The sequence below is a fragment of the Pseudoalteromonas sp. AWH4_217 genome (genome assembly GCF_056161105.1).
This window is the reverse complement of record NZ_JBSWYM010000012.1, coordinates 57,672-115,342: the sequence shown is the minus strand read 5'-3', so window position 1 is coordinate 115,342 and position 57,671 is coordinate 57,672. Positions and strand designations below refer to the sequence as shown.

At 48.5% G+C, this 57,671-nt stretch carries 47 protein-coding genes (2 of these 47 cut by a window edge); 32 read left to right on the top strand and 15 right to left on the bottom strand.

Features of this window, described 5'->3' with window-relative positions; translation table 11 throughout:
- Window positions 1-917, bottom strand: the 5' portion of a protein-coding gene (locus tag ACXAH1_RS15940) for an alpha/beta hydrolase family protein (RefSeq protein ID WP_475197980.1). It extends 103 nt beyond the left edge of the window; 917 of the gene's 1,020 nt are visible here — the first part of the coding sequence; it begins with the start codon at window positions 915-917; its stop codon lies beyond the left edge, outside the window.
- A 445-nt stretch (window positions 918-1,362) separates the two neighbouring features.
- Here ACXAH1_RS15940 and ACXAH1_RS15935 point away from each other — a divergent pair, with 445 nt between their 5' ends.
- The 3 genes from ACXAH1_RS15935 (at window position 1,363) to ACXAH1_RS15925 (ending at window position 3,754) form a co-directional block, all read left to right on the top strand.
- Window positions 1,363-2,037 carry a type 1 glutamine amidotransferase domain-containing protein gene (locus tag ACXAH1_RS15935; protein WP_138543166.1) on the top strand — a complete coding sequence of 225 codons (675 nt, stop codon included), beginning with the start codon at window positions 1,363-1,365 and terminating at the stop codon, window positions 2,035-2,037.
- Between the two features lie 75 nt (window positions 2,038-2,112).
- Window positions 2,113-2,721, top strand: a complete 609-nt coding sequence (locus ACXAH1_RS15930; RefSeq protein ID WP_475197979.1) for a glutathione S-transferase family protein — start codon at window positions 2,113-2,115, stop codon at window positions 2,719-2,721.
- Between the two features lie 220 nt (window positions 2,722-2,941).
- Window positions 2,942-3,754, top strand: coding sequence for an SDR family NAD(P)-dependent oxidoreductase (locus ACXAH1_RS15925; protein ID WP_475197977.1), 813 nt, complete (start codon window positions 2,942-2,944; stop codon window positions 3,752-3,754).
- 131 nt (window positions 3,755-3,885) lie between these two features.
- Here ACXAH1_RS15925 and ACXAH1_RS15920 read toward each other — a convergent pair whose 3' ends face one another.
- The 3 genes from ACXAH1_RS15920 to pdxH form a co-directional block, all read right to left on the bottom strand.
- Window positions 3,886-5,877: a methyl-accepting chemotaxis protein gene (locus tag ACXAH1_RS15920; RefSeq protein ID WP_475197976.1), complete on the bottom strand. Its 1,992-nt coding sequence runs from the start codon at window positions 5,875-5,877 to the stop codon at window positions 3,886-3,888.
- A gap of 284 nt (window positions 5,878-6,161) precedes the next feature.
- On the bottom strand, window positions 6,162-6,587 hold the full coding sequence (locus tag ACXAH1_RS15915) for a DUF2141 domain-containing protein (protein WP_475197974.1): 426 nt from the start codon (window positions 6,585-6,587) through the stop codon (window positions 6,162-6,164).
- Between the two features lie 166 nt (window positions 6,588-6,753).
- Entirely contained in the window at window positions 6,754-7,371 is a 618-nt protein-coding gene (gene pdxH / locus ACXAH1_RS15910) for a pyridoxamine 5'-phosphate oxidase (RefSeq protein WP_475197973.1), read from the bottom strand.
- Window positions 7,372-7,550: 179 nt separating this feature from the next.
- On the opposite strand from pdxH, the gene ACXAH1_RS15905 reads away from it, so the two are divergent.
- The 5 genes from ACXAH1_RS15905 (at window position 7,551) to ACXAH1_RS15885 (ending at window position 15,144) form a co-directional block, all read left to right on the top strand.
- Window positions 7,551-8,168: an HAD family hydrolase gene (locus tag ACXAH1_RS15905; protein WP_138553025.1), complete on the top strand. Its 618-nt coding sequence runs from the start codon at window positions 7,551-7,553 to the stop codon at window positions 8,166-8,168.
- A 112-nt stretch (window positions 8,169-8,280) separates the two neighbouring features.
- On the top strand, window positions 8,281-9,006 hold the full coding sequence (locus tag ACXAH1_RS15900; protein ID WP_046007129.1) for a YebC/PmpR family DNA-binding transcriptional regulator: 726 nt from the start codon (window positions 8,281-8,283) through the stop codon (window positions 9,004-9,006).
- A 508-nt stretch (window positions 9,007-9,514) separates the two neighbouring features.
- Window positions 9,515-10,930 (top strand): hypothetical protein, encoded by a 1,416-nt coding sequence (locus ACXAH1_RS15895; RefSeq protein ID WP_475197971.1) that lies wholly within the window; start codon window positions 9,515-9,517, stop codon window positions 10,928-10,930.
- 34 nt (window positions 10,931-10,964) lie between these two features.
- Window positions 10,965-12,836, top strand: a complete 1,872-nt coding sequence (locus ACXAH1_RS15890; RefSeq protein WP_475197969.1) for a hypothetical protein — start codon at window positions 10,965-10,967, stop codon at window positions 12,834-12,836.
- Complete coding sequence (locus ACXAH1_RS15885; protein ID WP_475197968.1) at window positions 12,829-15,144, top strand: hypothetical protein; 2,316 nt, start codon at window positions 12,829-12,831, stop codon at window positions 15,142-15,144. The genes ACXAH1_RS15890 and ACXAH1_RS15885 overlap by 8 nt, the downstream gene beginning before the upstream one ends.
- A 92-nt stretch (window positions 15,145-15,236) precedes the next feature.
- Here the strand turns inward: ACXAH1_RS15885 and ACXAH1_RS15880 are convergent, their stop codons facing one another.
- Window positions 15,237-17,168 carry a phytase gene (locus ACXAH1_RS15880; RefSeq protein WP_475197967.1) on the bottom strand — a complete coding sequence of 644 codons (1,932 nt, stop codon included), beginning with the start codon at window positions 17,166-17,168 and terminating at the stop codon, window positions 15,237-15,239.
- Window positions 17,169-17,581: 413 nt separating this feature from the next.
- Between ACXAH1_RS15880 and ACXAH1_RS15875 the strand changes: the two genes are divergently transcribed.
- On the top strand, window positions 17,582-18,469 hold the full coding sequence (locus tag ACXAH1_RS15875; protein ID WP_475197966.1) for a GGDEF domain-containing protein: 888 nt from the start codon (window positions 17,582-17,584) through the stop codon (window positions 18,467-18,469).
- Entirely contained in the window at window positions 18,466-19,482 is a 1,017-nt protein-coding gene (locus ACXAH1_RS15870) for an AraC family transcriptional regulator (RefSeq protein ID WP_475197965.1), read from the top strand. The genes ACXAH1_RS15875 and ACXAH1_RS15870 overlap by 4 nt, the downstream gene beginning before the upstream one ends.
- A gap of 571 nt (window positions 19,483-20,053) precedes the next feature.
- On the opposite strand, the gene ACXAH1_RS15865 is transcribed toward ACXAH1_RS15870, so the two are convergent.
- The 5 genes from ACXAH1_RS15865 to betI all read right to left on the bottom strand — a co-directional run bounded on the left by ACXAH1_RS15865 (window position 20,054) and on the right by betI (window position 25,864).
- Window positions 20,054-20,758 (bottom strand): TorF family putative porin, encoded by a 705-nt coding sequence (locus ACXAH1_RS15865; RefSeq protein WP_475197964.1) that lies wholly within the window; start codon window positions 20,756-20,758, stop codon window positions 20,054-20,056.
- 12 nt (window positions 20,759-20,770) lie between these two features.
- Window positions 20,771-21,988 carry a BCCT family transporter gene (locus ACXAH1_RS15860; RefSeq protein ID WP_475197963.1) on the bottom strand — a complete coding sequence of 406 codons (1,218 nt, stop codon included), beginning with the start codon at window positions 21,986-21,988 and terminating at the stop codon, window positions 20,771-20,773.
- A gap of 136 nt (window positions 21,989-22,124) precedes the next feature.
- Window positions 22,125-23,792: a choline dehydrogenase gene (gene betA, locus ACXAH1_RS15855; RefSeq protein WP_475197962.1), complete on the bottom strand. Its 1,668-nt coding sequence runs from the start codon at window positions 23,790-23,792 to the stop codon at window positions 22,125-22,127.
- A 16-nt stretch (window positions 23,793-23,808) separates the two neighbouring features.
- The gene (betB, locus tag ACXAH1_RS15850) at window positions 23,809-25,272 is read right to left on the bottom strand and encodes a betaine-aldehyde dehydrogenase (protein WP_475197961.1); all 1,464 of its coding nucleotides are present in this window, start codon (window positions 25,270-25,272) and stop codon (window positions 23,809-23,811) included.
- Window position 25,273: 1 nt separating this feature from the next.
- Window positions 25,274-25,864, bottom strand: coding sequence for a transcriptional regulator BetI (gene betI, locus ACXAH1_RS15845; protein WP_253044604.1), 591 nt, complete (start codon window positions 25,862-25,864; stop codon window positions 25,274-25,276).
- A gap of 410 nt (window positions 25,865-26,274) precedes the next feature.
- On the opposite strand from betI, the gene ACXAH1_RS15840 reads away from it, so the two are divergent.
- On the top strand, window positions 26,275-28,080 hold the full coding sequence (locus tag ACXAH1_RS15840) for a S41 family peptidase (protein ID WP_475197958.1): 1,806 nt from the start codon (window positions 26,275-26,277) through the stop codon (window positions 28,078-28,080).
- A 238-nt stretch (window positions 28,081-28,318) separates the two neighbouring features.
- Window positions 28,319-30,382, top strand: coding sequence for a TonB-dependent receptor plug domain-containing protein (locus ACXAH1_RS15835; RefSeq protein ID WP_475197956.1), 2,064 nt, complete (start codon window positions 28,319-28,321; stop codon window positions 30,380-30,382).
- Here the strand turns inward: ACXAH1_RS15835 and ACXAH1_RS15830 are convergent.
- Window positions 30,379-31,149, bottom strand: a complete 771-nt coding sequence (locus tag ACXAH1_RS15830; RefSeq protein ID WP_475197954.1) for an SDR family oxidoreductase — start codon at window positions 31,147-31,149, stop codon at window positions 30,379-30,381. The two genes, ACXAH1_RS15835 and ACXAH1_RS15830, sit on opposite strands and share 4 nt — an antisense overlap.
- Window positions 31,150-31,258: 109 nt before the next feature.
- Here ACXAH1_RS15830 and ACXAH1_RS15825 point away from each other — a divergent pair, with 109 nt between their 5' ends.
- The gene (locus ACXAH1_RS15825) at window positions 31,259-32,164 is read left to right on the top strand and encodes a LysR family transcriptional regulator (RefSeq protein WP_475197952.1); all 906 of its coding nucleotides are present in this window, start codon (window positions 31,259-31,261) and stop codon (window positions 32,162-32,164) included.
- 71 nt (window positions 32,165-32,235) lie between these two features.
- On the opposite strand, the gene ACXAH1_RS15820 is transcribed toward ACXAH1_RS15825, so the two are convergent.
- On the bottom strand, window positions 32,236-33,171 hold the full coding sequence (locus ACXAH1_RS15820) for a LysR family transcriptional regulator (protein WP_475197950.1): 936 nt from the start codon (window positions 33,169-33,171) through the stop codon (window positions 32,236-32,238).
- Between the two features lie 123 nt (window positions 33,172-33,294).
- Between ACXAH1_RS15820 and ACXAH1_RS15815 the strand changes: the two genes are divergently transcribed.
- From ACXAH1_RS15815 to ACXAH1_RS15790, 6 genes are read left to right on the top strand one after another with little or no spacing between them, the layout of a single operon-like run.
- On the top strand, window positions 33,295-33,900 hold the full coding sequence (locus ACXAH1_RS15815) for a glutathione S-transferase family protein (RefSeq protein ID WP_475197949.1): 606 nt from the start codon (window positions 33,295-33,297) through the stop codon (window positions 33,898-33,900).
- Between the two features lie 28 nt (window positions 33,901-33,928).
- Window positions 33,929-35,383, top strand: coding sequence for a di-heme oxidoredictase family protein (locus tag ACXAH1_RS15810; protein WP_475197947.1), 1,455 nt, complete (start codon window positions 33,929-33,931; stop codon window positions 35,381-35,383).
- An 18-nt stretch (window positions 35,384-35,401) separates the two neighbouring features.
- Complete coding sequence (locus tag ACXAH1_RS15805; protein WP_475197946.1) at window positions 35,402-36,547, top strand: cupin domain-containing protein; 1,146 nt, start codon at window positions 35,402-35,404, stop codon at window positions 36,545-36,547.
- Window positions 36,544-37,752 (top strand): aromatic ring-hydroxylating oxygenase subunit alpha, encoded by a 1,209-nt coding sequence (locus ACXAH1_RS15800; protein ID WP_475197945.1) that lies wholly within the window; start codon window positions 36,544-36,546, stop codon window positions 37,750-37,752. Before ACXAH1_RS15805 ends, ACXAH1_RS15800 begins: the two co-directional genes overlap by 4 nt.
- Window positions 37,753-37,754: 2 nt before the next feature.
- Window positions 37,755-38,243, top strand: coding sequence for an aromatic-ring-hydroxylating dioxygenase subunit beta (locus ACXAH1_RS15795; protein ID WP_475197943.1), 489 nt, complete (start codon window positions 37,755-37,757; stop codon window positions 38,241-38,243).
- 19 nt (window positions 38,244-38,262) lie between these two features.
- A complete protein-coding gene (locus ACXAH1_RS15790; RefSeq protein WP_475198111.1) occupies window positions 38,263-40,152 on the top strand; it encodes an NAD(P)-binding domain-containing protein in 1,890 nt (629 codons plus the stop codon).
- 151 nt (window positions 40,153-40,303) lie between these two features.
- Here the strand turns inward: ACXAH1_RS15790 and ACXAH1_RS15785 are convergent, their stop codons facing one another.
- Entirely contained in the window at window positions 40,304-40,996 is a 693-nt protein-coding gene (locus tag ACXAH1_RS15785) for a pirin family protein (protein WP_475197942.1), read from the bottom strand.
- Between the two features lie 191 nt (window positions 40,997-41,187).
- On the opposite strand from ACXAH1_RS15785, the gene ACXAH1_RS15780 reads away from it, so the two are divergent.
- Window positions 41,188-42,000, top strand: a complete 813-nt coding sequence (locus ACXAH1_RS15780) for a pyridoxamine 5'-phosphate oxidase family protein (protein ID WP_475197941.1) — start codon at window positions 41,188-41,190, stop codon at window positions 41,998-42,000.
- 146 nt (window positions 42,001-42,146) lie between these two features.
- On the opposite strand, the gene ACXAH1_RS15775 is transcribed toward ACXAH1_RS15780, so the two are convergent.
- On the bottom strand, window positions 42,147-42,353 hold the full coding sequence (locus ACXAH1_RS15775; RefSeq protein ID WP_475197938.1) for a hypothetical protein: 207 nt from the start codon (window positions 42,351-42,353) through the stop codon (window positions 42,147-42,149).
- A gap of 867 nt (window positions 42,354-43,220) precedes the next feature.
- Here ACXAH1_RS15775 and ACXAH1_RS15770 point away from each other — a divergent pair.
- The 9 genes from ACXAH1_RS15770 (at window position 43,221) to ACXAH1_RS15730 (ending at window position 54,223) form a co-directional block, all read left to right on the top strand.
- Window positions 43,221-43,829, top strand: a complete 609-nt coding sequence (locus ACXAH1_RS15770; protein WP_253044593.1) for a hypothetical protein — start codon at window positions 43,221-43,223, stop codon at window positions 43,827-43,829.
- Window position 43,830: 1 nt separating this feature from the next.
- Window positions 43,831-44,931 (top strand): glycosyltransferase, encoded by a 1,101-nt coding sequence (locus tag ACXAH1_RS15765; protein ID WP_475197935.1) that lies wholly within the window; start codon window positions 43,831-43,833, stop codon window positions 44,929-44,931.
- A 17-nt stretch (window positions 44,932-44,948) separates the two neighbouring features.
- Window positions 44,949-46,121, top strand: a complete 1,173-nt coding sequence (locus ACXAH1_RS15760) for a radical SAM protein (RefSeq protein WP_475197934.1) — start codon at window positions 44,949-44,951, stop codon at window positions 46,119-46,121.
- A gap of 8 nt (window positions 46,122-46,129) precedes the next feature.
- Window positions 46,130-46,813, top strand: a complete 684-nt coding sequence (locus ACXAH1_RS15755; RefSeq protein ID WP_475197932.1) for a glycosyltransferase — start codon at window positions 46,130-46,132, stop codon at window positions 46,811-46,813.
- Window positions 46,810-48,432: an ATP-binding cassette domain-containing protein gene (locus ACXAH1_RS15750; RefSeq protein ID WP_475197930.1), complete on the top strand. Its 1,623-nt coding sequence runs from the start codon at window positions 46,810-46,812 to the stop codon at window positions 48,430-48,432. The genes ACXAH1_RS15755 and ACXAH1_RS15750 overlap by 4 nt, the downstream gene beginning before the upstream one ends.
- Window positions 48,433-48,440: 8 nt before the next feature.
- Complete coding sequence (locus ACXAH1_RS15745; RefSeq protein WP_475197927.1) at window positions 48,441-49,544, top strand: glycosyltransferase family 2 protein; 1,104 nt, start codon at window positions 48,441-48,443, stop codon at window positions 49,542-49,544.
- Window positions 49,541-50,260 (top strand): DUF1796 family putative cysteine peptidase, encoded by a 720-nt coding sequence (locus tag ACXAH1_RS15740; protein ID WP_475197925.1) that lies wholly within the window; start codon window positions 49,541-49,543, stop codon window positions 50,258-50,260. The genes ACXAH1_RS15745 and ACXAH1_RS15740 overlap by 4 nt, the downstream gene beginning before the upstream one ends.
- On the top strand, window positions 50,257-53,307 hold the full coding sequence (locus ACXAH1_RS15735; RefSeq protein ID WP_475197924.1) for an amino acid adenylation domain-containing protein: 3,051 nt from the start codon (window positions 50,257-50,259) through the stop codon (window positions 53,305-53,307). The genes ACXAH1_RS15740 and ACXAH1_RS15735 overlap by 4 nt, the downstream gene beginning before the upstream one ends.
- Window positions 53,308-53,413: 106 nt before the next feature.
- Window positions 53,414-54,223 carry a substrate-binding periplasmic protein gene (locus ACXAH1_RS15730; protein WP_475197923.1) on the top strand — a complete coding sequence of 270 codons (810 nt, stop codon included), beginning with the start codon at window positions 53,414-53,416 and terminating at the stop codon, window positions 54,221-54,223.
- Here ACXAH1_RS15730 and ACXAH1_RS15725 read toward each other — a convergent pair.
- On the bottom strand, window positions 54,213-54,656 hold the full coding sequence (locus tag ACXAH1_RS15725; protein ID WP_475197922.1) for a GNAT family N-acetyltransferase: 444 nt from the start codon (window positions 54,654-54,656) through the stop codon (window positions 54,213-54,215). The genes ACXAH1_RS15730 and ACXAH1_RS15725 overlap by 11 nt on opposite strands.
- A gap of 302 nt (window positions 54,657-54,958) precedes the next feature.
- Between ACXAH1_RS15725 and ACXAH1_RS15720 the strand changes: the two genes are divergently transcribed.
- The 3 genes from ACXAH1_RS15720 to ACXAH1_RS15710 all read left to right on the top strand — a co-directional run.
- Window positions 54,959-55,279 carry a hypothetical protein gene (locus ACXAH1_RS15720; protein WP_475197921.1) on the top strand — a complete coding sequence of 107 codons (321 nt, stop codon included), beginning with the start codon at window positions 54,959-54,961 and terminating at the stop codon, window positions 55,277-55,279.
- A 247-nt stretch (window positions 55,280-55,526) separates the two neighbouring features.
- Window positions 55,527-57,122, top strand: coding sequence for a PepSY-associated TM helix domain-containing protein (locus ACXAH1_RS15715; protein ID WP_475197920.1), 1,596 nt, complete (start codon window positions 55,527-55,529; stop codon window positions 57,120-57,122).
- Window positions 57,123-57,216: 94 nt separating this feature from the next.
- Window positions 57,217-57,671: the 5' portion of a hypothetical protein gene (locus tag ACXAH1_RS15710; RefSeq protein WP_475197919.1), read on the top strand. The gene runs 283 nt beyond the window's last position; 455 of the gene's 738 nt are visible here — the first part of the coding sequence; the start codon lies at window positions 57,217-57,219; its stop codon lies off the right edge, out of view.

Here is a 57,671-nt window from a genome sequence, read left to right as displayed (position 1 = left end):
GGCAGGTCTGTTTTTAGCAGGCTATGAGAGGCATTGCTGATGACCTTTTGTGTGAGCTTGTCTGGTGCACCTATGGTGCTGGCAAATACCTGTTGGCTGTGATCAACATCAACCCGGGTGTCTGAATCGCCAAACAGGGCGAGCAGTGGGAAATGGATCTGAGAAAAACCCAGGCTGACATCTGAGTCTATATTGGTTCGGACAAAGTTGAAGCGGGCTTCGTCTTCCAAAGGAGTACCCATAAAAGGATGCAAATGCAGATCACTGCCTTGATAAGTGTCATACCCGGATTTTATAAGCTGGTACTCTATCTCATTTAATTCTGAAATTTCCGGCCACACCGAGTGGTCATCGGCATGGATCTTTTGTTCGTCTATCAGGCGCAACCACATCGTATATTTGCTCTGCTCTCGCCAGTTTGCCGCGCCTCCCACCAAAGCTGCAAATTCAATCTCTGGTTCATTGTGCAGTTCGGCCAGTACCCAGCTTGCCTGGCTAAAGCCAACAACGCCAATTGGATTATCCGGGTAGCCATTGTCGCGTAAGTAGCGAATTGCGCTACGCACTTCCTCTGCGCGTTGAGGCATGGTTTGAGCCAGCCAGTTTCCGGTTGACTCGCCAACACCGGGTTTACTCCACGACATGGTGGCATATCGTTTACGGGTTAAAGTGTTGATAACAGGGTCAAAGTATCCGTTGGCACTATGATCCATCGCACCATCGCCGTGGATAAGCAGGATGATTGCATCGTGACTTTGATGTACATGAGGCACGACCAGCCTGGCATCTAAGGAGTTTGTGTTTGCGCTGAATGCAACGTAGCGTTCTTCGACGTGTTCCTTGTTATTGTTATGGCATCCACCAAGTAAACAGCACAATAAGGTAATAAAAACAGCAGTATTCCATCTGGGTATCATGATCTCTCCTTTTATAAACTGATACCAACGCATGCGATACTCTTGAGTACATAACGAGTTGGTACAATCAAATATCATCAGGTGTCTACCATATAGAAGGATTTCCCCGATGAGTGTTAAGCAGTGTGGAAAGTTGTAAGCTGCTGTAAAACTTCAGGTCAGGTACATCTTTGTGTAAGCGACATCGACTTTCGCTGTGTTTTTTATATTTGGCCTTCAACGGAGACGTACAGACTTTGTAATACCGTTACAGGCAAGCTCTGACAATGGTTAGGCATATGACGCATCAACTCTGATTTTACTATTGCACAGCTGCAAAAGTGTTTATCTACATGTTCTATTATCATTTCCTGAGAAATAATCTACAGTGTGTTCTCAGAGCGTGTTGCTACTGCATACACAGTCGTTGTCTAAGCTACCACTTAATTCTGGAGGGTAAAGCTCGATGAAAAAAGTACTAATACCGGTCACCAACCATGCAACCTTAGGCGAAACAGATCAGGCTAATGGGACCTATGCCCCTGAGTTGACACATGTAGTGCATGTACTCAAAGCGCAGGGGATCGCCTTTGACTTGGCTTCTCCTAGTGGTGGTCAGGCCCCTCTGTATGGCACAGACACAGAAGGAGATGAGGTCAATCAGCAGATGCTCGCAGATACTGAGCTTCAGGCTAAGGTTGCGAATACGCTAAGCGTATCTGAGCTTGATATCAGTGACTATGACGCCATTTTTTACCCTGGTGGTTTTGGGCTGCTTAGCGACTTAGCGACAGACAGCCAGTTTGCTGAACTGGCTGCAACACATTATGAAGCCGGCGGAGTCATTGCTGCAGTGTGTCACGGACCAGCCGCTTTGCTGCCTATTACATTAAGTAATGGTGAAGCGCTCATCGCTGATAAATCGGTGACCTGTTTTACCCGTGAAGAAGAAATCGATTTTGGCACCATCAATGACATTCCTTTCCTGCTTGAAGAAGCAATAGCTCGAAAAGCGGCGCAGTATCGTAAAGTTCAGCCTTGGCAGGAATTGGTGATTGAGGACGCACGCCTGATCACAGGTCAGAACCCTGCCAGCGCTCATGCCGTGGGTGTGGCACTGGCAAAACATCTTGCACAATAATTGCGATTATTAACAGGCACTGTCAGTGCCTTACAGCATCTGGCAGGCCTCTTCTGATAAGGAATCCATGTATCCATGATTAAGGTACATCATCTCAACCAATCACGATCAACCCGGGTATTGTGGCTGCTCGAAGAACTTAAGTTACCCTATGAAGTCGTACGCCATGAAAGGGACGCGCAAACCAGGCTGGCGCCAGCGAGTCTGGGTGAGGTTCATCCGCTGAATAAAGCTCCGGTTATTGAACACAATGGTCTGGTTTTGTGTGAATCGGGCGCGGTGATGGAGTATCTGCTCGATCAAGCCGACTCATCGAGTTTACGCCCTGAAAAAGGCGACGCCCATTACTACCAATATCTGGAGTGGTCTCATTTTGCGGAAGGGTCACTGGCGCTACCTGTGATCACCACCCTGCTGATGCAGATGGAACAGCGCGAAGGCACCGCACCAATGGATGGGTATATTGCCAAAGAGCTGGCACTGGATTTGGGGTACATCGAAGCTGCGCTGGCAAAGCAGGCGTTTTTTGCAGGTCCGCAGTTTAGTGCGGCAGACATAATGATGACCATTACCCTGGAATTTGCTGCCAACCTCAACCTGCTGGATGGTAAACCTCATATACAACAATACCTTAGCAAAGTACAAAGTCGTGAGGCTTATCAGGCCGCCAGAAAACAGGGCTAAATCACTTCACTATCGTCTGCTCTGTAGTGTGAAGAGCAGACGTGTTTTCAGGGCTGCTCGTTGTATCGCATCTTCTATTATCAATAAAAAGCCAATACTGATTGTATAATCCGGGCAATAATAAACCTTTATAGAATAATCTAAACTATATCAGTACCGTGAGTTTACGTGCTCCGGATCTCCTCAATAGCCATTGATAACTTTAGTGAGCGATATAGTGATGACAAAAACCATTTTAATTACCGGCGCAACGGATGGGATCGGACTGGCGACGGCAAGAACCCTGCTGGAGCTTGGCCACCAAGTGATCTTGCACGGCAGAAACGCTGATAAGCTAACTGCGTTGAAAGCGGAATTTGCAACCCAGTCACCACCGCAACAGCTGATGACGTACACAGCCGACCTGAGTGTTATTCATGATATTCACGGCTTTATCAACGAGCTTAAGCAGGCTGGCACTGAGCTGGATGTATTGATCAACAATGCGGGCGTCTTTGTGGTGCCAGAGCAAACCACGCCAGAGGGGATTGATGTACGCTTTATGGTGAATACCATTGCTCCTTATCTGCTTACCCAAGCATTGCTACCTGACATGAAGCAAGATGCCAGAGTGATCAACTTATCATCTGCTGCGCAATCATCTCTGATGCCACATGAAATAACCGGAGCCAGCAGTCTGTCGGACAATGCGGCATATGCCAAGAGTAAACTGGCCCTGACCATGTGGTCGATGAAACTGGGCGCTGCCTCTGGTCGTGATCAGCCAGCGATTATAGCGGTGAACCCTAAGTCTTTTCTGGGCTCAAAAATGGTTGAGCAGGCCTATGGTGTGGCAGGGGGTAATATTCAGGAAGGCGCTGATGTGTTGGTTCGAGCCGCTCTGTCTGAGGAGTTTGCTCAGGCGTCTGGTCAGTATTTTGACAATGACTTAGGTTGCTTTGCACGGGCTCATGATGAAGCATATGACGAGCAAAAAGTAGCCGAATTGATCCGAGTTCTGGAGACCTTTCGCCAGCATCATGGGTTTGCTTAGTGGATTTGCCGCTGTGAAATGACAGCGGCACCTGATTGCTACTCGACACGAGAGCATTGGTTGGAAAAAGCGAGCTGAGCCAGGTGGGTTAAGGCTTTTGGACGCAGCGTATCAAAAGGATGTAAAGTCACTTACCTGGTCTGCTCCTGTACTTTATAGCGGTCAATCAGTTCATCCATATCCATTGCGGCCTCAGCAATATTGGAGGCCGCCACAGCAATTTGTTCTGCGCCGGTCACATTTTCAGTTGCCTTGGCAAAAATTTCAACAATGTGTCTGCTTACTTCGTCTATGGCATTGCTCTGCTGCTGCGTATTTACCGATACGGAGTCAGTGACGGACTCAACCTGCTTGGCTTGTTCAACAATTTTACCCAGAGCTTCTTTAATCTGCTCTGCACGATGGGCAGCCTGCATGGCGTTATCTTTACCCTGTGTGATCACATCCGATGCTGATTGTGCGCTGCTTTGCAATTCGTTGACCAAAGCCGAGATTTCTTCGGTGGATTGCTGAGTTCTGCTGGCCAGGCTGCGTACTTCATCGGCAACCACGGCGAAGCCACGCCCTTGTTCACCCGCCCGGGCAGCTTCAATGGCGGCATTCAATGCCAGCAAATTAGTCTGCTCTGCGATGCTCTGGATCATATCGACCATACTTGAAATACTGCCAACACGCTCGTTCAGAGCATCCACGGAAGATGCTGATCTTTCCATGTCGTATGAGGCTTGCTGGATCACCGAGACCGCATCTGTGACGACTTTTTGGCCATTAACCGACTCCTTGGAGACTGACTTCGCAGCCGCAGCATTTTCCAGCATAGAGTTAGCTATTACCTGGATATTAGCGCTCATTTGCTCCGCGGCAGAGGCGATGGTTTGTACGCCGGATTGTTGCTCAACCAAATTGGTCTGGCTCTGGCTGATGGCACAAGCGGTTTCATGTGTAGAGGTTGCAATCTTGTGTGATGCGCGCCCGAACTCAATCAAATCTTCCTCAAACTGTTGGGTCAGTCGGTTAATGTCTTTTGCCGAATTGCCCAAATCGTCAGAACTTAAAATATCGATTTCATGTGCCAGGTTTCGATTGTTAATCGCAATAGCAATCCCTTCGGCAATTTTTACTGACTGCTGGTGGCGAAGACGAATCGATATAAACAGGGCCGCTGTGATCAGCAAACCTATCACCAGAATAATCAGCTCAACCACCAGAATGGTCACCGCCGTTTCCTGAATGTCGATAGCTGTTTTATCAACAAGTGTTAAGGCTTTTTCCTCAGCCTCTTTCAGAGCGTTAATACGCCGTGTGGCCGCTTCAAACCAGGCTTCTGGATCTTGCCCAAACCCGGAATCGCTGTCAGCGACAATGGCTCTGAAGCGTGCAACGTCGCGCATGGCACTTGAATTCAGGGCACTTTCAAACATGGCTTTCATAATCGGGGGCGAGGCTTCCACTGCTTCTGCGAGATAGACCTCTTGCTTGGTCAGCAATTGGGTGTATCGGGTCCGTAGTGCAGGTGTAAACTGGTCTTTTGCAAAGGTGTTCGACAAGACTGCCCGCTCAATACCGGCAGACTCTTTGGCGCTGGAAAAATTGTAAATGGCCATCAGCTCGGTTGAGATAACATGGTCTTTGCTCAGCCTTGCTGCGGTAATGACTATATGCAAGCCCTGATTATTGATGTCGGTGTAATAATTCAGTGCGTCAGGGAGGCTCATGGAAAGCGAGCTTACGCGTTGGCGAACACTATCCAGTTGATTGAATTTACTTAAAAATGTTTCGAGCTCCCGCTGCATGGGTTGTGACAGCGCCCAACTTCCAGCCTTTTCTTTCAGACTAGACAATTGGTTGTCGGTCAATCGCCGTTGTTGCGTTAAATTGCTTTGAAACTTGCTGCCTGCTGAGCCGATAAATCCGGCAGAGGCTCCACGTTCTTTTTGTGTTTCATGAACCAGCGCGAGCACAGCGTGGCTCAAAAAGGCATTGTATTCGGCGTCATAGGCGTCGTTCATTCGTTTGGTTGCGGTCGATACATCATAAAAAATGACGCCACCGAGCAACAAACAGGGAAGTAATACGACAAGGGTTAAATGGCTGGATATGGTTTTAGCTATTGTTCTCAGCATGCACGACTCACTTCTGGGGATTAAAGCAGAAATAGCTGTTTAAAGTTATAGTGCGAAGAGCCAAAATTGGATCACTTTGCAGCCACACTATTGCACAAATTAATGCTTTAAAGCTAGTAACTTGCTAACATTTAATAAGAAAAAAATACTATGTGTCTTTTGTGGGAACGATGAATGCCGTAGCCGACTGCATTAAAAAATTAAGCAGTTTTGATGGTGGATGAGATTAGTGCCACAGAATAAAGAACGACTGTGACACAAGAACGACTGTGACACTTTTTCTGTCAACGTAGCCTTATTTCTAAGTTCTGATTATGCTGCGTGATCTGTACTGCCAGCTGCGGAAACTGTGGGATGCCGGCAAGCAGATCATTATTGCTAAAACCATAAGGCTCTGTTGGCAAGCCAAAACGATTGCGGTTTAGCCGGCCGTCGCCATTGAGATCCTGATAGACCATAAAGCTGTATTGTCCGGGTTCTACATTATGCAGCGTGAGCTCAGGCTGAGTGTCAGATACCTGTTGCTGTGCAACTCGCCAGGCTCGTTGCTGTAAAAATCCCGCTGCCGAGTCATAGGCTACCAGCTTTAGGGTGCCTGACTGGTGCGCCAGGCCGCTGAATGTAATCGTCAAATCTTGTGCCATTGCACTGGCCGAAAGTGCACTAAGTATACAGGCGATGGCGGTAGTACGAGTCAGATGTTTAGTCATGTTAGTTATCCTTTGCTGAATCATTTTGTTGATGGGATAACTTTACGAAATGGAGTGGGGCATTGCGTGTGTGATCTGTCATGACAATGACATGACAGATGTCATTTGTGCTCAAGCGGCTGACCCTTTTTCTTAATCACAGAACTGGCAAGGGGCTTTACATTTGCTATGGCTGCAACAGGGTTTTGTGCCAAACTCCCTGTGCGTGCTGGTAAAGTTCACGTAAGTGGAGTCTGCTTTGTTCAAAGGTCAGAAACTCAATGCTGTGCGGACGTATCACAAACCCGCCCCAGTTGTCGGGAAGTGGCACCGCTTGTTCCTCAAAGCGGTTGCTGAGTGTTCTGAGTTCGTCGGTAATGGTGTCCATTGATGATAAGGGTTGGCTTTGTTGGCAGGCTAACGTGGTGAGCTGAGCGTCACGACCACGACTTTGCCAATAGCGTGCGGCATCAGCACGGCTAATCTCACAAGCCTGCCCGGTCACTCGTACCTGATAACCCAATGAGTCCCACCAGGCCGTCATCGCGACTTTAGGGTTGCGCCTTAAATCTTCACCCTTTTGTGAATTCAAATGAGTACAGAAGGTAAAACCGGTTTCATCTGCGGCTTTCAAATCGACGAAACGCCCGGCGGGGAAACCCTGTTCATCTAAAGTAGAAATACAGACAGCGCTGCATTGGTTCAAATTCGATGAGGCTTTAGCTTGCTGCCACCATTGCTGAAACTGTTCGACAGGATGATTCATCACGGCTCCGTGTTTATATTTTATGTCCAAAGATGTCATGTTTTAGCGATGGTTTCAATTGATCCACTCTGCTTGCTAACACGTACCTTTGTAGCGTCCCTTTGCTGTGATATGACCAGCAGGTTGGGCCTGAACAATTTTGTCTCAATATCTTTGCAAGGTATCACAGCTTACCCTATGGTTAGGGCTGGCGAGGCCTTGATGATAAGGAAATATGAATGGCTGATTTAACGGTAAAAGGTGTGATTTTTGATTTGGACGGCACCTTAGTAACCTCTACCCTCGATTTTGCTTTAATTAAGGCGCAAGTTGGCTGCGACCGTGACGCGGATTTACTTGATTATGTCGAGTCTTTGCCCTCGCCTTACATGCGCGAGGAAGCCATGGCATTGATCCATCAACATGAAATGCAGGATGCACAGCATGCCGAGCCCATTCCCGGTGTGATAGAAACGTTGTCTGTATTAAAAGCGATGGGCATGCCTATGGCCATTGTCACACGTAACTATTCAAAAGCGGCCAAATTAAAGCTGTCGCGCTGCCAGCTGGGCCTGGATTTTTTACTGACACGCGAAGATGCGCTACCAAAACCTGACCCTCAGGCACTCCATATGGTCGCAGATACCTGGTCGCTGCCTTATCAGCAGTGTGTATATGTAGGCGATTACAAGTACGACATCGAGGCAGCGCAACGCGCCAGTATGCATGCATGTTTGTTCGCACCACTGGGTATGCCTGACTACGCTGATCAGGCTGATATCATCATTGAACGCTTTTGCGACCTGCCAGGTGCACTTGGCTTACACTATCAGGCTCGCTCTGGTCAGTTGGCCTGATCAATTCTATTAGAATGCGCACGATACAGAGCAATTCTCGTCTGGGTATAGCCCAAAATGCAATGTCTTGTTAGAATCTTGTCCAATTTAATTTGCACAAACGAGAATTAAGATGGGTAGAGCATTTGAAGTCCGCAAAAACGCCATGGCAAAAACGGCAGCGGCAAAGACCAAAGTAAACTCAAAATATGGTAAAGAGATCTATGTAGTTGCGAAAAACGGTGGTGCAGATCCGGATACCAACCTCTCCCTTCGTCGTTTGATCGATAAAGCTAAGAAAGACCAGGTTCCGGCGCATGTTATTGAAAAGGCAATTGAAAAAGCAGCTGGTGGTGCAGGTGAAGATTACTCTCCGGCACGTTACGAAGGGTACGGTCCTGGTAACTGTATGGTGATTGTGGACTGTTTAACTGACAACCCAAACCGTACTATCAAGGATGTACGTCTGCCATTTACCAAGACAGACTCTAAAATTGGTAGCCCGGGCTGTGTTGCACACATGTTTGATCACTTTGCTATTCTTGGCTTTGCCGGTGATGACGATGAAGCCGTACTGGAAGCGCTGATGATGGCAGATGTTGATGTCACCGACGTTGAAGTAGAAGATGGTCAGGTCTCTGTGTTTGCACCGCACACTGAATACTTCAAAGCGAAAACTGCACTGATTGAAGCGTTTGAAGGCATCAATTTCGACGTAGACGAAATCACTTGGGTACCGCAAACACACGTGGAAATCACGGGTGAAGACGACCTGGCAAACTTCGAGAAGTTTATTAACATGCTGGAAGACTGCGACGACGTGCAAAACGTTTATCACAACGCGATTGTGAAAAACTAACCCTCTGGGTGTAAGTAATGCGTCTTGTCAGCACAAGACACAAAAAGCCGAGCTTTTACGCTCGGCTTTTTTGTGCTTATCTTTGTGCTTAATAATTAGCAACTGAATTACACTTCTGCATTACTGCGCAGCTGGCCTGCGACACTTTCGATAAACTTCATTAAAATTATTCTTAAACTGAGCCATGTCCTCTCTGGCTGTGTACTCGTATTGTTAGCTGCTACAGGTGGCTTATTACGCTTTGATGGGCTAGCTTCTTTGAATATTCCTTGTATCTAGATATGAAGTGCTCTCCACCTATCAGCGAGGTATGGTGCACACTGTAGGTGATTACCATACATATTTGATAACAGATATTTTTAAAAAATTGAATAAACCAAGATCTTTGCCTAGCTTTAAAGTCTGAATGATTTATGAACAGATTGGCAGTAGACCAAATTTAAAAACGAGTACGACACCCGTCTAAGCCTGATTTATCGTCCTGTTCTGATAGCGAAGGAAGCTGACTATGCCAAAAAGAACAGCCGTTGTGGTGATCCACGGTATAGGCGAACAAAAGCCAATGGCAACCATTCGGGGGTTTGTGAAAGAGATTTGGAAAAATCACCCCGGTAAGAACCAACCACATTTTTGGAATAAACCAACCAAGTTTTTTCAGACCTTCGATCATCGCACGCTGGTTGGCTATAGCAAGAATGAGCATGGTGAGTTGTCTGCTGACGTAGACTTTCATGAGTACTACTGGGCGCATCAAACCGCCGGCACAATAATGCTGCACCTTAAAAGTTGGCTTAGTAGCTTAGTTTTTTGCTTTCCCCAAAGATATCGCAATCATCAAAAAACGCTTTTACCATTGTGGTTTGTGTTGTGGAGTTTGCCTATCGTTTTACCGTTAGTGTGGTTTACTCTTAGTAAAATATGGGACGCGCTGTTAGGCATCTGTGCTCTATCGGACGCATTGTTAAATGCGCGTACTTATATCGAGAGCTCTCTGCCGATCATTGTGACTATGTGCCTTCCAATACTATTAGGTTCAGTCTTACGCTATCTGGGCGATGCAGCGCGATATACTCGGGCAAGCCCGGATAACATCAAGGTACGTAAAGCGATTCGACAGGACGCATTCGATCTCTTGCTGTCTTTGCAAAACAGCGGCAAATATGAGCGTATTATTTTAGTCGGGCACAGTTTGGGGTCTATCGTTGCTTATGATGTCCTGTCGGCTTTGTGGTCGCACTGTCACCGCTTTAACATAAACGGAAGGCCTTGTCCCCTGGATCAACAATGCATGGCAATCGTTAAGCAGTTACAAGTGCTGACCGACAATCTGACTAAGACCAACAATCTGACTGAGGGACAGGCGTTTAATCAAAGCGAGTATCGAGCCCTTCAGCAAAAACTTTTCAGACAGCTAAAACAGTTAAGGGGTGGTAACCATCACTGGCTGATTTCTGATTTTATTACAGTGGGCAGCCCGCTGACCTATGCAGATATTCTGATGGCCGAAAGTGATGACGATTTTAAACGGCGCAAAGCCGATCGTTACTATCCGACATCGCCTCCTTCCGCTGTTGAGGGCCTTAACGCAGAGCACCCCTATCCTAACTTTTGTTATCAGCAGGACGGCGGTTTTTATCTGCATCATAGCGCGGTATTTGCACCGGTCAGGTGGAGCAATGTTTTTTCACCATCTTCCCGTTTGGTTTGGGGCGATATTATTTCAGGCAGGGTCGACAAACAATTCCTGTGTGAGACAGACGAAGATGTGCCAGTACCGGACAAAACTCCCATTGCAGAGTTTGCCGTTTTGCAAGGTGGCCGGAAGATCTTCACACACACAAAATACTGGTCCGAGCTAAAGACCAAAAAAGGCCGGAGAAGGATCAGTCATATAAGAGTTTTAAGAAGAATAATGAAGTTATAGATAAAACACTGTAAACGCTGATAAGGAGCATTGCATGGCCTGGCAAGTTAATCGTAGGTGGTACCAATTTGGCTGCATACTGGTGAGCGTGAGTTTGAGCGCCTGCAGTTATTCGGATGCACATCATGTTCGTAAGGGGGCCGACCCAAAGTTTCAGGACGATCAGGTGGCATTCAGAAATACCTATTATTTCCGGGTTTTTGATCCCTGTGATACGCAGCAAGAAAATAAAGTGCCTGAGTTTCAGTCTCTTTATCGGTTTGTGATGACTGGTAAAGCCAGCACAGTGGCTAATAAAATTCAATTTGAATCTGGCACACTGAAAAGCTGGGAGATCGACCCCTTTGGTGCCAACATCGGCTTTGATAAGGCCACGGGCCAGTTTAAATACGTCAGCGACAAAACACAACGCAACAACCAGATCAAGGCCAATGCCTGGGCGGAATATCAGCGGCTATTGGACGAATACCAGCGGCTTAGAAATCAAGAAAAAGAAGGTGACAGTCATGACCCCGCTGACTTAATCACAAGTTTGAATCGGCTTATGGGTAAGCAGGTTGATGATGTCCCCGCAGATAAGCTCAATGAAGTAAGTAAACTGACTGACGAAATAGACAAAGCTGTTGATGCCAGTGAGCAATTGGTATCGGCATCAAGTGGCACGTTGCATACTGCGCTAAAGGATGCCATCAACGAAGGCGCGGCCGAAGTAAAGAATGCACATTTAAGGCAAGCCAGCGAAGTGCTCAGCCAATTAGCGGACAAACGACTCCGAACAGATATATTAAAGGCATATTCCGCTCTACTCAAAACACAAATTACGGAAGCGTTTCTATTGAACGTCGGCACGAATTGGTCGAAATTTCTGAAAGATAACCGCACTGTACCTCAAATCGATTTTAATCCTGCTTTTGTTGAAGTGATTAAAGCCAACAAACATCTTTTTGAACCAGACGTAAAAATTGACGATCAGCCTGTATCCAGCACGCTATATAACAACTATAAGCAGGCCAGAGGCAGTTTACTGGCCCAGTTTACTATACCGGTACCAAATGAAGATGAGCTGTTGCGCTGGATCGCGCAAAATATAACACCTTCTAAAGTGGCAGAGCTGAATGAACTTGATCAGGAAACCAAAACGAAACGAGTGAAGTTACTGATTGAACAATTAACGGCCAAAATAGAGCAAGAAGCTGAGGCTGCTTATCCGGATCTCGCGTCTGTGCTCAACGAGGAAATTGCGGTTGTTAATTTCGACGACCAGCATTTGTCTGCTTTAACCGCAACTCAGTTGCGCAGCAAACTTAAAGCCATGTTAAACCAGCGCGTAAGCCTGGCTGTCAGCCAGGTGTCATTTTCTGGTGTGCCCGAGTCGGTGTTTACGCGTTTATCTGCGGCAATGGACGAGCAACTTAAAATAGCCACCTCTGTTTCGCCTTTAATTGAGCACGAATATGGCCAACCAGCAGAGTCTGAGCAAAAAAGCGCATCCAATCAAGTGTTATGCAAAAATAGTGGGCCAACAGAGAGGAAAGGGTTTCAGATTCTGGGTCCGGAAGGCTGGCGAACACTGGACCAGGATGAACGTCTGGTCATGGCGATGCACAGCTCCAGTGAGCCACTGACATCGGTATTAAAGGAGCTATCAGCCCGAGTGATCCAGGCTAAAAATGACCAGTCAGCGGGCCTGCTTCCTCTGACTCAGGCGCAGTTGCGCACCACAGAATCACTGCGTGCAGCAGATCAAACCAATCCAATGATAGAGCTGCAATCCGATAGCCTTAAGTCTACTCAACAACTCTGTGAACTGGTCGCCAAACTGACAACTGAAACGCTGAACTCGGGGCTGGCAAGCGATCTCAGCTCCCCGGATTTATCTGCCTGCAAGGAGGTAACAGATGAATAAGTTCTTGGTCTGTATTCTTATACTTGTGCTTTGGACTCTAAGTGGTTGCAATTCGCTTTCCTCAGAAGGCTCTATGCGGATTGTGGTTGAGCAATATAACGGCCCTTTGTCTAAAACGCTGGAGGTGCAAAAGGCAGAACTGAGCGGTACTTTAAGTGTGGCAGATGAAACACTGAAAATTCTGGTACGTGAATTTCATTTGAGCCAGTGCCAGCTAGGTTGTTTTGGAGAAGGGTCTGACAAGTTGGCAAAGCAACAATGCCTGATGCTGCAGGGAGGGGATGGATTAGTTGATTTGAGTAAGGTTTTCTCGCTGGCGCAGCAAATCTTGAATTTAAGCGCTCAAATCAGCAATCAGCAATGTAATCTGCAAGATTGTAATGCTGAAACAGAACTTCAAGATGAGTTGGTTAAATCGCTTAATAGCGAAATAGAGCGACTGAAAAGAATCGCACAAGTGCTGGTTAATATTCCGCAGGCACAGCAACTGGCTATCACAGGGGTTGATGTCACTAAGTTTAAAGCTCTGACAGACAAATTAACCCAGTCACAAACTAATTTGAAAAAGCAACTAGCCCAGTTACAAACTAATTTGCAAGGCCAATCATTGGTTCAGGATAAGGTTAAAACCTCGATGACAGAGATAGGTAACCTGAGAGGTGAGTACCTGGTATCTATGGCGAGCTTATCTGCGGTTGAGTCATTACTCGGCCAGTCAGGTAGCGCGATGTCTTTCCCCTACAGTACACAAAAACCCACAGTAATGCCTAACGCTGTGCCGTTGAGCGAGATCTTACCTGCTCATATTGTGAGTCAGTATCCGAAGTTATTTGCCAGAAAGCCCCGGGCATTACTTGGCAGCAAGGATAAAAATCGCTTGCAAGCAAGCCCTGAGGACGAGTTGCATCGGGTCTGCCCGGTTTTGTCCGACGTAAAAACGAATATGCTGGCGGTGCTTAACTATATCAATCTGCCATTAGACCCACGTGATCCACTTGGCGAGAGCATTCGATTTTGTGCTTCAGCGCTTTACAACAAAAATGAGGATGTGGACAGTCGTTACCAGGAGTGCCTAAACAGAATAGCTAAAACAGGACACATGCTGAGAAAAGGGGCCGAGCAATGGGCCGCCACGCAGATGGCTATTTTGCCAAAATCCAAACGTGTGAGGATCGTGGTGGGACGCGCATCGGTTGCAGCGGCGGAGCTGGGCAATGAGTTGGTCGCGCGTGCGGATGCCATTCGGCATCAGGAAGACAAAGGTTCTGAGCGTGCCGCCAGCCTGCTGCCAACTAGTATGTATCTCAGAGGGGCCAGTGGTACAGATTATCTGAATATGATCGACTGGATGGAGGCTTACCCTGACAGAGAGGGGGATAGCTGGCAAGCCGATGACAGAACACGAATGGTAGAACGTCTGATCACGGATGCGAACTGGAATCAGGTTAATACCGCTTTTGCACGCGGCAATGGTGATGTGGGTATGGTGTTTGTTAAAGACGACATAGGTAACTGGAACCTGAAGTCATACGACAATGACCCCAGTGAATTGCTACAAAGTTATAAACAGGTGGGGACCACGTTGCTGAATGAGGCGGTGTCACTGGCAAAGGGCAGTAGTAAGTTGGCTGATCTCACTGCAAACCTCAGCGGCATTACAAAGCTCAATCAGTCGGCCAATCAGATAATGCTCAATGGTGCTGGGGGCGGAAGCGCTGCGCAAACAACCATAGAGACGCTGGAGCATGAACTGCGCAAACGTCTGGCAGAGGTAGCTAATCAGCAAGCACAGAATGAGGTACAGCTACATGAGGCGGAACACGCGTTGAATAAGGAGTTAGAAGCGGTAAAAAGTGCCTTGAACGACGCGGAAAATAACTATTCGCAGCAACAGAAACGCTTTGCTCAGGTGAGCAAAGAACTCATCGTCGCCGAAAACAATTATGAAACGAAGAAAGCCCAGGAAGAGCGCGCGCTTGAAAAACGCCTGAAGGCACAATTGCAGCAATCTTACGATCAGGACGCTACTATCAAAGCACATCAGCAGGCAAAAGCAGAAGCTGAGGTTGCCAAGTTAGAGTATGACGAAGCAAAGCAAAAGGTTGAGGCACAAACTCGGGTGTTCAATGATGCCCAGTTGGCATTTGAAAAAAACCAGCAGGATCATAAAACGTTGACCACGCAGCTTGAGCAGGTTAAGCAGCAACGTCAAGCAGGGCCAAAAGCAACGATGGCAGTGATCCAGTCATTATTGACTAACCATCAGCAACTGATCCAGGTGATGCAACAAAATGCTAGCAAGGGGTAACTAACTGATTAAATTTAATAAAACTCATCGTAAAGCGTGTTGGTAAGCGAGTAGCAGAGGCCCTGTCGGCCTCCGCGTTCGACATCGAAGTTTTATTTCCGGGATTGGTTAAGTTCCGTGGCCTCCAGTACATCCCGCCAGCTAACAAATTTAAAGTTTTGTGGCTGATCGGGAAATCGGTTGCGCCCATCCTGGAGCACCAGCAGGCCCTCTGGATAATCTCGGGTCCGCAAACGGGTAGAGAGGGCCAGACCATCGGTTTCTGATGCGCCATCAAGGCCTTTAAAGCCATCCAGACCAACGCGAAATCCAGCCAAATGGCGATAGGGCGGTGTTGCTTCGTAAAGCTGGTAGCTGTTGTTGCCCTGGCTGGAAACAACCAGCACAGGAGCATCACCAAAAGACAGTGCCAGGCCTTCGACATCATCGACCAGGTGTTCACCTACCTTTGCTACTGTAACCGGTTGGCTGTTATCCGCCGGGTTCAGGCTGGTGGCCCAGATCCCTACGTCTTCTTCGCCAATAAACAATCGCCCACGCGCATCATCTGCGACACAGCCTTCTGGTTGTGAGCTTAGGGGTATTTCCCGCACTTTCTCTGCATGCAGCTTATCCTGATAGGCTTTCACCCTGTATTGAAAGGTCAGACCGGCTTTGTTGTTTGCAAACACGTAGTGATTTCCCTCAAAAATGGCCATACACAGTCCATAAATCTCTTCCAGACCCGATGGTGCACTGCCCAGACGAAAGACGTTGCCGTTTGCCTCTATACCGTAAAATGCGAGGCTGTCATCATTGCGCTTACTGGCTGCAGCGATGCTGATAGTGCGCCCTTGCCAGCTAAAACCATCACGCAGATCGACATTGTTGAGTCGACCGTCTTTGAATTCTTGTAACAGCTTGCCCTGCAGATCGTAGACTTCCAGGCCTTGTTTCTTATGTGTACCTAATACACGTGAAGCGTCGGGGTTAGCAGGATGAACCCAGATAGCCGGGTCATCCATGGCGTCACCAAATTGTAAAGCAGGCTGGCTTTGTGCTGTGGGTCGAACGATTGGTAAGGCTTGTGTTGTGACTCCTGAGTTAAGGGTGAATTGAGCAGTGGTATATTGGCCTTGCTGTTCATTGGTAAAGCTCAGCGTGGCCTTATCTGTGCTCAAAGGCTGGCTAAGGTTCATCATGGTAGCCTTGTGGTTTTTAAGTACTAAGGTCTCTGCCGGTAACCAGCTATTTGCAGCGTCTGGGGTATCCCAGTAAAGCACTTCCTGGCCGTTTTCCAGTAATGCAAAGAGTTCTCCTGAGTCACTGGTTGCCAGGCTAATGGCTGGCTCTGACTGACTTCCGTAAGGGGCGACCAGGGATACCGGGTAATACTGAGGGTTATCTTCAATACGAGCTGAGTAGCGCCAGATACCTAATGGCTCACTAACGTAAAGGTAGCCATTGTCCGGGTCGACTGCACAGGAATCCGCGTCATAAGGTAAAGACAGTGATCGCAGCAGCAGAGGGGTTTGCAGCCAGCTTTGTTGTTGACGTAACAGCCATTGTTCTGCTCTTCCTCGCCCGTCTGAAACAAACAGAGACAGTGTTTGGTTAGTCTTATCAGCGAATAAGCAGAAATTATCGACCAATAATCCGGTCTGCGAAAGTTCAAAGCGTGGTTGCAATTGTTTTGAATTGGCATCCAGTGTGCCCACAAAAACGCTATCTTTGCTGCCCTCAAGTGCAGCATATAGCCACTGGTTATCACCCAGCTCGCTCAATCGGACCTGTTTGAACGCGCCCGGGAGATGTGCAACGAGTGAGCCTCCCTGGCGCAACGCCAATCCCTCGCGCTCAGAGGCGGTCAGTATCTGGTTTCTGCCAGACACCTGAACGCTATCTACTATAGCTGCCGCTGAGCCTTGCGTTTTGAGTTGCAGAGACTGCTGAGCCGTTTGCTGGTGTGTCTGATTTTGGCAAGCGCCAAGCGCGCTCACTAGTCCCAGTATAAGCGTTGTTTTGTATAACTTCTGTATTTTCATTTTTAAGTTCCGACGTCACAGGGTATTAGCGGAGATGGGCCAACTTATCGCACACTAAGCTGACTTTGACACCGCCAATGGATGTAAGTGAGCGGCTACCTTAAAAAGTCGATATGACAGTTTTGTTTCACCGCAACCTGTGTTAGCTGGCAGGTACACTATTTCTGGCTGATTGGGCGTTAAATTAGCGTGAGAGTGAGCTCCTTTGCCGTTAAAAAAGGCGCTTTTTTAAAGAGGGTTTCTTTTAAAATCAGTTATCTATTGTTTTTAAACGCGACTCAACAGGGGGCGAGGTGATGTTACGTGAGCCGTTCCGGCCGGGTCTAAATAGCTCAGACCTTAAGCAGCGACGTCTTAAAAGTGTCATATAGCATCGCTAGGATACCCGAAATAATCAATATCCGGCTTAAAAGATGAAGAATGTCAGCAGTTTATGCTTAGCGCTGGTTATCAGTATCGTATTGACCATGTTAGCACTGTTCATTGGCGAACTAAAATCAATGCAAGATGTCGACTGGGTTGACTTAATTGGTGAAGCGACTTCGTCTATGATGGCCGCTATTTGGCTTATACTTCTGGCGCTATGTCGCCCGAGAGGCCGAGTGACTACCATGTTGCTATTGGGGTCTGCAACCTACTGGCTTACGACCTGGCTTGACGTATTGGACGAGTTCATTTCCTACCCGCCGCAAAGTCATTTGTTTACCTGGCTGGAATCGTTGCCTGCCCCGATCAGTATGACCCTGCTGACCTGGGGGTTGGTTACCTGGTACCGAGAACAACAGGCGGTCAATCGCCAGCTAAAGCAAAGGGAGCACTTTCACCGAGAACATAGCCTGATAGACCCTGTCACTCAGCTGTATAGCCTTCAATATCTGTTAATTCAGCTCAACCGCGAGGCAATATTGCATGACAAACGCAATCAGCCACTTTCTTTGGTCATGGTGGATATCAATGGCTTTGCTCAATACAATCGGGAGCATGGCGCTCATAAAGGGGATCAGGCACTGAACGAGGTTGCTTCGGCACTGGAAGTTGCGCTCCGAGAGACCGATCTTGCCTGTCGTTATACCAGTGACCGTTTTGTCGTATTACTGCCGGATACTCCGCCCCATGAGGTCGATGTTTTTTCTAAGCTAATTCAGAATTGTAGCAACGCAGCGTTAAAAGGGGCGCTGACAGTAACAACCGTTCAGGCTACCCGAACTGAAGGTGAGTCTGAACAAGCGCTGTTTGAGCGGCTCAATCAACGGCTGGCAGGAGCGAAACGAGCGTCTTCTGCAGCAGTGGAGGCCGTATGATACCGGGAAACTTTGCCTATTTGCATGACAAGCGTATGCCAGCGCATTTCCTCATCACTATACTGGAACTGGCTGAGCACTATCAGATAAAACCACACCAGCTTATTCGTGGGTCTCAGTTATTTCTTGAAGACCTGGCCTATCCTGGTGCGCAGGTTGCGCCAGCCAGCGTGCTTTTTATATTAAAAAAGCTCAAACGAGAGCTGGCTGAACAGCCTCAGCTGGCACTGGAACTTGGGCAAAGGATAGCGACCGGGCATGGCCATGTTTTGTTTGACCTATGGCGCTATGCACCGAGCTTAAGTGGCGCCCTTACTGCCTGGGCAAGCGTTCAAAAAGGCATTGAGACCCTGATCCAGCTTAATGTAGAGCGGCATCAGGGTAAGCTGTATATCAGGCTGACTGAAGCAGCGTCATTGAGTACACAACAGCGGATGCTCTTTGAAATTGTGCTCTCGGCCTGCCGGTTGCTGCTTAAAGAGCAACTCGGTGCGCAGACCTGGATGAAGATAGAGCTGCCATGGTCGCAACCGGGGCAGGATTTGCATTATCCGGTCTATCTGGGTGAACATGTTCGGTTTGACGCGCCGCGCTGCGCCATTATTTTGTCTGAGGAGGTGCTTTACCAGCCTTTCAAGGAGGCCAGTACACTGCGGTTTGCTCAGGCAAAACACACAGCCAAACACCTTTTGCACCCGCCGCAGCTATTGCAGGCTCATCTGCGTCGCATCTTCAGGAAGAACTTGGGGCAGGCCTGGTCACTAGAATATACTGCCAGCTATCTGGGCATGAGCCCGGCGACATTGAAGCGTCGCCTTAAGCAAGATGGTACTAATTTTAAACTATTGGTTGACGAAGTCAGGGGGCAAGAGGCGTTGCATCTGATGGATCTTAATCAATGGAATAACAGCCAGCTAGCCAATACCATGGCGTTTGCCGATGTACACAGCTTTCGGCGTGCATTTAAGCGCTGGACCGGGGCTGTGCCCAGTGCGTTTCGTTGTGGTTCTTAATCATACCACCTACAATCATTGATATAACAAGCGCATAATGCGCTTGTTACTCAACTTTATTGTTCAGACCGGGCAGCGTTTCGTTCCTTCGCAGTTCGAACGGGTGTCAATACAAACCCAAAATGATTCATCGATTACACGGCCACCCCCTATCTGAGGCGTCTCCTGAGCGCGAATAATCGTTGCTGGATTAACAGATAGAGATTTAATGGATTTTTTATTCAAAGTCACTTTCATAGTTAACATCCTTTTTGTTGTGGAAGTGCTAGGTTTATTCTTTTTTCTCAGAATGTCAATGTTTTGTTTCCATGTAATTTTTGTGTGCTTTTGTGGGGCTAAAACTAACAGGGGAATCCCACTAATAAAACCAATTGGGTAAGACTTGCATATGGTGATGATAGCGAAGCTTATGAAAGTACAGACAACCAGGTCTGGCACGATGTTGAGATCATGATGAATATGAGTGAAGACCGTGCTGTATCAAGCAATATTCTCGTGAGATAAATAGCTTTGCGATCCGGATAAATGAGAGAGTGAGGGCGCCGTTGCGCCCTCATTGTGTTCAATTGGATTATAAATCAAACGTGCGTGCAATTGAGAACACAAAGCGCTCGTCGGTATGCTCGCCATCTATGGTGGTGTCTTCCACGGTAAAGGTTAGATCGAAATCGAACTGCGTGGTGGTGTAAGACACTGCATAGTGGGTGTATGAGCTGTCGAGCCCATCCCAGGCATATTTCTCAGCATCGAATGAATTAGACACGTCGCCACTGAGGGTAATTGAGTGGTTATCGGCGATATCAAAAGTATGCGACAGCATTACAATGCTATGGCCGACATCAACCCCAAAATAGTCCCAGCTATACCAGAAGTTGATATTAGTGGTGCCCAGGTCACTGGCGTAAGCAAACTTTGTGTAGACTTCAGGGTAGTTATAGTCGCTGGACGCATCACCACCATGATAGGTGTAGTAGGCGATACCATAGTCCACAGACCAGGCGCTGGAAAGCTCTGAAGAGCGACCAACGTAAAAGTCCCACTCATGGCCTGTGTCTTCGCCAAAGTCTACACCTGAGGCCCAGGTGCCCACATACCAGCCCGCATCGGCTGCGTAGTCCAGGCTACCCTGAATAGTCGGGTCGCTCTGTGTCTGTGACACCCCGTTAAAGGTATAGTCTGAGGTGCCGGTAATGGTGGTTGACCAGCCAGCTACAGCCATGTTCGACAGCAGGGCCAGAGGAAGTGCGCAGAGTGTAGTTTTAAAATTTATTTTCATTTCTTTTGAACCTTAGTTTACGGTCTCGATACGGCTGAAGTCGATGGTATTCTCTTTGGGTGAACGGGTAATATTGGCCACTGTTTTGAACTTGCTGTAGCAAATATAGCCAAAACAACCAAAAAAGAGCGCAATAACCAGTGCACCAACCCATTGTATCTGCAAAAAGTTTAGTTTAAATAGCAGCGTCAGCAATGACAGCGCGGCAATATTAAATAAAATATAGTTGCGTTTCCCGAGTTTTTTAACCGTCAGGCCAAGGTTATCGGTATACAGTCTAATTAATGAGTCCAGAGAGTTGATCACAAAGATCACGCCAACAATGACCATCGCCAGGTTTTTAATCCCTGCGGTGTCAATGCCTGCTTCATGGTAGTGATACAACACACTAAACCACACGGCGATGGGAATAGACGGGAACACCAGCATGGCCGCCAGTACCTGATAGGTTTTCAGACCACCGACAAAGCGTGAAGTGAACTGACCTATCATGATGCTCCATGCGAACCACCAGAACAGGTAAAATTCATGGTAATCATTGAGTGGCAATACAAACTCGTTGATATTGCTAAAGTAGCCGCCCAACAGCGCAATATTGTTGGTAAAGGCGCTTATTTCACTGTCGCCAAAGACAAATGCAGAGGCCCACATAAAGGCGATCAAGGCGATGAACATCCAGGTTGTAGAAATACTCAGAATACGCACGTACTTCAGGCTGGTACTCGAATACACCGCAAAGCAAATGGCGGCGAACACAATGAGATAAAAGGTCGGAATAATGGATTCACCATCACCCACACTTGGCATATACCAGGGCAGGTTGGATAGCAGCAAATAGGCCGTAAAGGCGCATGTACCAATAATGACCACATTGTTGATGAATTTAACCCAAGGGATCTCAAAAAATTTCACCTTAGGTTCTATTACGCAGAAATAAAAACACGTCAGAAAATAAAATCCCCAGATCAGGAAGCCCCAAAAGCCAAATTCGATGGCGAGTGGATTGGCAAACGCATATTCTGGGCTTGCTTTTATGTCTGCGTAACCCGCAAACTCCGTCAGCGGAAACATGATAAGTCCGACATCCAGCCCGGACGTAAATAAAATAGCAATAAAGGTAAAGGTTTTAACCGGTGTCACACCGACACAGCGTAGGTTCCCCCATTTTAATAAAATAAAAGCAATCGCAATTAGGGTAAATACAATGCCTGCACTAAGCCATACTGTCATTGTCACCCTCCCAAAATAAGTAAAAATAACTCATTGTCTCTCCGTTTTTTATTGTCTCCGCATTAACCCGATACAACCAATTTGTATCGCGCACCACTGCAGACCCCACGGCCCGATTGGGCCGCAGGTGGCTTTGTTAAATCTCCGTGCTACGTTGTACTGCTTGCCACTGGTTGTGATTGGCAACCTGAGCATTGTTTGCTTTGAGGGCCGACTGGCCCAGAATAATATCTGCGGCTTTCTCCGCGACCATAATAGTTGGTGCGTTGAGGTTGCCGTTCGGGATCGTCGGGAAGATAGACGAATCCACTACGTTCAGGCCATCGATACCATGCACCTGGGTGTTTGAATCCACCACGGCCATGTCGTCTTCACCCATTTTGCATGAGCAGGACGGGTGATAGGCGCTTTCGACGGCCTGGCGTACAAAGGCATCGATTTCTGCGTCGCTCTGCACGTCTTTGCCTGGCTGAATTTCACCGTCGCGGTAGGCATCAAAGGCCGGTTGCTCGATGATCTCCCTGGTCAGGCGAACACAGGCGCGAAAGCCTTCGATGTCGTCCTGGTGTGCCAGGTAGTTAAATTGGATCTTGGGGGCCTGAGTCGGGTCGGTCGATTTAATGGTGACTTCACCGCGACTTTTCGGTTTGTTGTGACCAATATGGACCTGGAAACCGTGTCCGTCAAACGCACTTTTGCCATCGTAGCGAATGGCTGCGGGCAAAAAGTGATACTGGAGATCTGGCCACTCAACACCCGCTTTGGAGCGGATAAAGGCGCAAGATTCAAAATGATTGGTTGCACCCAGGCCGGTTTTGTTGAGGAGCCAGCGTGCTCCGATCAACCCTTTAGAGAACCAGTCCAGTTTGCCATTGAGGGTAATGGGCTGCTTACACTTGTACTGGAAATAAAACTCCAGATGGTCTTGTAAGTTTTTACCGACGCCGGGCAGATGATGCTGTACCTCAACGCCTGCGGCTTTGAGTGCATCCTGATCGCCAATCCCCGACAGTTGCAGCAGGTGCGGCGAGCCGATTGGTCCGGCACTTAAGATCACGCGGCGCTCGGCTGTGGCACGATGGGTTTTGCCCTTACATTGATATTCCACGCCCACAGCGCGTTTACCATCTAGCAGCACCTTGTGTGCCAGCGCACCGGTGACGATTGTCAGATTGTCACGCCCCTTTACAGGGTCGAGATAGGCGCGGCTGGCGGAGCAGCGACGGCCATCTTTTACCGTCATATGCATCGGGCCAAAGCCTTCCTGCTGCTCGCCATTGTAATCGTCAGTCCTGGCATATCCTGCTTGTGCACCGGCTTCGATAAATGCGCGATATAGCGGGTTGGCCATTTCGTTACCATTGTTGGTGCCGAGCGGGCCTTCACTGCCCCGGTACGAGTCTTCGCCCAGATACCAGCTTTCGGCACGCTTAAAGTAAGGCAGACAAGCTTGATAATCCCACCCTTGCGCACCGTGTTGCTGCCATTCATCAAAATCTTTGGCGTGGCCACGTACATACACCATGCCATTGATAGACGACGAACCACCCAGCACCTTACCGCGCGGGCAATGCATCACCCGGTTGTCCAGATACGGCTCTGGCTCGGTATGAAACTGCCAGGCGTATTTGTCGGTGTTCATGGGAATAGACAGCGCCGTAGGCATCTGAATAAAGATGCTCTTATCACTGCCACCCGTCTCTAACAGTAACACCCGGTGTTGTGGATTGGCGGACAATCGGTTTGCCAGTACACAGCCTGCTGAGCCAGCACCGACAATAATATAGTCGAATACTTTTTTCATAGTTTGGCTCCTTTGCTTAAAATGGGCTTTCGATTTGGCTCATTCCTACGTAAACAGACTTGGTCTGGGTGTAGTGATCCAGTGTTTCAATGCCATTTTCACGGCCAATACCGGATTGTTTGTAGCCACCAACCGGCATTTCGGCAGGTGAGTTGCCATAGGCGTTGATCCAGGTAATGCCAGCCTGTAACTGGTGGATCACGCGGTGTGCACGCTGAATATCGCGGCTGAACACCCCGGCCGCCAGGCCCAGATGCGTATTGTTGGCGCGGTTAATCGCTTCTTGCTCGTCATCGAACACCATGACGCACATCACCGGGCCAAAGATCTCTTCGCGGACTATGGTCATGTCTTCGTGACAGTCGGTGAATACGGTGGGGGCAACAAAGTAGCCGTTAGGTGCCGAAGCCGGGCTCAGGGCATGACCGCCGGTCAGCAAAGTTGCGCCTTCCTGCTTGCCCTGCTCAATGTATTCCAGCACCAGCTGCTGATGTTTTTTCGAGATCAAGGCACCCAGATTTACTTCGGGATTAAGGGGATCGCCGGCGATAATATTTTGCTCTGTGCGGGTTTTAAGCTGCTCAAGGAACTGCTCATACACGCCGCGCTGCACATAGACGCGTGTACAGTTGGTGCAGATCTCACCCTGGGTGTAGAAGTTGCCCAGCATAGCGGCACTGACCGCCTGTTCGATATCGGCATCGTCAAACACCAGCAGCGGCGATTTACCGCCCAGCTCCATGGTCACGTCTTTGAGGTTAGACGCCGCACTTTGCATGACTTTTTTGCCTGTGCCCACTTCACCCGTGAACGAGACTTTTTCAATTTCCGGGTGCAGTGTCAGCCACTGTCCGACTTCGGCGGCACCTTGCACAACATTAAAGACACCTGCAGGCATGCCAGCTTCAATAAAGATCTCAGCCAGTTTCATTGCGCCCAGCGGCGTTTCTTCAGATGGTTTAAAAATCAAAGCATTACCCGCAGCCAGTGCCGGGCCAGATTTCCAGCAGGCAATTTGCAGCGGATAGTTCCAGGCGCCAATGCCCGCACAAATGCCCAGAGGCTCTTTGCGGGTGTAGTAAAAATCATCGCCAACCATTTGTTGTTGGCCAACCTGAGCAGGCGCTAACCCGGCAAAGTACTCGATCACGTCGGCACCGGTTTGAATGTCAACGCACTCGGCTTCTTGCCAGGGTTTGCCCGTGTCCAGCACCTCAATTTTAGCCAGCTCATCATTACGCTCACGCAACAGCGCTACCGCTTTATTCAGAATCCTGCTGCGCTCAATCGGGGTCATGGCTGACCACTGCGCAAACCCGGCTTTGGCACTGTCGATGGCCGCTTTTTGAATGTGCGCATCGGCCACTTCAACGTGATAAATGACTTCGTCGGTCGCGGGGTTTTTTACCGCAAACTGCTCGCCGGTCTGATTGGCAAGGTAGCGGCCGTGAATAAAGTTCTGGTAGAGCGGTGTGGACATATTAGACTCCAAATTGTTGGATGAGGGACTGGATATAGCGTTTGGCCAGATCCTGCGCGCTGTCAAACTGCGCATCATCGGCTTTATTGAGAACGGCTCTGAGCCACAGGCCGTCTATCATGGCGGCACTCAGCTCTGCGGCTTCACGCGCTTCGCCAGGGGCCATTAACTGTTTAAACGAGTACAATAAATTGCTGTAAAGTCGGCGTGCATTGACGCGTTGTAAGCGATGTAATTCTGCATCATGCATGGAATGCGCCCAAAAGCTCAACCAGGTACGGGTGGTGTCGCGCTGTTGCTGCACCACTGCAAAGTTGGCTTCCACAATAAACATCAGACGCTGCTCTGGTGTGCACCCCCTGGTTGTTCTTTGCAACAAGCTGCGTTGAAGGCTGCTCAGCAAGTAGCGCACCGTGGCTTCGATGAGACCCTGCTTACCACCAAAATAGTGGCTGATGATCCCCGACGACATCCCGGCTTTCTTACTGATGCTATTGATCGTGGTGGCTTGTAATCCAAGCTCCGCCACTGACTGTAAGGTCGCCTCAATCAGTTGTTGGCGACGCACAGGTTCCATTCCGACTTTAGGCATATTTTTATTAATTGACCGTTCAATAAAAATAAATTTTAAGGTGAACAGAGAGAGAATTCAAGGTTGACATTTTGTGAATGCTATCTTTTGAAAAAGAAAATTCAACTTAACTTTATAATATGTATTGGTTTTTTTGTGTTGGTAAATTCAATAAAACTATTTTTCCTGTGTGCGCTTTGTGAGCATTGCTTCGGGCGTTGTGGTCGATTTGGTGGCGCTTTCAGTCGATACAGGATTATGTGTTAGGGAGTGCTATCTCAGGACTAAACACTTTTGCGCACTATTCAGACAAGTTGCATGGTCTTGTTTTCACTTGTTACAGCCGCCTTCTTGAGGGTCATTTTCTGCCGTTGAATGCATCTAGATTTGTTGCTAGGTTGAAATGCGACTGACTAAAAGGAGATTAAAAAATGATAATAATTAAGAATCTAACAGTTGCCTCGTTGATCACCTCTACGCTTTGCTTTGCACCTAATGCACTTGCGCAAAATACATCCCCTCCGGCAGATGCAATTAAGCTGCTGCCCCCGCCAGCTATGAATGTAGACAGGCAATTACTCAGAGATATAAAACAATTTGTTAAGTTTGCGCATAAAGTTAAATTTTTCTATCCCAGTCAGGCGGTTGCCGATACAAACTGGGACAAGTTAATTGCAGAAACGATTGTAGAAATGAGTCAGGCAAGGTCATACCAAAGACAGGAGATTGGCTTACGAAGGCTGCGTGAGATTGCCCCGTTTATTACCGAACGCAAGCAGGAATTGCCCACCCTGAGTGATGGAGAGCAGGTTGTAACGTGGAAGCAAATGGGCGCCAGAACACAACACTTATACACCCGGTCGCTTTTGGCTGGTGAGCTTGCCGAAATGAAGATGGATCCACTTATACCCGATCGTGTTTTTTCACGGGTCCGGTATGGTTGGCGCACCGTGTATTTGCCACTGTATCTTTCTCAGCACGCAAGTGAACAGGGTACGCGGGTTGATGATTATCGCCAGTGGGATATTGGTAAAGACTTCGCCAGCTTGCCTGTATGTATGTCTACTATGTCAGGTATGTGGGGGGAAATTCACCATTTCTGGCCTTATTTCGAACAAGTTGATGTCAATTGGCGTCGCAGTCTAACCCCCTTACTTAAAGCATGTACGGAAGGCGTCAATGCCGAGCGTAATATAGCTATAAACCGTGAGTTCAAAAAATTGCAGGATAACCATATTTCTATCGGTTATCCCCTTTCATACCGCTCAAGTTATGTCGGCAGGTACCCTTACGAGTTACGTCGAATTGAAGGGAAAACAATTGTTGTGGGCATTGATGAATCACTTAGTGGGGTGATCGAGATTGGTGATGAATTGCTGTCTGTCAATGATGTTCCCTTTGAAGAGGTGGTTGAGCAAAGAGCAAGTTGGCTTGTTCGCAGTGACCATGTGAGTGCAGCTAAAGCTACTGAGTATTTAAAGTACGCCAAGTCAGAAGAGGCGGTCAGGGCTGCTTTTAAGAAGCAAGATGGTGACGTTATTGATATCACAGTAAAGCCGCTTGCCTTTGAAGATTTCAAGTTTGCGCAGTACCATGAACTTGTACCTTACGATCCAGAGCCCATAAGAGAGTTAGAGGAAGGATTGTGGAAACTTAATTTATATAATCTGACGGAGCAAAATGCACAACAGGTAAAGTCTGAGTTAGTAACTGCACGAGGAGTGGTCATCGATTTGCGACAATATCCAAACGATCCAATAGGATGGCGCGAAGGGCTGTCATGGTTTTTGACACAGCCAGTGGAACACGACAAACTCCATAAAAGATACCGAAAAGGACCCTCTTTGCGAGCGACATACAAGGAAATGTTAACCCAAACGATTGATGTCTCAGATCAGCCTCTGAACATTCCTGTAGTCGCCCTTTCATCCAGAGACAGCGTTAGTCAAACTGAACATGCGCTCACTTTTGTAAAAAATGCAGGCATACCTGTGGTAGGGGTACCTACTGCTGGCATCAATGGCGACCGTATGGTTGCGAATTATTTTGGTTCGTACATGGATGGCGGATCCTATCTCAGCTACACAGGCTTACATGCAGATAATGGGGATGGCTCCGTATTGATCGGGCGTGGTGTTCAGCCCGATATCTATGCCCCACGAACTATAGATTCCATTGTAGCCAACGAAGACAATCAGTTGTCTGCTGCTATTGAGTATCTTAAAGACCAGCTGTAACACTTGTATCACCTACACCAAGCATATCAAGCCTGTGTTATGGCTTGATATGCTGAATCATAAACTTGCTATCACTTACTCGTCCTGCCCATAGGTTTATAAGTTAAAATCTCAGCTCAATCGTCGATGTTTGATTTAGCGCCTCGATGACTGAAACTGGCTGCGCTTGTCATAATTCACTCAAAAGTAAAAATGCTTAGCTATACTTGCCAAAGATTTCTTGTTAAGTAAGCAGTATATGGCCCGATTGGTAACCTCTTTATTTATCTGCGTGATATCGCATACTTCAATGACGTTGGCACAGGCAGAAGAGGGAGATGCGCTTTTTGCAATGTCATTTGAGGAGCTACTCGATCAGGATGTGACCGTCGCAGCACGTAAGAGCGAATCCTGGCTGGCCTCATCCGGCACGGTTTACGTGGTTAATCGCTCGGATATTGAGCGTTATGGTTGGCGCGATTTAAAAGAGATCCTCGCCTCTGTTCCCAACATGGACTATTTCTATCAGTGGGCCTGGCTGCCGGGTGGTCAGAGAGGCTTTACCGGGAACATGTCGGGTACTCTGATGCTGATAGATGGCCGTGAAGTGCAAAACTTGCTGGCCAATGAAGCTTTTATTATGAATAACTTTCCAAGCGCCAGAATTGAGCGGGTGGAGATATTACAAGGCCCAAATTCCACCCTTTATGGCGGTAATGCAACCCAAGGGGTGATCAATGTGATCACCCGCCTGGATACGGGGGTGAACGAAATAACGGTATTGGCCGGTGAGGTGGAAACGCGCCACGGCCATGGCCTGTTCCACTATCAACAGGGGGAAGTGGAGCTAGCTGTGTCGGCCAGTTACTTTGAAAGCGATCAGGATTATCGTGAAATACGTGAATTTCTGGTTGATGATCAAGCATTCAGTCGCAACAGCAAAGATGCACTAAGAAACCACAACCCCAAAGATTTTCGCAACCGCGAGAAAAACGTTACCCTGGACAGTCGCCTGAGCACCCCCTGGTTTTACTTTGGCAATAATCTTACCCGCACCACAAACGTCAGTGGCATCGAGGCCGTGGCATTTGACTACATTACCGGGGACGACGCATATCGTGGCTACAGTAGCTATTATCTCGGCAAAGATGTGCAACCGTCAGCAAATTGGTCGGGCAATATTGAGCTGAGTTATTTCAGAGAATATAAAGAAAAATACCGTCTCAGCGTGGATAATCCTGAGCAGGCTACCCGCTATGAAGATCTGGCTTTATATACCGAGCGGGAAGATATCGGGCCTTCGGATAGAATACGGCTCAATACGCAGTGGCACTATCAGGTCGATTCTAATCAGGATTGGATCTTGGGGTACGATGGCTGGCGCACCGAAATCGGCCGCAAAGTCAAATACAGACAAACCGCACAGGGGATTAGATTGGTCACGCCTGATTCCTGGCCGACAGATAAAGAGCGCTCAGATAAACATGCCGTGTTTGGTCAGTATTCAAAGCTGTGGCGCTTTGGTGAACGAACGCTCAAGGTCAATACCGGGCTCAGGTATCACCGTCAGGATTATACTAATGCCAGCTGGCTGCCCCGCGTCAACATGGTCTATCAACCAAACCCTGATCAGGCACTCAAACTGACCTATGGCAAGGCGTTTCGTCCGCCAACCATTTTTGAGTTCGATCTGGTGGTTGATGACGAGATCGAATCACAAAGCATGCAGATGTATGAGCTTAACTGGAGCAGCAAATTCCGTTGGCAAGGGGTTGAGTTTGCCAATATCTCAGCCTTGTACAGCATGCAGGCAAAGAACTTTTATCAGAAAGTGCAGGACCCGAATACCCAGATTTGGCGCACCATAGTGGCCGGAGAGCACAGAGTATCTGGATGGGAAAATCAGCTGCGATGGCAGGCCCAGCGCTGGCACGGGCAACTGGCTATGCGCTATGTCTCACCGGATAAAACCCGGGTTGCAGCGCACTCTGTGGTTTTGAATGTGCCACGTTATAAGGTTAAATTGGGACTAGGTTATACCTGGGATCAACACTGGCAGATCTCTGTTTTTATCGATCATTGGGATAAAGTACTGACCGAAGCCAATCGCTTTCAACAAAGCGGCACTGAGGTCGTCACCATACCCGCCTGGACGACGTTCAATACCAATCTGACTTACACGCAAGGTAACAGCACCCTGGGGGTGTATATCGAAAACCTATTCGATAAGACTTACTACCATGGCAATGCCCGGGGCGTGTCTCCCGTTAAGTATATTCAGGCGCCACGAAACTTGCGCCTGAGTTGGTCATATCGTTTTTAACGGGTAACAAAGCCGCCATTGACGAACAAAGTCTGACCCGTGATCCAGCGTGCCTCCTCACTGACCAGAAAGTCAATCATAGGTACGACGTCATCTATGTTACCAAGACGATTAAGCACGCTTGCTGCACTGAGATAGGCAACGGACTGAGCGTTTTCTTCGCCGTGGAAAAATGCGGTATCTATCGGGCCTGGTGCTACCACATTGACAGTGATCCCCCGACCGCCAATTTCCTTAGCAAGTGCACGGGTAAAGTCTTCCAGTGGGGCTTTGGCACCGGCATAGGCGCCGTAAAGGCCAGTAAATGCGCCCAGTAATGAAGTGCCCATATTAATGATTCGACCCTGCTCCTGAATATGCGTAGCAGCATGCTTCATCATTAAAAATGGTGCCTTGGTATTAATCGCGAAGAGTTGGTCGTACTCTTGTTCAGAAATATCTGCAATGGCTTTTTTCAGGACTTTTCCGGCGTTGTTTATGACAATATCAACGCGGCCAAAGGCTTCCAGAGTCTGTCGGTACAGGGCCTGAACCTGATTTTCCTGACTCAGATCGCCCTGAACTAATAGTACCCGTCTGCCAATCTGAGCAATCTCGGCGGCGGTTTGCTCTGCATCGTTAAGTGACGAATCACTGTGATAGTGTACGACAACATTGGCGCCACGCTCCGCCATTGAAATAGCAAAAGCACGTCCCATGTTGCGGGCAGAACCAGTAACAATGGCGACCTTACCGGTCAAATCAAGAAGGGTGTTTGAAGTAGACATAATACGCTCTCCTGTGTGGGTTAATTGACGAAAGTAAGCTTAGCCGCTTGCGTTTATTTCAGGTATGCCATAAATTTTCATTTATTAATTGCATATATCGCAAAAAACAATGAACACAAATGAACTCACGTTTTTGAAAGTGATTGAGGCGGGCAGCCTCAAAGGCGCAGCTGAGCAATTGAATACGGACCCTTCATCAGTGAGCCGTAAAGTGGCTGCGCTGGAGCGCCATCTGGGTGTTAAACTGATCAATCGTTCTACGGTGCGATCTCAGGCAACCGAGGCGGGGCTCGTATATTTTCAAGGGCTAAAACACATTGCTGAGCAACAGGCCGTGTTGGAAAGTCGACTGCGAGGTCTGCAGGATCAACCCAGTGGAACCCTGACGGTCGCTGCACCAGTTGATTTTGGTAATCAGTTTGTTGTACCTGTACTGAACAAGATGCGGGCCGCTTATGCTGACCTTAAAGTCGAGTTGTTACTGGGAAGTCATTTTGAAGATCTGACAGCCAATGGCATTGATGTGGCAGTACGTGTTGGTATGCTGCCGGACTCAGGGTTGATCTGCAGAGGGCTGGGCACTGCTGAGCGTGTACTGGTTGCCAGCCCGGGTTATCTGGAGCAGATTGATGGGGTAACGGATCCATCCGGGCTGAGTCGGTGCCAGTTTATATTCTATTCGCGCGCTCAGGCAAACAGTCAGGTAAGTATAAAAAAAGGTGAAACAACATCACGAGTCAAAGTGTCAGGGGGCTTTACAGTTAACAGCGTGTCTGCAGTTCGACAGCTGGTTTTGGCTGGTAAAGGGGTACACCTTGGACCGCGTTGGGCCTTTGAAGAAGCGCTGAATACAGGTGAGCTGGTGGCACTGCTCCCTGACTATCAGTTGGAAGGGTTTCCAATCCATGCTTTGTATCGGCCCGGAGGATATGTTCCTGCCAAGACCCGATGTTTCATTGATATGATAAGCCAACATTGCGGGCACAGCTTTAATACCAGGACAGGTGCGCGATGATATGTTCACCTGAGCTGTTTTCAGTCTTCAAGTGTTTTGACCGCTATGGCTTAAAAATATATTTTGGTTGATTATATCAAGGCGTTGAGCAAGCTGTTCCCTTGCGTTTGAGGCTCGACGGGATTATCGCCATATTGTTGTTTCAAAAAATTGATAAAAACGCGCGATTTTTCCGGAATGTACTTATTCTCTGGGTATATGACATGGACACTTAATGGTTGTTTAATCGCATCTTTCATCAGCTGGATAAGTACCCCCTCCGCCAACTCCTGCTCGACCAGAAATTTAGGGATCAATGCGACTCCGGCGCCAGACTTGACCAGGGTTTTAAGAATATTCGGGCTGTTGACTGAAATTGGTGCGGACGTAAACAATGCATCCCACTGATCGATATCTTTGTCATCTACCCAGTCGTTAATTGGCATTTTCTTGTCGATGAGCCAGACATGCGCATTGAGATCTTTGACGCACTCAGGTTGACCGTGTTGTTTTATATACTCAGGTGTCGCGCATAACACCATCGGAAACTGACATATTTGTGTTGCTACAAAGTCCTGAACTTCGGTGGATCCTACGCGGATTGCCAAATCGAAACTTTCTTCGACCAAATCGACTTTGCGATTATTCAGTTCTAAATCCAGCTGGATATCAGGATATAAAGACATAAACTGAGGTAGTTTGGGTGCCAGTACTTGCTCTCCGAATGTCACTGAGGTGGTGATCCTGAGCAGGCCGGAGCATTTAGTGCTTTCTTCACTGACCTGATCCACCAGTGAGGTATATTCGTTCAATACGTGGACGATACCATGATAGAAGTGTCGCCCTGCCCGGGTCATAGACACTTTTCTGGTTGAGCGGTTAAATATCTTGGTTGCATGTTGATTTTCAACCGCATTGACGTATTTACTGACAACAGACTTCGAAATACCCAGTCGCAGGGCTGCTGCCGTAAATGAGCCGGTTTCAGCCACCGCGATAACTGCTCTAAAGCCTTCTATAGTGTCCACAAGCTAGGTCCTTTTGTTTTCGTTTTGTGTGATCAGTGTTTTCGTTTTGTATGTTTATTCTATGAAAATTTTAATGTCTAATGCTCCGCATGTCACCAATATAGGGAGCATTAGGTTGCTATCATGAGTAATATTCAGCTGTACTATCACCCGATGTCAGGGCACAGTCACAAGGTTCTCACTCTTGCATCAATGTTAGGGTTAAGCATAGAGACTGTAACCATTGACTTAAAATCTAAAGCGCATTTGTCTGAATCATTTTTACGTCTTAACCCGGCCGGCAAGGTACCTGTACTGGTCGATGGAGACAAAACGATCACCGACTCCCACGCTATCTTGTTTTACCTCGCTCAACAATACGACCAACAGCGAATCTGGTACCCAGATGACCTGCTAACTCAGGTAGAGATCCAGCGCTGGTTTGCGCTCTCTGCGGGCGAGTTGTGCACAGGTCCCGTCGCACTAAGAGGGATCCGGGTACTGGGTAAACCAGGCAATGAAGAACAAGCTATGCAGCTGACTATCAAGCTGTTTTCTCTTATGAGCAAACAACTGGAACAGCAGCCATGGCTGGCAGGGTCACACGCCACCCTTGCGGATATTGCGCTTTACAGCTACACCGCTTTGGTTATCAAACTCGAGCCAAGTCTGAGCGACTTCCCACGCGTACTTGACTGGGCTGCACGTTTCGAGCAGCTACCCGGCTATCGCACATTACCAGAAAAATAAACCCGCATTGTATGTAATTGGAGGGGCCATGAACAGCTACATACGCATAAAAAATAGAGTAAATACACTAATTGACCATCGCCTGTTGATGGCCGTTCCATTGGTTTTGTCTGGTGTAGTAAGTGCATCAGTGCAGGCCGCTTGTCCGGCTGATTATCCAGAGGAAGGGGCGATTAAAAAGCATATTGAACATGATGATATTGCAAATGGAAAGGCGACATTAAAGCAGATCCATAAAATGGGGCGAGATCTTTTCATTGCCAAGTTTAATAAATGTGATGGTCAGGGTCGTCCGGCAACGACCGGCGGTGGCGTGAAACGTGCTCCGGATCAGCCCGCTTTTATTCGTACCTCATCACCTGAAACGAATTCCTGTGCCGGGTGTCACTCTCAGCCAGCCATAGGTGGATCAGGCGAGTTTGTGGTCAACGCTTTTATTCTGGCACAGCGTTTAGACCCGGTTACAGAGTCCGTGTCTAATCAGTTTAGTAACGAAAGGAACACACCGGGCATGCACGGTGCGGGTGCCATTGAAATGGTAGCCCGTGAAATGACCTACGATCTGCGTGCCCAGGCCGAAGCCCTGCCTGACGGGGAACACACATTAATCTCAAAAGGAGTGTCCTTTGATATCCGCAAGGAAGGCGGATTGGTGGTGGAAAGTGAAGGCATTAACACCGATCTGATGGTCCGGCCATTTAACCAGTCGGGCAACATTGCCACTTTGCGTCACTTTACCGTTGATGCAATGAACCATCACCACGGCATGCAGGCAGAAGAGCGTTTTGATTTAAACCCGGGCAAAGGATTCGATAAAGATCACGATGAAGATGGTGTGGAAAGAGAGTTATCGGTCGGTGACATCACGGCACTATCGGTGTATCAGGCCAGCTTACCCGTGCCGGTTCAGGTGATGCCGCGAGCCCGTGCTGAGCGTAAAGCCGTGCGCCTTGGCAAGCGTAAGTTCAACGAGATTGGCTGTAACAGCTGCCATGTACCCGCACTTAAGCTGGATACGCCGGTATTCTCTGAACCCAGCCCGCTTAATGCGTCTCATACTTTCCGTGATACCAGTCGTTCGGTGCGCTGGGATATGACCAAGCAAGGTCCTAAGCCTCGGTTGAAGAAAAACCCAGATGGCAGTGCCACAGTATGGGCCTATACCGACCTGAAACGCCACAATTTGTGTGATCCGGTGGAGCGTGAAGATGCCATTCGCTTCTTCTGTAACGAAACACTCGATCAGGCTCGCCCGTCACAAGATGGCCGCCCGGGGAGTGAGTTCTTTATTACCAGAAAGCTGTGGGATGTAGGCAGTTCAGCGCCTTATGGTCACCGGGGGGATATTACGACCATTACCGAGGCCATCCTGTACCACGGTGGGGAAGCACGTCAAAGTCGTGACCACTTCTCGCTGTTACCGCTTTCTGAGCAGAAGAGCATTATTAAATTTTTGAAATCGCTACAAGTTGTAGAAAAATAAGATACCTAAGGAATGAGCATGTCTGAAAGTAAATTAGTGTCACTGGTAAAGCGCGATGATATTCCGTCTATTCGCACTATCGAGGTTAACGGTGTTGAGCACTGGTTAGGTCACGTTAAAGACTTCACCAAACATGAAGGGCTGACCGAGTTTTTGCCAAAGGATAACCGTATTTCGATGGCCTGGGTCAGACTGGAAGCTGGTGAGCAGCTGGATGAGCATATCCATCCTGTGGAATCGATGATCTTAATTTGTGAAGGCGGCGCGTCTACGCTTGGCGATGTAGAAACTGATATGGGCGCGGGGGATGCACTGCTGGTTCCACCTGGCCGCCCCCATGGTTTTATCGGCGCAGAGCCCGCGGGTTTCTGGGGCCTGTCATTACAATTCGATTCCCGTGGATTATATGAAGATATCGCCGACCCTTGGGCGACGTTCCACGAAGACGAAAACTATGAATTGAAACACGCCGATACCATAGTCGACAAGCTGTTCCAGAAGAACGAAATTTTCAAAGATCGCTTCGATAAACATCGCTTGTTTGCGCTGGTTAATAAAGGGCTTTTAAACGACAGTGAGACAAGAAATCGTTTCCTGGATTGTTTTCAGGTGTGGTCAAATCACTTCCAGAAAATGGTGTTTAACCGATATCTGACCAGTGCTGAGGGCGCACATTTAGATCTGGCCTGGGATCATTTAATTGAAGAGTTTGGTCACAATATGGACTTAGCTTCCAGCCGGGATTCGAGCACGCGTATTTTTGATCCGGTCCTTGAAGCGACCAGTAGCTGGTTCTGCAGTATTTTAAATCGCTTGTCTGACATGCAAAAGTTGGTTCTGATCCACCTGGTGGTTGAAGCCTCAGCCACTGTATTCTACAAGCATGTAGCGCCTGTGATGTCAGAGACACAGCATTCTCGCCATTTCCATGAGCATGACGATGGTGACCACGAACATGTCAAAATGGGCTATGACTTTGTGCGTCGTCAGACACCCAGCCTGAGTGAGGCAGAAGGTCTGCTTGAAATTCAGGAGCAGGGTTGGTCCATGCTGATGTCGGTGATGAGCCGGATCGCTGACTTAGTGGTGTATGGCTCAGAGCGACAATCAAACAGCAACGCAGAGCAAGCAACTAAGCAACCGGCAGCTGAGCTTGAATCATGAGTGAGTTCCAAGGATGGCCTGATGCAGGTGTGCGCAGGCTTCCCCAGCACATTTATGCCGACAAGGATAACTTTCAGCGTGAGCTGGACGCCATATTCTTCGCCAATTCCTGGAACTATGTGGCATTAAGCTGTGAGGTGCCAGAGCCGGGCGATTATATTCTGAGCTCGGTAGGCAATGTCGGTGTGATTGTGTCGAGAGACCGCAAAGGGGCTATTCGCGTTTTTGTGAATCGCTGTACTCATCGAGGCGCGCGTTTATGTGAGAAGCGAAAAGGCAACAACAAGCTGTTTACCTGTCCGTATCACGAATGGCGTTTTAATCTGGAGGGCCGCCTGGTGGGCGTGCCTTTGAGTCAGGGGGTGAAGGGAAAAGGGGGGATGCCGGCGCAGTTTGATCCGCAAAATCATGGTTTGAAACAGCTAAATGTATGTGAGCGCCACGGTGTGGTGTTTGCCAGCTTTAGTAACGACATGGTGCCGCTTGAGACCTATCTGGGTCCTAAGATCCTGCGTTACTTTGACCGTGTCTGTGATGGCCGTCCCTTAAAGGTGATTGGTAAGCACAAGCACGTTGTTGCCGGGAACTGGAAGCTGCAAATTGAGAATGTGAAAGACACCGTGCATGCGGCTATTTTGCACTCATTTTTCACCTTGTTTGGGATCTGGCGGTCAGATCAGGAAACGGAGATCGTGGTTGAGGACAAAGGCATGCACAGTGTGCTGGCTTCTACGGCCACATTTAGCAAGCAGCAGACTCACTCTGAAGAAGTTGACTCAGAGTTTTCATTACTTGATCCGAGTTTGATAGCCCATGAGGCCGAGTTTTCTCATGCGACTGGCGCTGTTATGACTATCTGGCCAAACCTGATTTTTCTGCAGCAGCTAAATTGTTTGGTCATGCGTCATGTGGAACCGGTTAGTCAGGATAAATGTGTAAAAACCTGGACTTTCTTTGCGTATGAAGACGAAGACCCTGCGCTGACGGCACGGCGGGTTAAACAGGCCAATTTACTGGGAGCGTCGGGTCTGGTCACCATAGATGACAATGAGATCCTGGCTTCCTGTCAAGTGGGTTTACAGCAGCAATCAGAGTTTGAATGCGCCATTGAATATGGTGAAGGCTCGTCAGATTGCGATCATATGGTGTCGGAATCAGCGATCCGTGGGTTCTATAACTACTATCGTCAGGTAATGGAGCTGTGAGCATGGAAGAAATGTTGAAAACCCTGTTGCTGGAGCGCTCTGTTCGCGAATTTTACCGGCGCTATCACGCCCAACTCGACCAGCAAATGCTGACCCAGTGGCCAGATTTCTTTACTGAAGATGCCAGTTACTTAGTGACCAATCGGGCCAACTTTGAAGAGGATATGCTGGTTTACAACGTGTTTTGTGAAGGCAAAAAAATGTTGATAGACAGAGCGCTGGGCCTGCAAAAAGCGGTCTGGTTTCGTGACCGATTGCAACGCCGGTTTGCGGGCAGCATAGAGATCACGCACCAAAGTGAACATGCACTAGACGTAGTGAGCAGCTTTATGGTCACTGAATCCCGACAGGGAGAGCCTTCTACTTTGTTGCTTACCAGCGAAAGTCAGGACAGCCTGAGTATCGCACCAGACGGTACGCTGCAATTTTCAAAGCGGCTTTGCATCATAGACGCAGAAGTGTTACCTGATTCGATAATTTACCCAATCTAACCGAGTGGGAGACGATGTGATGAATTCACAAGCTATGCAGGCACCAAGCCACCCGATGAAGCGCGTTGCGGTCATTGGTGCGGGCTTATCTGGCCTGGTAACCACCAAAGAGCTGATAGATCAAAGTCACACAGTGGTGTGTTTTGAGCGCAGCGACGACATTGGTGGCGCCTTTTATAACAAAGAAAACGAAGGCGGGATCTACAACGACATCCACCTGACGGTTTCTAACTTTTTTATGGCGTTTTCCTCATTTCCGCCAAGAGAGAAGAATCGTAAGTACTGGACTGCCAGTGAATATATCGAGTATCTGCAAGATTTTACCGAGCATTTCAGACTGAGAAAGTTCATCCGTTTTAACACTGTCATTGAGTCTGTTGAGCCAGTTGGCACACAAAAATGGCGGGTGACTTATCTTAAAAACGGTGAACGCAAAGAGGAGCTATTTGATTCTGTTGCGGTGTGTAGTGGCAAGTTTCGCAACCCGTTATTGCCCTCTGTTCCCAACATGGAGCAGTTCAAGGGGACCATTCACCATAGTTTTGATTTCAAAGAAGCGTCAAAATTTAAGGGCAAAAAGGTGGTCTGCCTGGGACTTGGAGAGTCTGGCTCTGATGTAGTGCACCAAATTGCGCAAGTTGCGCAAGAAACCCATCTGGTGGTTAAGCGCCCCAAGAGCATTATTGCCCGGGTTATTCTGGGTGATACCGGAGACTCCAGAACCACACGAGCTGCGCATTACTCGTTTTTGGTCAACCATTCGCTTTTTGAGGCCACGCTGAAGAAACGTATTATGAATAAAGGCTTGAAGGTAAATGAGCAGAAGCGTCAGCGACCTTTAAGCGCATTTTGGATGTGGAAGTTTCTGGTTAAATACGGCCTGCACGGCGAATTCAGTAACAAGAATGATATCTGGTTGCAAGATCTGGAAACCGGGCAAACCCAGCTGCATTTGTTCTCTGTAAAGCGTTTTGCTGAGAATGGTGTTTATCTTCACGATGGCCAATTTATTGAATGTACCGATGTGATGATGTCGACCGGCTATGAGACGCAGTTTGACATGATCCACCACAGCGCAGCACAAGATGCGGCGAAGAATATCCGCTCTAACTTTTTGCACATGATCCACCCGACATTAAGAGACAGCCTGGTCTGGATTGGATTTGCCCGTCCGGATGTCGGGGGCGTTCCGACCATTGCCGAGTTACAGGCACGTTTATATGCCCGTGTTTTAGCGGGTAAAACAGAGCTGGCTGATTCGCACACTCTGCAACGACGCATTGAGGAATATCAGCAGGAATGTCGGGAGCAGTTCTGTCTGGAACCAGACCGTTCAGAAAATGTGCGTTACTACCGATTTACCGGTGAACTGGCCCGGACGCTGGGCGTAGAGCCCAAATGGTATCACTTGCTGCCAGATCCCAGGCTGATCTTCAACTTTTATCATGGCAGCTTAGTCGCCGCGCAATTTAGATTAAGCGGACCAGGGAAAGATCCTGAGGCGGCCAGGGCGATGATCCGCCGGGTCGGTTTGATGCAGGTACCAACCTGGCATAAGTTCTTTTTCTTTGGCCTTACCAGTGCTTTGAGTTTGATAGCACCTGTGGTACGTAAGGTCGTAAAGATGTTGAAAATGCAAGATCACAACTGGAATGACTACAAACAGTTTCGTTGTGTGGCTGATATCCTTGCGCATCAATGGCCATCGGGGCAGGCTTTCCCGTTGAATAAGACTGACACTTTGGCAGAGCTGTTTACCCAGACCTACGAATATGAAGGATTTAAGTTCTTCTTACATTCTGAATATGAGGTGCCTTTGCGGTTGCTTTCGCCCTCTGCGTCCATTAAAGACATTGATGATTTTTTGCGCTTTCAGGAAGGCGCAGCGCCGCTGGAGGAAAAGACTTAATACTCCCTTTTAGAATGCTGGACGTAGCTGTGACACTACTGCCCGTAGCAAAGCCATGCCTGTTTAACAGCGCATGGCTTTTTTCGTTTGGGTACCAGTATTGATTGTTGAGACTGTTGAGCCGCGGACACGTATTCTATTGTATTGACATTCAGCCTGGTGGTAGCTCAAACCACAGTGCCTCAAGTGGTGCTGTTGCCTCCACCGTGACAGATTCCTGCGCTGTCAGACCAATGGCATCGCCCGGTTCCAGGCGTATTTCACCTGAGTGGGCGGTACCCTCGACTATATGCAGATAACCCCAGCGATTATGCGTGTTCAGTGTGTAGGTATCGCCTTGTGGCAGCATGAGACGATGCAGGCTGGCATCCTGATGAATGACCAGTGAACCGTGCTGGCCATTAGGGGTTACAAGCGGGGTAAGTGGCCCGTCTTGTTCTATATTGGCCTGCGCATAACTGGGACTGAGCCCTTTTACATCAGGGCGGATCCAGATCTGTAAGAAACGGGTCTGTTCCGTGGCAGAATAATTGTATTCAGAGTGCGTGATCCCTGTGCCTGCGCTCATCAGCTGGACGTCTCCTGCCGGAATGATATGGTGGTTCCCCCGACTGTCTTTGTGCTCCAGTGCACCTTTTATTACATAAGAGATAATTTCCATGTCACGGTGGGCATGCGTATCAAACCCCATACCTGGTGCGACCGTGTCGTCATTGATAACGCGTAACATGGAAAACCCCATATGCTTGGGATCGTAATAATGGCCAAAAGAAAATGTATGTTGGCTATGCAACCAACCCATATTAACCTGGCCCCGTTCTGAGGCGCGTCGTATTGATGGCATAAGTTTTATCTCTGAAAGTGGAATACCATGACTGTAACGCTTAGTTAAGTAGAATAAAATGCGTCATTATCGGCACTTTTATTCTGTTTTAAAGAATGAATATGTTGCAACTCATTACGTGCCTTAGTGGATGTATATGCTAGAGTTATAGAGTTCGAAATAAGCCTGTGAACTCAGTTTCAGGGAGTGTTATGTCGTCTTTAAAGCAGTTTATTCCATCACCCGTAATTGCCGTTGCTGCGGCTTACCAGACGCACCTTGGCGGTATTGATGTCTTTATCTGTTTTGCTCAGATAGATGAAGATAACCAGCTGCTGCTCGAGCTGCGAGAAAGCCATCAGTTGAGTGTGGGGGATTTGGTCACTGTGCATTTGGATAACCGCACCGGCGTGAGTGAATATGATGCTGAGCTGAGTGTCTATCGTTTGTCTTACAAGGGGCGAGTAACAGCATTGAATAATACTGAGGTCACCATAGCGCCGCTTGAGTACCAGGTTTATTACGGGATTTCGGTAGAGCTGGAATATCGGGCGCCGGGTTATGAATTCCCGGAAGATCCGCGTGTGCAAAATCCCTTGCCCTGCACACCTTTAACCGCAACGCCTGTGATGGACGAAGAAGAGCATGACAACAAAGTTGGCGTGCTGATCACCAAAGCACAGTCGCAACCACACACTACAGTTATGGCGTTTTTATCCAGCACCGATGACGATATCTTTTTTATCACTTTGCCACAAACCTTTAAATCCAGCCTGATGAAGCGGGATAACCAGTGTTATTTTGCGATCGACAATCGTGCCAGCTTTACCTTTGAAAACTATGTCGAGTGGAACTATTCCATTATTACCGGGCGGGTGCATCAAATAGCCACCAACAGTACTTTGTTTAATGAAGTGAGAGAGTTGTTTATCTCTAAAAATCCCTGGGAAGTGGGCTTTTTCAGTCATCCTGACATTGAGATGTATCACCTGAAGGCCGAGAAAGTAGTATGTCCTAAGCGGTGAGTCAGCCTGTTGGTTAAAGAAGACGGCCAATGATATTGCGCTGCGAAGTTTGTTAATAGCAAGTCGGAATTGAACTGAGACTAGATCAAAAAGCACCTCGTTGAGGTGCTCTATGTATTTTCAACTATCAGAATTGAAAACAGTCACTACAGTGTTGGGCCACATGTAAACTCTTTACCCTGGTGGCAAGAGAACTCAATGCAGTGAGTACGTCCGAATCCACTCGGGTTTGTAGTTTCACATGCTGGAGTTATAGCACCGGCACCCGCTACGTTAGGTGTCATGTTGGCAGGTAGATTAGTGTTATCTGCTGATAAAGCCTTCATTTTCTTTTTATTTAATTTTAATTTCATCGTCATTTCCTTGTTTATTAAAATTATATGTACGCCGTGTACAGCCGTAACCTAACTCAGCTACTTAATGAGTGCAAGACTTTTTGGGATAGTTTTAGGGACGTTCTTGCTTTGAATGGTGTTTGGTACATTGTCTGGCATAGCTGTCGCCTTTAAATAGATATCGGCGCAAGGTCGGCATGACGCGGGTGTATTGTCTGGCAAAGTAGTCGTGTGTAAATAGATACCGGCGCAAGGCCGGCATGGTGCCGGGGAGTGGGTGTATTGTCTGGCAAAATAGTCGTCTGCAAGTAGATACCGGCGCAAGGCCGGCATGACGCTGGGGAGTGGGTGTATTGTCTGGCAAAGTAGTCGTCTGTAAATAGATACCGGCGCAAGGCCGGCATGACGCGGGTGTATTGTCTGGCAAAGTAGTCGTCTGCAAGTAGATACCGGCGCAAGGTCGGCATGGCGCTGGGGAGCGGGTGTATTGTCTGGCATAGTAGTCGTCTGCTAATAGATACCGGCTCAAGGCCGGCATGACGGAATTACAGTGACTGGATGTTTTTCTGAGCCACAAGAAGGTATTTGGTTGTGTCGCGCAGTCAGCTTAACAGGTCATTTTTTAGCGTAAATGCCGGATCATGTCATACAGAACAACACGCTTTTCCTGCTCAGCCACAAGAAGGGATTTACCGCTCAATGTTAAGCAAAAAAGTCCATGTTAATAGTATTAAAATGGGCTGTTTTATCATCAGTTAGAATAACCATTGCTTAGTGTTCATTGTGCTCTCGTAACCATTCATCACTTTTTCATAAGCGATTTTATCCAATAATTATAATAACTTGCAGGCCACCAACGCAGAGCAATACAATGGGTGGCCGGATATGGAACAGCAATTTAAAGATCGCAGAGCAGAACTTTTAGTACAAAAAATGCGCCGTACCGAGCGCTTTATGAATCATCAAGGGCTCGAAAAGACAGCGGTGTCATTTGGTGATGAACAACTAGAGTTCATTGAGCACGCTATGGTCGACGGGCTCAATGAAGACACCATACGTACCATTGACTTCCACCGCCGCTGTCTGGCTGCGGGTATAGACAATGGTCGCCATTACTGGTGCTTTAAACAGGGCGAGCAATTGGTCGGTATGTCCGGCTATCACTATCGGTTATGGGACCCAAAAAGTATTGTCTGGGGTGGCTGGTTTGTTGCCGACCAGAATGTGTCACCTTTGGTAAAAATGGCGATGCTGCTTGATACGCTTAAGGTACTACTGGAAGAGACCAACTACGAAGAGTTGTACATCGAGGTCTTCGCCGACACTGAGCAGTCAAATATTCTCAATATCTATCATTCTTTACAGTTCACGTCGCTCGGGCGTTTTGAGAGTTTCTACGGGCCGAAGCAGGATATGGTGGTGATGAAACTGGAGCTGGCTGAGGTCAGGGCACTGTGGTTAAACACCACTCGTCCACTTGAGCGAGTGCAGTAGCATGCTGCTGCTGTATGTTGAATCTGGAGCCGGTTCGCGAGCACTGGCACTGGCGCTGGCGAACAGCTTTCGTCAGCAAGGTGAACTGGTCGAGCTGATGTCAGTTTCTGAGCTGTTACCACAGTGGTTATCCGACATACTCTTTGGCCAATACTATGAGTGGTGTATGTCGGGCAAGCAACATCACAGTAAGTTGTATGCCAGTCGCTGGTTTTACCCATTTCTCTATCAGTTGTTACCTATATGGCTGGCGTTCAAGGGCAATAATAAGTTGAGCGAAGCCAAAGCGGTGCTTCGTCGTCACAATAAAGTGGTGGCATGCAGTTATTACGGTGCTTTTTTTGCCCGCTACTTTGCCAGACTGGCAGGACACGAGGTTGAGATCAGTGGCGTGCTGGGCGACTATCAGATTTCTAATGGCTGGCGTACCCCTTTAACACGCCTGTTTATTTCTCATCAGTATGATCATCCGGTACTGGACTGGCATCGCGCCAGAGGGACCCGCATTTTACCCCTGGGTATCCCCACCGAGGGCACGCAGGATGTAACTACTTTACCTAAAACCGCAGTCCAGACATGTGGCGCGCGACTCAGTGTTTTGCTGTGTGGCGGCGGCTGGGGGTTGGGTATTTCTGCCTCTACCGTTGCGCTGCTACTGGCACAAGCGCAGTTTGGAAAAGTGACCGTTATTTGTGGTCAGAATGTGGCGCTGTATGAGCAGCTGGAAACACGTTTTGGCAATGACATTACACAGCAGCGATTAGAGCTGACTGGATTTGTGCCTGACATGCAACTGTTTTATGCGCAAGCCGACATCATTATCACAAAAGCAGGTGGTCTGACGCTGACAGAGGCGGCGCTGGCTAATACCTGTTTGATCATTCACGGCGCTTTACCCGGGCAGGAACAACACAACCGCGCGGTGTTTGTCGCACAGGGCGCTGCGTTGAATGCTCAGTGCGAGCAGGAGCTGAGTGAATTGCTCAGCCGCTTACAGGCATCTGCCGAGCTGCGCAGGCAGACGGCTATGCGAGCAGCCGCTTTGGTTAATGCCAATGCATCACAACAGATTTGTCATCATTTACTCGCAAGTAGCAGATAAGATTGTAGGAGTCGATTATGTGGACTAAAAAAGCCACGCAACTAGCGGTCAGCGAATTACCGCAAGCACATCAGAACTTTATGGCCAGAAACCCGGGCTTTACCGCTCATCATCAAGCCAGTACCGAACGCGTGGCTAATGCCCTGAGACGCTATGCCGCGAGCGGAAAAATTGAAGCAGATAATATCTGTAAGCTGGTAATTAAAATGACCAGTAGCTGCAACCTGCGTTGTGAACAATGTTTTCAATGGCGTGAAACCGGTTTTCACCATGGCCTGGATCCCACCGCTATTCCCTATGATCAGAGTGGGCATCTGTTTGATTTTGTTGAGCGTCAACGCTGCGACATTATATTAACCGGGGGTGAGCCTACCTTACACCCCGACTTTCCAAAGTTTCTCAGCCGTCTGGCCGAAGCCGGGTGTTTTATCTACATCTGCACCAACGGTCTGATGATTAAACGCCACTTTGAGGTACTCAGTAAGTATCACGACCAGCTGGCTTTTTTGATCTCTATCGACGGTCCAAAGGATATTCATGACTCGATCCGGGGAAAAGGCACTTATAACAAAACAATGGCGGGCATTAAGCTGTTGGCAGAAGGCAAAAAAGAAGGCAAGCAATGGCTGATTGGGGTGGAAAACACCATGATGGCCAAGAACCTGGACAGGGCGACTGAGTTACTGAATGAATGCGAGCAGGCGGGTGTTGACTGGATGATCTACAACCACCTATGGGTGGTGGACATGATGGCACGCAGTGAATATCACCGTTTTTGTGAGGACTACGACACAGTGCCAAATTCCTATACTGGGTTCGATATGGGGGATTTTCGGACGGATTATATTGAGAAGGTAATCGAGACCATTGACACATTACGTGCTTATCCTGCACAGATCCCGGTGTTATTCGGACCAGACTACGATGCTGACGAAATTCGCCAGTACTATCGCGGCAAGATGCCAGCACGACCTCACTACCTCAAAATGGGCGTTAAGCTGGACGTCGACATTGGCGGCAAGCTGGTGATGACCAAGCAGTTCCCGGATTTGATCTTTGGCAATGTGCTCGACACGCCCATTGAGGAGTTAATTGCTTCCGAGCCTTATCAACGAGCAGCTAAAACAATGCGTCAGCAGAGCCTTAAAGTGCTTAATGCCTGCCCCGATGCGCATAACTTTTTGCTCTAGAGGTGCCTATGTTGTCAGTGATCTTGCCGGCCCACAATGAAGCAGAGGCGCTCGCAATCAGTTTACCTGCACTGGTCGCTCAATTGCCCGAAAACGCAGAACTGATCGTGGTTTGTGATCGTTGCTCTGACGCAACAGCAGAGATCGCTCGCAGATATACGGAGCAGGTTTTTTCCATTACCGCGGGCAGTGCTGCGGCGGCCCGTAATTACGGAGCAGAGCAGGCAAAAGGCGAGATGTTTTTATTTCTTGATGCCGATACGGTATGCAGTGAAAACGTGCCTGAACTGGTGGGGCAGCTCACCCTGGGCACTGGCAATTCAGTGTACGGAACCGCGCCGCTACAAAGTGACAGCGGTCACTGGTTAGGTCGTTTTATTGCGGCCGACATTAACCGTTTCAATCGTCGACATCAAAGCATGGGTGGTAATTGTTTTGTCGCAGCAGGCTTATTCAGGGCTGTGGATGGCTTTAATACGCAATTATTACGTGGTGAGGACACCGATCTGGGTGTGCGCTGCCAGCGTCAGGGGGGACGGTATGTGTGGCTAAAAGGCGGCCATTTTGTCCATAACGAGCGCAAGTTTCGTACCCACGGCTACGTCAGATATTACTGCTCTTTGGTGCTCGGTGGTTTGCTTTGGCAACTTTCTGAGCGGCTTTATGCCCGCAGTCTGGGAGGCCAGGCATGATAGACAAGTGCAAAGCCTTATGGCAGGTACTGTCACTCAAACTGGTGCTGTTAAGCAGCCTGAGTGCCTGTACCACCATTTTTATACTGCATACATTTACCATGGCACTGCAACTGGATAGCACGAATTCAGCCAACCTGATGCAAGGTGCGCTGTGGTTTGCTGTGGCTTTTTGCGCTTTTGTTGTTGTTCAGCTCACTTTTCAGCGCAGTGTCATCCGGCTAACCGAAACCACCATCAAAGAGGTCCGGCTGGATATTCTGGATGCAGTACGTCGTGCCCGGCTGCAAATGGTTGAACAATTTGGCCAGGAGCGGATTTTGTCGGCGATTGCTTACGATGCCAATACGCTCAGCCAGCTGAATCAGTTTGTTGCACTGAGTGTGGGTCACTTGTTTACTGTGGTAGCAGCACTGGTTTATATGTTTGTCATTGCGCCAGTGGGAGCACTTCTGGCGCTGGGGTTGATGGCCGTGGCGGTCATTGTTTATTGTTTGCGCTTTGCTGGTATCCATCAGGGGTATGAACGCGCTCGCGAAGCCGAAGATAGTTTTTTCACACATCTGCACGATTTGCTGATGGGGATACGGGAGGTCAAACAAAATGCCACACGCAATGACAGCCTTTACCGAGAATATCTGAGTCGTGATGCGACCGAGGTTCAGCATAACAAAATCTTGGCCGAATGCCGTTTTGCGCACAATCAACTGATGCTGATGGCTGCGTTATACCTGCTCGCTGCCGTGGCGGTATTTGTTGCACCGTTATGGTTTGCTTTATCACCGCAGCAAAGTATCAGTTTTGTCATCATTACCTTGTTTATCGTGAGCCCATTTCATAGCAGCATGGAGCTGTTTAGGGTGCTTAGCCAGCTTCAGGTCTCGCAAGACAAGCTGGCCGAAATTAAACAACTGGCCAGTGACGCGAGCGAAGACGACGCAGCGTTTAGTCAGGCTTCGTTTTCACATCAGCTGACACTGCAAAAGCTGACCTTTGAGTATCAGCAAGGGTTCGCTGTGGGGCCGATCAATCTGACGGTGAATCGAGGTGACATTGTGTTTATTTCCGGCGGAAATGGCTCGGGAAAAACCACTTTTATGCGTCTGCTGAGTGGCTTGTATACGTCAAAGAGCGGACAAGTCTGGCTCGACAACGCTGCGCTGGACAAGGGGCAGTTACTCACTTATCGACAGCTCTTTGCGGGTATTTCGGCCGACAGCGTGGTATTTGCAAATCGCTATGGTCAGCCTATGGCCGAAGAAACGATTAATCAGTGGCTGGAAAGGCTCGAACTGAGTGACAAAGTCCAGTTTCGTGAGGGGCAATTCACTAATACTCGTTTGTCTACGGGTCAGTTGAAGCGCCTGGCCATGGTGCAGGCTTTAATGGAAGAGCGGCCGATTCTGGTGCTGGATGAGTTTGCTGCCAACATAGACCCGCAAAGCAGGCAGGTGTTTTACCGGCAATGGCTACCGACGCTCAAAGCCATGGGTAAAACACTGTTTGTGATCACGCATGATGAGGCTTACTTTGATTGTTGCGACTGTCATTATTTGATGCGGGACGGTCAGCTTCATCCCTATCCGGCACAGACACTGTCATTGGTTAAATCGCACTAAGGAGTGTTATGAAAGACTATCAGTTAACCTGGCTTGAACAGCGGGTGCATACCGAAACGACGGCGGTGCTGGTGCCCTTTTACAATGAAGCTGGCGATAAAACGCATTTTGCCGAGCGACTTGCATATTTTGATGCGCTGGCAGCGCGTCATCCTGAGCTCGATATTATCCTGATTGATGATGGTTCTACTGACCAACCTTTTTCGGCCAATACTGAGCAGCTGACACATCTTAGTCTTAGCCGGGTGACGCCAAATGGCCAAAAAATAGGGGCACTTTACACCCTGATCAAAGCTTTGCCGCATAAGTACATCATCTTCACCGACTTTGATACAGAGCTTCAGGGTTTGGATAATCTGCCTGAAGTACATCGCAAACTGGCAGCAGATCCGGTATCTATGGGATGTTATTTCAGTATGCGCCCCACGGCAGGCAACACACCCGCAGTGCAGTTTCAGATGCTGGAATATGCCCTGGAACGAGCCAGCTATCAGTTCAGCAAAAATGAAGGCAGCGTGCCTATCATGCCGGGGGCAGGGTGCTTGTATAAGCGACCCATCATCGCTGATTTATTATCTCGTCATAGCGGGCTGCGCAGTGGTGAAGACAGAGAAACCTGTTTGCTGGGTCTGGAGCTGGGTTATACCGTGTTTTATGCGCCCGAAATTGAGGCACTGACGCAGCCCCCGCAAACCTTTAGTGCGTTGCTACAGCAACGCCGTCGCTGGTCGCAGGGGTTTGTTGAGGTGGCACTGCATAAGGCCGAGTTTTATCGTGCCCAGATGGCAGAAAAAACCATTCTGGGTCTGCGCCATCGTATTGACATGATCTCCGTCAGTATCTTTCTTTTGATGCCTTTGATTTTGCTAAGCGCATTTTTGTTCAGCACGGTGGTTGGTGTTGCTCTGGTGCTGGCCTGGACGGCGCTGGGGTTTGTCGAAACCTTCTGGCTGTACAGCAAGGCGAGCAGTGAGTTTCGGACTATCCCACACCATAAGCTCAAACTCTGCCTTATCCCATTTGCGCGTGTGATACTGGAAGTACCGACCTGGTGGCGGGTGATAGGGCGCGTTTGTTTAAACAAATTACAAGGTAAAGGAGCCTGTGTATGAGTCGCCCTTTATCAGTCCAGGCAGGCAACCTTTATATTGCCGGTGATTATAGTCGGGTGCACAGTCTGGGCATGGACTGTCGACCCAGGCACCTGACCCGTCAACTGGGTTTGGGGTGTCGGCGTGGCCCATTCGACTGGATTGGCGGGCGCTCTGTTGCTGATCTCGACAGAGCATTACAAACGCGCTGCAAAGAAGTGCTGTTACTGGAAAACTTAACGCCCTACGAGCCTGACTGCAAAGAATATCGCAAGTATGCCGACCCTTCGGCTGGATATTTATCGGCCCACGATTTTGCGCTGGAAAACCACGATTTGGCTCGGGAGTATCCGATCTTTCGCGAGAAATTTGATGGGATCTGCGAGCGCTTTTTTACCGAGCTTGCCAGCCTCGACAGTGTGTTGTTCTTCCTGAGCGTAGCCATGGAAGAGCATGCCGACTGGCAATTTGAAACACCCGATGAAATCCTGGCTAACACACTGGCTTTAAAAGCAACGCTTGAGCAGGTGTGTCCAAACGCAAAAGTAGGCCTGCTGGTGGCAACCTTTCACGATGAGCTTTCTGAACACAGCCGGCCCGGATTGGCATTTACCCGCAAGTACACTTTTGACAATGATGAGCCCTGGATGGAAGGGCGTGAACTCCAGCACTGGAGTGATATGTTAGTGGGTGTCAACGGATTTTCCGGACTCAGCGTTGTAAAGGAGTCGGCATGAAGCCTGTCACAGTGGCTGATATGGTCGCCCAGATCCTCGAACAACCGACTCAAGCACGGGCTTTAGTTGGCGATGACTGGACATTGACCTATGGTGAGTTGCGAGAACGGGTTGCCTGCTGCCTTGCTCAGCTCAAGGCATTTGAAGTTCAGCCGAATGAGTGTGTCGCCATCTGTGGAGATGATCCGCGACTAAGTGCGGCAGGTATTTTGAGTGCGTTGCTGATGGGATGCCCTTTTGTATGCCTGGATACCCGTTTCCCCGAAGCTCGCAAGCAGCATATGCTGGCACGTAGTCAGGTGCGGGTAGTACTTTACAGCCAGAATGACCCTCAATTGGGTGTTGCTGGCTGCAAAATTACCCTGTCTTACAATCAATCACCTGCTGCGCACTATGTGCATACACCCTCTGCAGACAATGTCGATAACGAAAAACGGCGTGTTGCATATCATGTGTACACTTCCGGCAGCACAGGTCAACCAAAATGCATCAGCATTTCGCGGTACAGCCTGGCTCAGCAGATCCAGGCCGCACGGCAGCAGTATCAGCTTACACCGGATAATCGTGCGTTGTGTATTTTATCCAGTTCGACCGATGCTTATTTGCAGCAGCTGCTGATGTTTCTCTCAGCCGGCGCCTGTGTATACTTTACACAGCGTACAGTCCTTGACCCGGCAGAGTTTGCGGCTGTGTGTATCTCGTACAAAATCACCCATATTGATGTACCACCTAGCCTGCTGGCAACCTTTCTGGCGGATCCGCGTGCTCAAGGCTGGCTTTCGGACATGACACTTAGCACGGCGATTCTTGGTGGTGAGGAGTTCAGCCACAATATAGTGCGCCACTGGGAGCGGCTAAACTTGTTCGAGCGAGTCGCGCTTTATAACGAATATGGTCCGTCCGAAGCCACGGTGACATCATGTTTGCATCGTGTTACACGCCAGGACCTGCAACGGCAAAGAGTGCCCATTGGTCGTCCGTCGGCAGGCAGTATCTTACTGATCGTTGATGCTCAGAACCGGCCAGCCAAAGAAGGGGAGCTACTGATTGGGGGTGAGGGCCTGGCTTTAGAGTACCTGGCTGAGCCACAAAAAACGGCCGATAAGTTTATAACGATGCAGCGGTTAGGCCGTGCGCAGCGCTTCTATCGAAGTGGCGATTTGGTCAAGCGGGACGAACAAGGGCTTATCACTTATCTGGGTCGCCAAGACAATCAAGTTAACTTACTGGGACACCGGATAGAGCTTGAAGGTATCGAAGCGATACTGGATCAATATCCTGGTGTACAGAGTTCAGCGGTACTGGCAGTTGGTAGTGAACTGATAGCCTTTGTTGCCGGAGCGCTGCATGACATACACACGCCTAAGCTACGCAAGGCATTGAGCCACTCTTTGCCTGACTACATGTTGCCTGCACAGTTCTACTATTACTCCCAGCTGCCAACCACGACGATTGGTAAAATTGATAAGCAGGCTTTACAGCGGACCGCGCAGCAACGGTTTGTAAAATCTCCCAGGATGGCCTCTGTTTACGAGCTTATTGCACACAGTTTGAGTATACCACTTGCCAGGCTCGCCATGTCTAAAGGGTATAAGGAACAGGGAGGCGATTCACTCAAAGCGTTGGCACTGCAGCTACGTGCTAAACAGCAAGGCTGGAGCTTGTCTTTGTCTCAATTACTGAATGGCACGCCACTTACTCAGTTGGGAAACAATGAACATACCAGCAGGCTGCTTTTCTCACCTGAGCTGCTCAATTACGCTTTGCCGAACAAACTGGCCATGATCCATGTCGAGCAGATAGCCCGCTGGCAAGTGTGCTCTGTATTGTTTACCCGACAGCAGATCAGCAGCGAAAAAGTGCATCAGGTTGCGCGGATCTTACTGCGTAAGTATCCCACGTTGAGGTTGCGCTTTAATGTGAAAGAGATGACACAGTCTATCAGTAAAGGGGCTTTACACCTGACAGATGAGCTTGACGTAGCCAGTTTTGATGACTTTAAACGACAGGCCTGCGATGCATTTAAGTCTTGCCTCGTGGAGTCCTCATTACAGGACCAATTGGTGACTATTGCCAGCTATCGCAGCCGCTACGGTCATATTGTGGCTGTTGGGCTGAGTCACCTGTTGGTGGACGATATTAGTCTTCAGGTGCTCAGCGACGATCTTCACAACCTGCTGTATGCGCCGCGACAATTTGACAGGCAGCGAGACTGGGCGTTGCTGCATTGGCAGCAGCAATGGCATCGTGCAGTAATGGCTGGCCGGTTTGACAGGGATCTCGTTTACTGGCGACGAGCGCTCAGCGGCAGGGGCGCTTTTTGTCTGGAAGCAGAACGCAAACTCAAGCATATAGACAGGCTACAATCAGTCAGTAATCAAGCTGTGTTGGGAGGAGCGGAGCAGGTAGCTGCTTTGACGTCACGGCTCGCTCAGCAAGGTCAGTCTTTGCAGAGCATTCTTTTTGCGGCATTGGCTCACAGTTACCTGAGGTGCACAGCAGAAAAGTCTATGGTGGTGGCGCTTGAAAACAACGGCAGGCAACCTTTAAAAGATCCAGAGTGCGGCATAACCGTCGAAGCAGGACAGGCTGTGGGCTGGTTTGCTCAAAGCGCCCCTTTGTTGCTGCATGGCTGTGAGTCAGTCGACGCGCAATTCGACATAACCTGCACAGACTTACTTGCACTTCCGGTTGGCGGGCACAGTTATGGCTGGTTGAGTTTATTCAGCAAGGACGCGTCTTTTAAAGCGCTTGCTCAAACTCATGCGCCAAGAATATCGGTGGCTTTTGCCGATCATATTGAACTGCCAGAGCAGCAATTATTTGCTCAGCCAAGGCTTGGTTTGAGTGCAACCGACTGGCTCACCGACGCAGAGGTTTTTTCCTTTGGGCAACTCTATCACTGGTTGCTGATCCGCTTTGTGCGTGAGCAAGAGGGCGGTTTGACAGTAGAATTGAAAAGTGATGCTGGTATTGTAAGTCAGCGTTGGCTTGACGTGCTATCAGCGCATTTGGTCAAGGCTTTTAAGCAGTTGAGCTTTGGATAAGCCTTATTTGCTAGAACTGAACGCTTTGATTTGTTGCGTAAAATTAGAGTCTTCGGTTAAAGAGCGTGTTATGGTCTAAGCTGGTAAGTGTTGTGTGAGGGGGACTATGCGCTTTTTTCGTTATTGTATGAGCTTTTTGCTGGTCAGTGTAGTGTGCCTGGCGCCATATTTAGCCGTTGCACAATCCTGCGATCAAACGGTCACTGTCAGTGCCAGCGACAACTGGCCGCCATACTCTTATCGAGTGGGCGAGCAGTATCGGGGCCTGGATATAGAGATCCTGGAGCTGGTTCTGAAACATGCCAATTTATGTTGGCGCTATGTGTCCTTTCCCTCTTCAAGCCGGGCTTTTGAAGAGTTTAAAAAAGGCAAAGTCGATGTGATTTTTGCTGCCAGCTTCACGCAGGAACGACGCAAATTCTCTGAATTCAGCGTGCCGTACCGGGATGAAGTCATGCAATTGTTTCGCCACGCGGATAACCCCCTGAGCCCGCAACATGCATTTGCACCAACCCTGCACTTTTTGACCAAATCGCTTGTGGCTGTGAATCGTGGCAGTGTCTATGGCGAAGCATTTTCCCGCGTTGCTCAGCAGTGTCCGGATTGTGTGGTCGATATCAATTTAGCGACAGAGCGCTTTAATTTGCTGGCGCGAAAGCGTGTTGATTACGCGGTGGAAGATTTGTTCACCGGCATTTACCTGATCAACCGGGAACCCTATAAAGCACACGTCAGGGCAAGTCGTTTAACTGTACATAAAAACCCCGCACATTACATGATCCGGCCGGGCTTGTTTAGCGAGAAACGGTTACAGCAGTTCAATCTGGCCATCGAACGTAATCGGGCTGCCATCGATGAACTAATTGACCTGCATTTTCAGCGTTTGTTATCCGGCTCAGCGCAAGCTAAGCCATAAATGTTTTGTGTGCAGGTCTGCGCATCAGGTATTCATACTCGTCTTCATCATAGGTCTCAAAACCCAATGAAAGGTACAAACGACGCGCCGGGTTGTGTTTGAGTACTGTCAGGATAAAGGGATTATTGGGGTATTGCTCAAATAAGTACTCGAGTGTGCTGCGGCCAAGCCCTTGCTTCTGGAATTTTGGCGCAATTTGTAGCTGCATGATGTCCACCAGTCCATTTACCAGCCTAAACTTGAGTGTTCCTACTACCACCTTATCAATGATCAGCAAGTGTGAGCAGGCATAGTCTTCTTCCAGCCGACACAGGTGTGCTTCCTCGCATAGGAAAATACCTGCCTGCTCAAGGTGCTCTACCATGGTTTGCAGGCGAAGCTGTAACAGATAAGGCTTGTCGGCATTGCTGGCTTGTCTTAGTTCTATCTCCATATTCCCTCACTATTATCTGGGTCTGTCGCTCAGGCCTTGTTTACACCTCGCCATCCTGAACCACAAGCTGAAGAGTTGATAGTGCTATTGCTTATCTAATCCCAATGTTTTTGGGGTTGCAAGGGTAAATTGTTCAAAGAAACAAAACTTTAATGAACCTGAAAACCGGGCGTTGAGGCACTCATAACAAATGGTCTGCAGCGCAATACGCAGCGTATCAGCGACTATATTTTGTGCTTTGTAGTTGAATGTCTGGGTGTAAAACCGTACCATAATTGCAAATGATAACGATTAGTATAAATATGAGTTTTATTGCAATTATTCCTCTATGGCTGTCTGCACTGAGTTTATATCTCGGCAGTGAACGGCAAACCCTGATTTCCAGAGCATGGCCTAAGCCCTTGGCTGGGTTTAGTGCGCTCTCTTTGTTTATTCTCGGGATCGTAACATTCAGTTTTGATTACCCCTGGGTATCGTCAATGCTGGCGGCTTTGGTGGTGTTTATGCTGAGTTTGTTTACGGTCACCATTAGCTCGGGCTATTCGAAAGCACGCACCTTCTCAATAACCGCGGCGTTGTGCCTGGTGAGTTTACTTTTCGGAGGGGCAAGTTATGTGGCCTAGAACATTAATTGGATTGTTCATCGGTTTATTTTTGTCAGTCTCTTTGGTACTGAACTTAAACTTATTGCTTCCTTTTGCTGAAGGAACCAGGCTGCTGATTGGTTTGATTTTGGCATTTCCCATTTGGGCGGGTTGCATCGTATGGGCATATGCTTATCCATCTGCGTGGAAATCTTTTAAGGCGCTTATGCTTATGTTTGTGCCGTCCGTCATACTTAATACAACTCTGATGATGCTAAGGTAGGCAATGACGATGAATAATCAGACGTTAAAATCACTCACGAATGCACATGCCTGGGTTGGGCTTATCATTTCCACTGTCCTGTTTGTGATCTTTTTTGCAGGCGCAATCTCGTTGTTTAAGGCCAATATCACCAGCTGGGAACGCACCCCTTTGTTGATCGATGCCAAGGCAGCAACAGGCACGCCAGCGTTCGACAAAGCGTTGGCAACCATCGAGAAGCAATACCAAGTGGAAATGCATGGCGGCTTTTTCATCTTTCCCCCTGACGAACACAATCCTTATATCGAAATTGGCTTTGAAAGCGAGTTAGCACAGCCGGATCCAGTGACCGGCGAAGATCATGAACATCACACGTTGTTGTTTGACGCAACCTCGGGAGAGTTGGTCGGGGACAGTCATGAATATAACTACGCCGAGTTCGTCTATTTGCTTCATTACAACCTGGGGCTGGACCGCCCGGGTTTGTACTTTGTGGGCTTAGTGACCTTGTTTTTCTTTGTCGCGATACTCAGCGGCATTGTGATCCATTGGCGTAAGTTGTTTAGCAAGTTCTTTCAATATCGTAAAGACGGCAAAAAAGACAAGTGGCTGGATGCACACAACCTCATTGGCACTATGGGTTTGCCGATGCATATTATGTACGCATTTACTGGTTTGGTATTCAACCTGGTGATTATTTATCAGATCTCTTATGCCGTGATTTTGTATCAGGGCAACCAGGACGCTTTACTTGATGCCGCTGGATTCGACCAGCCTCACCTGGAAGAGGTAGATAAGCGCATGGCCATGACGGGCTTAGACGAGATGTACCGGCGTGCGATGGCGACCATGGGCGATGTGACATTAGAGCGTATTAGCATAGAGCACTATGGTGACGAGAGTGCCATTCTGGTATTTGCGGCAACCAGTAATGACGATTTTTCTCTTTGGCGTGAAGTACGTTATCTGATGAGTAGTCAGGAGCAAATTTACCTGACGATGGACAATTACGACAATGCAGTACGTGGTGGCTTATCAACCATTGCGAGTTTGCATTTTGGTGATTTTGCCGGCTATGGCATGCGTATGGCCTTTTTCTTGTTTGGCCTGGCAACAGCGTATTTGATTATCACAGGTAATTTAATGTGGATCGACAAGCGTGCCAAGCAACGTAAGCAAAGTGCACGTAGTCTGAACTTTGTCAGACGTCTAACCTCTGGTGGTTTTATCGGGGTTGTTTTGGCAACGGCAGTAGGCTTTGTTTTGGCGAGAGTATTACCTGTAGAGCAGCTTGGCAGGGCGGACTTAATTGAACGCAGCTTTTACGCCGTGTGGATTGCCTGCATCGTCATTGCTCAATTGTTTGCCAATCAAAAGTTGTTCTGTAAGGGGCTACTCGGTATATGTGCTGCATTGTTTGCTCTGGTCGCAGTTGCAGACTGGACCTTGATGTATGGTGTTTCCAGCCAGCTTGAAGGGAGTGTGTTACGCGACGTTTTACTGGTTGATGCTATCTTACTGTTGTTATCTGTAATTTGTGTTGGGGCAATGAAGCGGGTATATGCAGGCGAGAAACAGGTGGCACCCACAGACGTGGAGCCCATCGCCTCCCAGGCATAATTCATAAAGGAAGGCGCTGTCACAGCGCCTTTTTTGTGCCTAAAAGATAGCCGTGCTATCGTTACTGTCTCAATACATCTGGTGTTGCTTTATTATGAAAACAAACGCTTTTTTTACTTGGGTCTGGCGGATTAACGGCGTAATAATTTTACTCTCGGCGTTATTTTTGGGCGCAATCCTTGCCTATGAAGTGGGCAAGGGGGTGTTCAGAGAGCACGACGAGCAGAATGTGTCGTTAAATTTGGCGGAGGATAAAGATCAGGAAGAAAACTGGGATCTGGGTTTCCCGGTGCAGCTTGGAGACTATGACTATTTTCTTATTCCTTTGGAATCTGAAAAGCTCATCGTCGACGCGACGGATACCCCAAGTGTAGAGGGGTTCAATCGTAGCAACAGTTCTTTTAAAGTGTATAGTCGTTATCGAGAATCTCGTATGAAAAACGCGATATTGATCAATGCCAGTAACAATGAATCTCGTTGGTTATTCGACTCTGTGGATCAGCTTATCTATCGTTATGGTACGCTGGAGCGGCAAAATGGTCGGCTCAG

Bases quoted from the DNA above. Each gene is read 5' to 3' on its own strand.
- ACXAH1_RS15785 (WP_475197942.1), bottom strand. From the start codon at position 40,996: ATGCCATCAATACGACGCGCCTCAGAACGGGGCCAGGTTAATATGGGT.
- ACXAH1_RS15780 (WP_475197941.1), top strand. From the start codon at position 41,188: ATGTCGTCTTTAAAGCAGTTTATTCCATCACCCGTAATTGCCGTTGCT.
- ACXAH1_RS15830 (WP_475197954.1), bottom strand. From the start codon at position 31,149: ATGTCTACTTCAAACACCCTTCTTGATTTGACCGGTAAGGTCGCCATT.
- ACXAH1_RS15905 (WP_138553025.1), top strand. From the start codon at position 7,551: ATGGCTGATTTAACGGTAAAAGGTGTGATTTTTGATTTGGACGGCACC.
- pdxH (WP_475197973.1), bottom strand. From the start codon at position 7,371: ATGACATCTTTGGACATAAAATATAAACACGGAGCCGTGATGAATCAT.
- ACXAH1_RS15920 (WP_475197976.1), bottom strand. From the start codon at position 5,877: ATGCTGAGAACAATAGCTAAAACCATATCCAGCCATTTAACCCTTGTC.
- ACXAH1_RS15895 (WP_475197971.1), top strand. From the start codon at position 9,515: ATGCCAAAAAGAACAGCCGTTGTGGTGATCCACGGTATAGGCGAACAA.
- ACXAH1_RS15810 (WP_475197947.1), top strand. From the start codon at position 33,929: ATGAACAGCTACATACGCATAAAAAATAGAGTAAATACACTAATTGAC.
- ACXAH1_RS15835 (WP_475197956.1), top strand. From the start codon at position 28,319: ATGGCCCGATTGGTAACCTCTTTATTTATCTGCGTGATATCGCATACT.
- ACXAH1_RS15800 (WP_475197945.1), top strand. From the start codon at position 36,544: ATGAGTGAGTTCCAAGGATGGCCTGATGCAGGTGTGCGCAGGCTTCCC.
- ACXAH1_RS15750 (WP_475197930.1), top strand. From the start codon at position 46,810: ATGATAGACAAGTGCAAAGCCTTATGGCAGGTACTGTCACTCAAACTG.
- ACXAH1_RS15760 (WP_475197934.1), top strand. From the start codon at position 44,949: ATGTGGACTAAAAAAGCCACGCAACTAGCGGTCAGCGAATTACCGCAA.
- ACXAH1_RS15795 (WP_475197943.1), top strand. From the start codon at position 37,755: ATGGAAGAAATGTTGAAAACCCTGTTGCTGGAGCGCTCTGTTCGCGAA.
- ACXAH1_RS15865 (WP_475197964.1), bottom strand. From the start codon at position 20,758: ATGAAAATAAATTTTAAAACTACACTCTGCGCACTTCCTCTGGCCCTG.
- ACXAH1_RS15885 (WP_475197968.1), top strand. From the start codon at position 12,829: ATGAATAAGTTCTTGGTCTGTATTCTTATACTTGTGCTTTGGACTCTA.
- ACXAH1_RS15875 (WP_475197966.1), top strand. From the start codon at position 17,582: ATGAAGAATGTCAGCAGTTTATGCTTAGCGCTGGTTATCAGTATCGTA.
- ACXAH1_RS15735 (WP_475197924.1), top strand. From the start codon at position 50,257: ATGAAGCCTGTCACAGTGGCTGATATGGTCGCCCAGATCCTCGAACAA.
- betA (WP_475197962.1), bottom strand. From the start codon at position 23,792: ATGAAAAAAGTATTCGACTATATTATTGTCGGTGCTGGCTCAGCAGGC.
- ACXAH1_RS15725 (WP_475197922.1), bottom strand. From the start codon at position 54,656: ATGGAGATAGAACTAAGACAAGCCAGCAATGCCGACAAGCCTTATCTG.
- ACXAH1_RS15925 (WP_475197977.1), top strand. From the start codon at position 2,942: ATGACAAAAACCATTTTAATTACCGGCGCAACGGATGGGATCGGACTG.
- ACXAH1_RS15935 (WP_138543166.1), top strand. From the start codon at position 1,363: ATGAAAAAAGTACTAATACCGGTCACCAACCATGCAACCTTAGGCGAA.
- ACXAH1_RS15755 (WP_475197932.1), top strand. From the start codon at position 46,130: ATGTTGTCAGTGATCTTGCCGGCCCACAATGAAGCAGAGGCGCTCGCA.
- ACXAH1_RS15860 (WP_475197963.1), bottom strand. From the start codon at position 21,988: ATGACAGTATGGCTTAGTGCAGGCATTGTATTTACCCTAATTGCGATT.
- ACXAH1_RS15805 (WP_475197946.1), top strand. From the start codon at position 35,402: ATGTCTGAAAGTAAATTAGTGTCACTGGTAAAGCGCGATGATATTCCG.
- ACXAH1_RS15870 (WP_475197965.1), top strand. From the start codon at position 18,466: ATGATACCGGGAAACTTTGCCTATTTGCATGACAAGCGTATGCCAGCG.
- ACXAH1_RS15880 (WP_475197967.1), bottom strand. From the start codon at position 17,168: ATGAAAATACAGAAGTTATACAAAACAACGCTTATACTGGGACTAGTG.
- ACXAH1_RS15730 (WP_475197923.1), top strand. From the start codon at position 53,414: ATGCGCTTTTTTCGTTATTGTATGAGCTTTTTGCTGGTCAGTGTAGTG.
- ACXAH1_RS15825 (WP_475197952.1), top strand. From the start codon at position 31,259: ATGAACACAAATGAACTCACGTTTTTGAAAGTGATTGAGGCGGGCAGC.
- ACXAH1_RS15770 (WP_253044593.1), top strand. From the start codon at position 43,221: ATGGAACAGCAATTTAAAGATCGCAGAGCAGAACTTTTAGTACAAAAA.
- ACXAH1_RS15790 (WP_475198111.1), top strand. From the start codon at position 38,263: ATGAATTCACAAGCTATGCAGGCACCAAGCCACCCGATGAAGCGCGTT.
- ACXAH1_RS15840 (WP_475197958.1), top strand. From the start codon at position 26,275: ATGATAATAATTAAGAATCTAACAGTTGCCTCGTTGATCACCTCTACG.
- ACXAH1_RS15740 (WP_475197925.1), top strand. From the start codon at position 49,541: ATGAGTCGCCCTTTATCAGTCCAGGCAGGCAACCTTTATATTGCCGGT.
- ACXAH1_RS15815 (WP_475197949.1), top strand. From the start codon at position 33,295: ATGAGTAATATTCAGCTGTACTATCACCCGATGTCAGGGCACAGTCAC.
- ACXAH1_RS15745 (WP_475197927.1), top strand. From the start codon at position 48,441: ATGAAAGACTATCAGTTAACCTGGCTTGAACAGCGGGTGCATACCGAA.
- ACXAH1_RS15900 (WP_046007129.1), top strand. From the start codon at position 8,281: ATGGGTAGAGCATTTGAAGTCCGCAAAAACGCCATGGCAAAAACGGCA.
- ACXAH1_RS15715 (WP_475197920.1), top strand. From the start codon at position 55,527: ATGACGATGAATAATCAGACGTTAAAATCACTCACGAATGCACATGCC.
- ACXAH1_RS15890 (WP_475197969.1), top strand. From the start codon at position 10,965: ATGGCCTGGCAAGTTAATCGTAGGTGGTACCAATTTGGCTGCATACTG.
- ACXAH1_RS15720 (WP_475197921.1), top strand. From the start codon at position 54,959: ATGAGTTTTATTGCAATTATTCCTCTATGGCTGTCTGCACTGAGTTTA.
- betI (WP_253044604.1), bottom strand. From the start codon at position 25,864: ATGCCTAAAGTCGGAATGGAACCTGTGCGTCGCCAACAACTGATTGAG.
- ACXAH1_RS15765 (WP_475197935.1), top strand. From the start codon at position 43,831: ATGCTGCTGCTGTATGTTGAATCTGGAGCCGGTTCGCGAGCACTGGCA.
- betB (WP_475197961.1), bottom strand. From the start codon at position 25,272: ATGTCCACACCGCTCTACCAGAACTTTATTCACGGCCGCTACCTTGCC.
- ACXAH1_RS15915 (WP_475197974.1), bottom strand. From the start codon at position 6,587: ATGACTAAACATCTGACTCGTACTACCGCCATCGCCTGTATACTTAGT.
- ACXAH1_RS15930 (WP_475197979.1), top strand. From the start codon at position 2,113: ATGATTAAGGTACATCATCTCAACCAATCACGATCAACCCGGGTATTG.
- ACXAH1_RS15775 (WP_475197938.1), bottom strand. From the start codon at position 42,353: ATGAAATTAAAATTAAATAAAAAGAAAATGAAGGCTTTATCAGCAGAT.